Raw genomic sequence first — 41,221 nt, forward strand, 5'->3', positions numbered from 1 at the left:
GAACATGGTGCGGAAGGAGAGACTTGAACTCTCACATCCGAAGATACTGGAACCTAAATCCAGCGCGTCTACCAATTCCGCCACTTCCGCACATCTTTTGCTTCTATGTTGGAACCTAAATCCAGCGTCTATTTCTAGACATCTGGCCAATTCCGCCACTTCCGCGTTTTGCTAGCTCGATGAGTTTTGGTAGTAATTAAAGCATGGTGGCTATGCCCTGATTTGAACAGGGGACCCCATCATTATGAGTGATGTGCTCTAACCAGCTGAGCTACATAGCCATCTCTTTAATTTCTCATCATCGCTGATGCGGGGCGTATTATGCGTATATGCCCGTATGTCGTCAACACCTTTTTTGCAAAAAAATACCTAACACAGTTTGTTTGCAGATAAATTAAGCGAAGCGGGCTGTTTTTAACGCAATTCAGCCAATAATTCTTCATACAGTGTAAGAGAAAGACAAAAAAAGCGCCATCAGGCGCTTTTTGTCAGACCAATAAACTTGGTCAATATTGAATGCAGTTACTTAAACATTGAACAAGAAGTTCATCACATCGCCGTCTTTAACGATGTAATCTTTACCTTCCTGGCGCATTTTACCTGCGTCTTTCGCACCGCTTTCCCCCTGGTATTCAATGTAGTCATTAAAACCAATGGTTTGTGCACGAATAAAGCCACGCTCAAAGTCGGTGTGGATCTTACCTGCTGCCTGTGGCGCAGTGGCACCAACAGGAATAGTCCATGCGCGCACTTCTTTAACACCTGCTGTAAAGTAGGTTTGCAGTTTCAGTAGCTCGTAACCGCCACGGATCACCAGGTTAAGACCTGGCTCTTCCAGACCAAGGTCAGCCATGAATTCAAGCTTGTCTTCTTCTTCAAGTTCAGACAGTTCAGATTCAATTGCAGCACAGACCGGGATCACAACCGCTTCTTCCGCTGCGGCAATCTCACGTACCTGATCTAAGAATGGGTTATTTTCGAAACCATCTTCAGTCACGTTTGCGATGTACATGGTCGGCTTAATCGTTAAGAAGTTAAGCGGCTTAATCGCAGCCAGTTCTTCTTTTGTCAGCTCCAGTGAACGCAGTGTTAACCCTTCATCCAGGTGTGCTTTGACCTTTTCCAGTACTTCGTTTTGGAATTTAGCGTCTTTATCGCCACCTTTGGCTTTTTTAGCATTACGTTGTGCTGCACGGTCGGCCGCTTCCATATCTGCTAAAACCAGCTCAGTGTTGATAACATCAATATCGTCTGCCGGGTTTACCTGGCCAGATACGTGGACGATGTTTTCGTCTTCAAAGCAGCGAACAACGTGACCAATGGCATCTGTTTCGCGAATGTTTGCTAAGAACTGGTTACCCAGACCTTCACCTTTAGAGGCGCCCTTTACCAGGCCTGCGATATCAACAAACTCCATCGTGGTTGCGATGGTTTTTTGTGGATTAACGATCGCAGCCAATTGGTCCAGACGCGGATCCGGAACGGCAACTACGCCGGTGTTTGGCTCGATAGTACAAAAAGGGAAGTTCGCGGCTTCGATGCCCGCTTTGGTTAATGCATTGAATAGGGTTGACTTACCTACGTTAGGCAGGCCAACAATGCCACATTTAAAACCCATAGTTTAAAACCTTTAGTTTGCCATCAATCACAGCTGTAACGGGACGGGAGAGTCGGTGTTACGGCTTAAAAGAATGTAGTCTATTTTGTGCTTTTAACACACCGTCTTTGGCCAGAATTTCCATACAACGCACGGCTTCATCTACCACTGCATCGATTTTTTCCTGATCTGCCTGAGGGGCTTTGCCCAGTACCCAACCTGTTACTTTGTCTCTGTGTCCAGGGTGGCCAATACCTATACGCAGGCGCATAAACTCTTTGCTATTACCCAGCTTGGCGATTATGTCTTTGAGACCATTGTGCCCACCGTGACCGCCGCCTTTTTTGATTTTGGCGACACCAGGTTCCATATCCATCTCATCATGTGCAACCAGGATCTGCTCTGGCGGGATCTTATAGAAGTTTGCCAGGCTACCTACGGCTTTACCGCTTAGGTTCATAAAGGTGGTTGGGATCAGTAGCTTAAATTCCTGATTGTTCAGGATAAGCTTGCCACTAAGGCCATGGTGTTTTGAGTCAGGTTTGAGGGGGACGTTGTAGCGCTTGGCCAGTTCTTCGATAAACCAGGCACCGGCATTGTGACGGGTGTTTGCGTATTCGGGGCCTGGATTAGCCAGGCCCACTAGCATTTGAATAGTATTCAAGGTGCTAACACCTTAAAAATTATTCAGCAGCTTCTTCAGCTGTTTCTTCAGCAGCGCCGCCTTTAGGTGCGTTTACAGTTACAACCGCTTGGTCGTGGTCTGCACCTTTAGCTAGCTCAACAGAAACTACACCAGCTGGAAGAGTGATGTCTGAAAGGTGTACAGTTGCGCCAACTTCGATAGCTGCTACGTCAACTTCTACGAACTCAGGAAGCTGAGCTGGCAGACACGTGATTTCGATTTCAGTTACGTGGTGAGCAACAGTGTTGCCGCCTTTAGTTGCTGCTTCTTCATTCAGGAAGTGAACAGGCACTTTAGTGTGAAGCTTTTGAGAAGCGTCAACGCGTTGGAAGTCAAGGTGAGTTACCTTAGGCTTGTACGGGTGACGTTGGATGTCTTTCAGGATAGCTTCAACAGACTCACCACCGATGTTCAGAGTCAGGATGTGCGTGTAGAAACCTTCGTCTTCTTGCATCTGGATAACTTTGTTGTGGTCCAGAGTAAGCGAAACAGCGTCTTTGCCTGCACCGTAAAGGATAGCAGGAACTTTATCAGCGCGACGTAGGCGGCGGCTCGCACCAGTACCCAGAGTTTCGCGTACTTCAGCGTTTAATACGTATTGTGACATGAGTGTCTCCAATTATTTTAGTTAATACTTCGAAGGGCTCGCGACCAAGCACTTCGGTAAATCACTGCACTCGCCGTGGTTGTATCCAAAGCAAGCCCAGTAAAAAGGCGCGCTAATATACCACTAACCAGCAGCCTTGCAAACCTTTGGATATAAAAAAAGCACCCTAAGGTGCTTTTTCTTTGCCAGTGAACACGGATTAGTGTTCAAACATCGCAGAGATAGACTCTTCGTTGCTGATGCGGCGAATGGTTTCAGCCAGCATATCAGCCAGCGTCAGTACTTTGATCTTATCAACAGACTTCAGCTCGTCCGACAGCGTAATTGAGTCAGTGACAATCACTTCGTCAATCACTGAGTTGCGCAGATTCTCTGCGGCATTACCAGACAGAACCGGGTGCGTTGCATAAGCAAATACGCGCTTAGCACCGTGCTCTTTTAGTGCAGCAGCGGCTTTACACAGCGTACCACCGGTATCAATCATGTCATCGACGATGATACAGTCGCGGCCTTCCACATCACCAATGATGTGCATGACCTGAGAAACGTTAGCCTGTGGGCGACGTTTGTCGATGATAGCCAGGTCTTTGTCATCCAGCAGTTTGGCGATTGCACGCGCACGTACGACACCACCAATATCTGGCGACACGACCACAACATCGTCAAAATCGCGCTCTTTCATGTCTTCAAGCAGCACCGGGCTACCAAACACATTGTCTACAGGAACATCGAAGAAGCCCTGGATCTGCTCAGCGTGCAGGTCTACGGTCAGAACGCGGTCAACACCAACGCTTGATAAGAAGTCCGCAACAACTTTTGCAGTGATTGGCACACGCGCAGAACGTACACGACGGTCCTGACGGGCATAGCCGAAGTATGGAATAACGGCGGTAATACGACCTGCAGAAGCACGACGTAAAGCATCCACCATCACAATGAGTTCCATCAGGTTGTCATTGGTTGGTGCACAAGTGGATTGGACGATGAATACATCAGAACCACGAACATTTTCATTGATTTGAACGCTGATCTCGCCGTCGCTAAAACGGCCTACAACGGCATCACCTAATTCGATAAACAAACGTTTTGCAACTTTTTGAGCTAGCTCAGGTGTTGCGTTACCAGCGAAGAGCTTCATGTCGGGCACGGTAGGGTTCCTCAGGCACTGTAATATATATTTTGCAATGACGGCGTCTGTGACAGTGTCAAAACAGGCTAACTTAAACTATTTTACTTCATCTTTACGCCATGCTGCCAGTTGCCGGTGGGCAATTGACTCGCTTGCGCTTTGGGTAACAAAGCCTGTCCAGTGAGACGGGAGTTGTTCGAGTACACGCTGTGCCGCCTGTGCTGAATCAAATTCTGCAAAGCAGCATCCTCCGGTTCCCGTCATTCTGGACGGCGCATATTTTAGCAACCAGCTCAGGGTTTTTTCAACCTCGGGGTAGAGCTTTTTGACTAATGCCTGACAGTCGTTGTGTGTCTGTTCAATGGTCCAGTCCTCAGGCAGCTTGGGGGTATTTCGCGGCAGCTCTGGGTGTGTGAACACTTCCACAGTACCAACATGGACATTGGGGAAGACCACCAGATAGTGTTTTGCTGCCAGGGTATAGGGGCTCAACTTCTCTCCAACCCCTTGCGCCAGCGCTGTTTTCCCTCGTACAAAGACAGGCACATCCGCACCGAGTGATAATCCGATATCCGCAAGCTGGTCAAGTGACAAGTCACATTGCCACAATGTGTTTAAGGCAAGCAATGTGGTTGCTGCGTCTGATGAACCGCCCCCCACGCCGCCACCCATAGGAAGCTTCTTAACCAGCTGAACATGGGCACCGAATGGGCACTGCTTATAGGGTCTGAGCGCTTCTGCGGCACGATAAATCAAATTGTCTTGCAGCGGAATACCGGCGACATCGCCCTCAATCTCAAGTACATCTTGCTCGATAAGCGAAAAAGTCAGCTCATCGCCATATTCCAGCAAAGTAAACAGGGTTTCCAGTTCATGGTAGCCATCAGCACGGCGGCCATTGATGTGCAAAAACAGGTTGAGTTTTGCCGGAGCGGTTAATTTGAGTGTCTTCATAGGGTGTCAAAGTGCCAATCACTGATTCGGATTTTAATGGTGATATCTTTATGTGTCAGGGTGAGCCGAGTCGGGAGTTCAAACCCGTTTACACGCTGGTAGGTTTGATAAGCAACCTGCCAGCGCAGGCCTTGATCGTCTTGCCAGATGGCCTGAGTTAATTGTTGTTTATCATTATACTGATTGTCAGGCGCCTCTATGTTACCCGTTAACCATTGAGGGGCTTGTGACACAGGCAGTTGCCAGCCGCTCAGGCGGTACACTAAATCGCTGCTGTCTTCACTGGTGTAGGTGTTATCCTCAAGCGTCAGCACACTGTGCTGATCGAATTCTTGCAACTTGAGTACCTGAGTCCCAATAAAGGTGTTCAGCGTCAGTGTTTGTTTTTGTTCACGATATTGCCAGTTAAAGTTGGCAGACTGACGCTCTTCGGGAGAAATAAATGCCAGCTTACCGGTTGCCCGCCAATTGTTATAACTTTCGGGACGATTTTGCTGTAAATGCTCGTCAGGTGGGGTAATACGCTGTGCACACCCGTTCAGAAACAATAAAAACATGAGCAAAATCAAATGAAACTGTTTCAAACTAAGTTCCTTACTTTCCATATTCGATTGATTTTTGGTAAAATTAGCGGCTTTAAAGCAGGGCTTGAGCAACACTGGCAGTTATGACCATTATCGCACTTGGGATCAATCACAAAACCGCGTCCGTCGAATTGAGGGAAAAAGTCGCCTTTTCTCCGCAACAGTTATCGGATGCGCTACAGCAACTATCACAGTTGCCGCAGTTTAATGAGTCCGTGATTGTTTCTACCTGCAATCGGACCGAAATCTATTGTAGCCTTGGCGACTCGAATTCCCAAGCGCTTCTGGGCTGGCTGGCTGAATTTCACCAAATAGAAGAGCAAGAGCTGGCCGAAAATGTTTATGTGCATCACAATCAGGATGCGGTCAATCATCTTATGCGCGTAGCCTGTGGTTTAGATTCTTTGGTGTTGGGTGAACCTCAGATCCTGGGTCAGATTAAGCAAGCGTATAACAGCGCGAAAGCACATAACGGCATTCAGCCGGTATTCGAGCGCCTGTTTCAGAAAACGTTTTCTGTGGCTAAGCAGGTTCGTACAGAGACTGAAATTGGTGCCAGCGCTGTATCCGTGGCTTATGCTGCGGTTAACCTGGCGAAACACATTTATGGGCAGCTGGAAAAAACCAACGTATTACTGATTGGAGCCGGTGAAACCATTGAGCTGGTTGCCAAGCATCTGTCGCAACACAATCCCAAAGCGATTACTGTTGCCAACCGCACCATTGAACGGGCTCAATCACTGGCGGATGAAATTAACGCGAATGTCATCTCTTTAGCCCAGCTGCCTGAGCAATTGCATCAGGCGGATATCGTGATTAGCTCCACCGCCAGTACCTTGCCAATCATAGGTAAAGGAGTTGTTGAGCAGGCCCTTAAAAAACGAAAACATAAACCGATGCTGTTTGTCGATATTGCCGTGCCGCGCGATATTGAAAGTCAGGTCAATGATTTAGATGCAGCCTATCTATATACAGTGGACGACCTGCAAGCGATCGTGAATGAAAACATGGCGTCGCGCGAACAAGCAGCACGTGAAGCGCAGCACATTATTGATGACAAAACCCATGAGTTTGCACAGTGGCAGCGTTCACTGACATCGGTGGATGTGATCCGGGAATATCGTGAATCGGCCCAGACGATTAAATTAGAACTCGTGGAAAAGGCGTTAAATCAGCTACAATCGGGTAAGAATTCAGAAAAGGTCTTGTTAGAACTGGCAAATAAGCTTACCAATCGACTCACTCATGCACCGACCCGAGCGATTCAGTCGGCTGCTAAAGAGGGCGATATCGAGCGCATTGCAGTGTTAAAACAAGCATTAGGTATTGAGCAGGAATAAGAGTTAAATGAAAGAGTCCGTTTATCGTAAATTGGAAACTTTGGTAGAGCGCCACGAAGAAGTGGAAGCCATGCTGGGGGATCCGGAAGTCATTGGCGATCAGAACCGTTTTCGCGCATTGTCAAAAGAGTACTCAGAGCTTGAGGATGTGGTGAAGGCGTTTACTGCTTATCAGCAGGCGCAGGAAAACGTAGCAGCAGCCGAAGAAATGCTGAAAGATTCTGACCCGGATATGCGTGAAATGGCTCAGGAAGAATTCAAAGAAGCAAAAGAACAAATTTCAGAACTGGAAGAGCAGCTCCAGATCCTGATGCTGCCAAAAGATCCTAAAGACGACAACAACGTATTTTTGGAAGTCCGCGCCGGTACGGGTGGTGACGAAGCGGCTATTTTCGCCGGTGACTTATTCCGCATGTACAGCCGTTATGCTGAAACTCAGAAGTGGCAGGTTGAGGTTGTTAGTGCCAATGAGGGCGAGCACGGTGGTTACAAAGAGATCATTGCCAACATCAAAGGTGATGGGGTGTACGGTAAACTGAAGTTTGAGTCGGGCGCACACCGCGTACAGCGTGTACCAGAGACTGAATCTCAGGGCCGTGTCCACACGTCAGCGTGTACGGTGGCTGTGATGGCGGAGATCCCGGAAGCGGAAGCCATTGAAATAAACCCAGCAGACCTGAAAGTCGACACTTTCCGTGCTTCAGGCGCCGGTGGTCAGCACGTCAACAAAACTGACTCAGCTATCCGTATTACCCATATTCCAACCGGTGTTGTGGTGGAGTGTCAGGATGAACGTTCACAGCATAAAAACCGTGCTAAGGCTTTGTCTGTATTGGGTGCGCGCCTGCAGCAGGCGGAAGACGAAAAACGTCAGGCTGCCGAGGCAAGTGAGCGCCGCAACCTGGTAGGTAGCGGTGACCGCTCTGAGCGGATCCGTACTTACAACTATCCGCAGGGCCGTATTACGGACCACCGTATTAACCTCACACTGTATCGTCTGAATGAAGTTGTAGCGGGTGATCTGGGTGCCGTTATCGACCCGTTAGTGTTGGAGTACCAGGCTGATCTGCTAGCAGCCATGGGCGATGATTAATGGCGCAACATCCAAATCTTGCTCAGGCGATTGCCTGGGCGAGTGCACAGCTCCAAAATAGCTCCGAGTCAGCAAAACTTGATGCTGAAGTATTGCTATTACATGTTCTGCAAAAGACTCGCAGTTATCTATTTGCCTGGCCAGAAGCTGAACTGAGTGAAGCACAATATCAGCGGTTTGAGTCTCTTATCGCACGTCGAAGAAGCGGTGAGCCGGTTGCACACTTAACCGGTGAGCGTGAGTTCTGGAGCTTGCCCCTGTACGTGAACAACAGCACGTTAATCCCCAGACCAGACACCGAAACCTTGGTAGAGCAGGCGCTTGCATTGCCTTTGCCTGAGCAGGCTAAAGTACTCGACCTGGGTACCGGTACGGGCGCCATTGTATTGGCATTGGCGTCGGAGCAGCCTGGCTGGCAGCTAACCGGAGTTGACTTCTCAGATGATGCGGTGGCACTGGCAGAGAAAAACCGTCAACGTCTTGGGTTTGACCATGTTGAAATCCGTCAGAGTGACTGGTTTTCAGCGTTAGCAGATCAGTGTTTTGATCTGATAGTCAGCAACCCGCCTTACATTTGTGAGACAGATGAACATTTGACTCAGGGTGATGTGCGTTTTGAGCCTTTATCCGCTTTGGTGGCACCGGATCAAGGCTATGCCGATATTCGTCATATTATTGAACAAGCGCAGGCGCATCTCGCATCCGATGGCTATCTGATGTTTGAACATGGCTATCAACAAGCTGCTGGTGTTCAGCAGATTTTTGCACAAATGAACTATCGCAATATACTTACAATAAAAGATATGGCAGGCTGTGATAGGGTAACGATGGCGCAAAAGCCGCAATAATCGTTATTCCTTAAGCAAAACGGCATAAAGATAGCGATACCGTATTAGCGAGCAATAAGCCGGTTATCCTCAACCGGTTTCATGTCCGTCAGCACGCGCAATACTGGCGAGATACGAGTACAAAAGAGTGTTAAGGACTCTCCAATGGATGATTTTTTGTTTTCAGACGAGCCAAGTGAATCAGAAATACAGGAAAAAAGTGGCACCTGGAAGGTGATCATTGTTGATGATGAACCCGAAGTGCATGCGGTAACTAAACTCGCACTCAGTGACTTTGAGTTTCAGAAAAAGCGCCTGGAGTTTCTCAGTGCCTATTCTGGCGAGGAAGCAAAGAAGGTGGTTATGGACCACCCTGATGCCGCAATTGTGCTACTTGATGTGGTGATGGAAACGGATGACGCTGGCCTGCGAGTCGCACAATATATTCGCGAAACGGCTAAAAATAACAATATTCGCATTATTTTGCGTACCGGACAGCCAGGTCAGGCCCCGGAGCGTCAGGTCATAGTCAATTATGATATTAATGACTATAAGTCTAAAACTGAGTTGACAGCACAAAAGCTGTTTACTGTGGTGATGTCGAGCCTGCGTTCTTACCGAGACATCTTGTCTATTGATCAGTCTCGTCAGGGGTTGGAAAAAATCATCACAGCCTCACGTAATATCTTTGCGTCGCATTCCATTGATCAGTTTATCGAGGGCGTGATCCAGCAGTTGACTTCTTTGTTGGGGACTGTGGATGAAGCCATTTATGCAACGTCATTGGTTGCCAGTAACGATCCCTCCAATAGCAGTGATAAACTGGTGGTGTTTACAGGTCGTGGCGAGTTTGCCAGAAGCGAAGGCAAGCCCATTGAAGACGTGCTGGACTCGGAACAAATGGAAGCCTGTCGTCAGGCATTGCAAGACCGTGGCATAGTGTATAAGGACAACTACCTGTTTGCGTATTGTTCAAGTGAATATAACCACGCGTCTATGTTGTTTGTTTCCGGGATCCCTGAGTTTTTGACCGATACGCAAAAGCACTTGATCAAAATATTCTCGCAAAACGTACAACTGGCCTATGAAAATGTTCAGCTCCAGGCTGAAATTGAAGACACTCAGCAGGAGCTCGTGTATCGATTAAGCGAAGCGCTTGAGCAGCGTTCTACCGAATCGGGTAATCATGTTAAACGCGTTGCAAACATCTGTTATGTGCTGGCCAAGCATTATGGGCTCAGCTATCGCGAAGCCGAGCTGGTACGTCTTGCCTCGCCCTTGCATGATGTTGGTAATGTAGGTATTCCCGATGCGATTTTAAATAAGCCACACAAGCTAGAGCCCGAAGAATGGGATGTAATGAAGTCTCATACCCAAAAGGGTTACCAGATACTGCGCGACTCACGCCGTGAGATAGTGAATGCCGGCGCTATGATTGCGCGCGATCACCATGAGCGGTGGGACGGCAGTGGCTACCCAACAGGTAAAAAAGGCGAAGAGATCCATATCTTCGGACGTATTGCGGCGATTGCAGATGTCTATGACTCAATGCGTCACGAGCGTTGCTATCGCCCGGCGTACAGTCTGGACGAAGTGGTGGCCGAAATTAACAGCCAAAAGGGTAAGCACTTTGACCCTAAACTGGTTGATGTATTCAATACTGTAATTGACGAACTGGAACAGATCCTGGTTCGGTTAGAAGATTGATTTTATAGTTGATTTAATAAGGGGCAATTTTGGACTACATGGCACTTAAGCACACGCATGTGATGTTTGCAGTTTTAAGTATTATTTTGTTTTATACTCGCGCCGTTTCACGTTTGGCCAGTGGCAAGCTGGCAGCCAATAAAGGAGTGTTTATCGCCAGTCATAGTGTTGACACCTTATTGTTGATAAGCGCTGTATCACTGGCTGTGATGGCCAGCCTGAACCCGGCGCAGCAGCCCTGGTTGATGGAAAAAATCGTTCTGGTGATTGCGTATATTGCACTGGGCTTTGTGGTTGCTAAGTCGACAACAAAAGCAAAACAAGTGGGCGCGCTGATACTGGCAACTGTGACCCTGCTGGCTGTAGGCTATCTGGCCAGCGCTAAAAACGCACTCATACTGTAATGTTTGCGCCGGACAGCCCGCTGTCCGGCTACCTACCTTAAGCTCTGTCAATTTTCCCCAAAATAAAAATCCCCTTGGGAATGTGATGAAAAATGTTACACTAGCCCATTATAATTTTAGACAGTAGAAAACAGTTCGTTATTTATGACTGATATCTGGTTCGATGAACACGACGCAAGTTCGGAGCATTTCTCTACACCGGCCTTGTTACGTTGTATCTGGGCTGAGCCACATTGGGATGCTCAGGCCGATACCTCACACACGCTATGTTTACTGGCTGAGCTTGAGCAGGCTGTTGACGACATTTGCCATAAAAATGTCGATAAGCACACGTGCGTGGATGCGCTGCTCGATACGTTTTATACCCAATGGTTATTTAGTGGCACGGACCAAAAAGTGCCAGAGCATTTGCTAAACAATGTCTGTTACGCTTTAAAAATGCACAGTGGCACCAGCATGGCGTTGGCGCTTATCCTGGTACATTTGCTGGAGCGAGCTAATCTTACAGCAAGCCTGGCGATCAATCAGGGCGATGTGCAGGTACACATTGCGTTGAGCGACGAAGAGGGCTATATCATAGACCCCAGCTCAGGTCACCAAGCCTGGTATGTGATCCCTGAAAATGGTGATGACAAAGAGCAGGAGCCTCTGGAGCTGGTGTTTGGAGAGGAAGCCTTCAAGCTTTATCTTGCCCAGCAAAAATGGTCGTTTATTGCAGCTGAGAAATTTGGTCATGCACTGAGCTGTGTCGAGATGTTGATGGAATTACTGGGTGATGACCCTTATGAGCGTCGCGACAGGGGCTATCTGCTTAATCAACTCAATTGTCCAAAAATGGCAAAAGATGATCTGCAATTTTTTGTTGATGAATGCCCAGACGACCCAACCATTGAACTCATTCAAAATCAAATCGCTGAGCTGGCCGACCATAATAATATCCTCCATTAGGTGAGGTCAGTGCGCACTGCACAGAGGGGAGTTATGTTAGTCATCTGTGCTAACTTCCTGAGCGGTTTTTGTATAATCAAGGAAACAGAGAGATCCTATGCAAGAGAGTAGTGTACTCATTACCAATAATGCCGTTGTGCTTGGCCTGTTAGCAATTATCCTGGGATTTGTGTTTTATACCTCTAATCTGAAAACGGGATTCTGGGCCAAGTTTTATCGCTATGTGCCCGCCCTGTTGATGTGCTATTTCCTGCCATCTTTGCTAAACACCTTTGGGATTGTCGATGGCAGCGGTAACGATGTTTATACGGTTGCTAAGTACTTTTTATTGCCAGCTTGTCTGGTGTTGCTGACGTTGAGCATCGATCTTAAGTCCATCATGGGGCTGGGTAAACGCGCCATCATTATGTTTCTGACTGGTACGGTCGGCGTGGTCCTCGGCGGGCCGATAGCACTACTGATCACGGCCACTTTTATGCCTGAACTACTCGGTGTCGCCGGGCCTGAAGCGGTATGGCGCGGTATGGCTGCACTGGCCGGTAGCTGGATTGGCGGCGGTGCCAATATGGTGGCGATGAAAGAAATCTATGGTGCCGGCGGAGAGATCTTTACCATTATGGTCACAGTCGACATAGTGGTCGCCAACTTGTGGATGGCTGGTTTGCTATTTTTGGCCGCCAGGCATAAAGACATTGATGCGCGAACCGGCGCCGATACGGCCTCGATTGAGCGCCTGATTGACAAAGTGCAGGCCTTTGAAGCGGAGCATGCAAGACGGCCTGAATTAAAAGACTTAATGCTACTGGTCGCCTTTGCTTTTGGCGCAACCGGGTTGGCGCATTTCGCCGCCGATTTGCTGGTGCCTTACTTCGCCAGTAATTTCCCAGAGCTGAAGAAGTTTTCACTGCATTCTAAACTGTTCTGGATCATCGTTCTGGTCACCACCATTGGCCTCGCTCTGTCATTTACAAAAGCGCGCAACTTTGAGGCTGTGGGCGCCTCCAAAGTGGGTAGTAGTTTCTTATATATCCTGGTGGCAACCATAGGCTTGCACATGGACATCACCAAAATTGTTGAAGCCCCTAAATACGTGGTAATTGGCCTGATCTGGATGGCGGTGCATGTGGGGTTATTATTTTTGGTGGCTAAACTCATTAAAGCGCCGGTGTTTTACGTGGCGGTTGGCAGTAAAGCCAACATAGGTGGTGCGGCATCAGCGCCTGTGGTTGCGTCGGCATTCCACCCGGCGCTGGCACCTGTAGGTGTGCTGTTAGCCGTATTGGGTTATGCGTTGGGCACCTACGCAGCCTGGCTGTGCGGACAAATTTTACGTGTAATTGGCAGTTAGTGCCGTCAGTTAGCGACTATTTTTAGGAAAGACAATGAATACACAGATTATCAAAGTAGCAGACATCGAGGTTGCAAACGACAAGCCTTTCGTGCTGTTTGGTGGCATGAATGTGCTTGAATCACGTGACCTGGCAATGCGCATTGCCGAGCACTATGTTGAAGTGACCAGCAAACTGGGCATCCCCTACGTGTTTAAGGCATCGTTCGATAAAGCTAATCGCTCTTCTATCAACTCATACCGCGGTCCGGGTATGGAAGAGGGGCTTAAAATCTTTGAAGAAATCAAAAGTACCTTTAACGTGCCGCTTATCACCGACGTTCATGAGCCACATCAGGCTGCACCCGTTGCCGAAGTGGTTGATGTGATCCAGCTTCCGGCCTTTTTGGCGCGTCAGACCGACCTGGTGGTGGCCATGGCAAAAACCGGCAATGTGATTAACGTGAAGAAACCTCAGTTTCTTGCACCACACGAGATGCGTCACATCATCAAAAAGATGAGCGAAGCGGGCAACGAGCAAGTGATCTTGTGTGAGCGCGGCACCAGCTTTGGTTATAACAACCTGGTGGTCGACATGCTGGGTATGGATGATATGAAGCACATGGCACCAGTGATCTTTGATGCCACACACGCTCTGCAGCGCCCGGGCGGTCGCAGTGATTCGGCCGATGGTCGTCGTGCACAGGCGGCTGAGCTGGCTCGCAGCGGTATGGCGTTGGGTCTGGCAGGCTTATTTATTGAAGCACACCCCAATCCAAACGAAGCCAAATGTGATGGTCCATGTGCACTGCCGCTGGCGAAGCTGGAAGGGTATTTGCAGCAGATGAAAGCCGTGGACGATCTGGTAAAGAGTTTTGCTCCGCTGGATACCAGCGCTGCTGACCTCTAAGCATAGACTTGTTGGCGGAGGATACTCCGCCATTTTTATAAGCCTGGTTTGGAATTCCCGCCATGTCACGACGATTACCTCCATTAAACGCACTGAAAGCTTTTGAGGCCGCAGCCCGGCACCTGAGTTTTACCAAAGCTGCCGAAGAACTGTTTGTGACCCAGGCAGCCATCAGCCACCAGATCAAGATTCTGGAAGAGCATCTCGGGGTTAAACTTTTCTTACGTAAAAACAGGTCTCTGCTGTTAACTGAAGAAGGGCAGGGCTATTTCCTGGATATTAAAGAGCTGTTTTCTCAGCTGATCGATGCCACAGAAAAACTGTTGGCACGGGGTGCAAAAGGGTCTCTTACGGTGAGTCTGACGCCCAGTTTTGCGATTCAGTGGCTGGTGCCCAGACTCAGCCTGTTTAATGAACTACATCCGGACATTGATGTGCGAATAAAAGCGCAGGATCTGGATGAAAACTCATTAACCGATGACGTGGACGTAGCCATTTATTATGGTCGGGGTAACTGGAGTGGGGTGCAAACTCATAAGCTGCATACTGAATACCTGGTGCCCATGTGTAGCCCTTTGCTGCTCAATGGCCCTAAGCCGTTGGATCAGCCCAGCGACCTGGCGAATCATACCCTGCTGCATGACACCACCCGACGCGCCTGGAAAGCCTGGCTAAAAACTGCTGGAGTACGTAACGTACCGGCTAATACCGGACCGATTTTCAGTCACTCATCTATGGTGACTCAGGCGGCGGTGCATGGTCAGGGGATCGCGCTGGGCAACAGCGTATTGGCCAAACCCGACCTGGATGCGGGCCGTTTGATCATTCCATTTAGCCATCACCTGGAAAGTAAAAATGCTTACTATCTGGTGTGTCGTGAATCTCAGGCTGAATTAGGTAAAATTGTGTCCTTCAAAAACTGGATGCTGGAAATGGTAGAGCAGGAACAACAATGACGCAGAGCGAAGTAAAGATTGATATTGAGTGGCATCAGGCTGACGCACCTCAGGCGCAGCTGCTCCTGGCCCATGGCGCAGGAGCGGGCCGCGACAGCGACTTTATGCAGGACATGGCAAACCGCCTGAGTGCGCTGGGAGTCACCGTCGGGCTGTTTGATTTTGGCTATATGCAGATGGCGAAGGCGCTGGATAAACGTCGCCCACCAGAGCGTGCCCCTAAGTTGCTGGCGCATTATCGTGATGTGCTAAGCGCACAACTCGACGGCTTACCTGTATTCATCGGTGGTAAGTCTATGGGCGGGCGTATGGCATCTATGCTGGTCTGTGAAGACGATATTCAGGTACAAGGCGTGTTTGCGCTGGGTTATCCATTCCACCCACCGGGCAAACCTGAGAAACTGCGTACCGAGCACTTTGCCGATATCCCTTGCCCGTTTGTGGTGCTGCAAGGAGAGCGTGATACGTTTGGTAATCATACCGAGGTTACCGCTTTGGCAGCGCAAGCTGAAGAAAAGAGCTGGCCTGAGCTGGTATGGCTTAAAGATGGCGACCACTCATTGAAGCCCCGCAAAGCCAGCGGCCTGACAGAAGCACAAAATCGCCAGCTGGCAGCTGAGGCCATTGCCGCTAAAATTGCGGAGATACTCAATGGCTAAGCTATTCTTACTGCTGGGCGGGGCATTTTGTATGCTGTCGGTCATGTTGGGGGCGTTTGCCGCCCATGGCCTGAAAAGCCGTTTAAGTGACTATGCCATTGGCATATTTAAAACCGGCGCTGAATATCAGATGACCCACGGTCTGGCACTGCTGGCCGTAGCCCTGCTCCTGAAATGGGGTGTGAAAGTTCAGCTCTCGGGCTATTTATTTGCGACCGGGATTGTCCTGTTCAGTGGCAGCCTGTATTTGCTGGCGCTGACCGGTGCCAAGTGGCTGGGACCGATTACGCCACTGGGCGGACTGTGTTTTATTCTTGGCTGGGCCTGGCTGCTGTTTCAGGTTGCCCGCCAGCCCTTTTAATTGATTAGAGACTTTTTATCACTATGTCTAGTGTGGTTATTTATTGCCGAAGCGGCTTTGAAAGCGATGCGGCGGCCGAAATTACGCATCACGCCGCGTTACATAATGTCGCCGGTTACGTGAAAGCTAAGCCCAATACGGGCTATGTGACCTTTGAGTGCTTTGACCCGGCTCAGAGTGAGCTGCTACTCAAACAGGTCGATTTTTCCAGCCTGGTGTTTGCCCGCCAGTGGTTTGCGGGTGTGCTGTTAAGCAAAATGCCCGTTGAAGACCGCGTATCTGAGATCAAACAGGTGGTTGGGGATTTCCCTTTGTGTGGCGATCTGCGGGTAGAAACCCCGGATACCAATGAAGGCAAAGAGCTGTCGAAGTTCTGTAAGAAATTTTCGACGCCACTTGCCAAAGCGCTTGAGAAGCAAAATAAGCTGACCCGCGACCACAAAGCCCATAAACCGGTGCTGCATGTGCTGTTTCTGGCAAACGACACCGCCTATGTCGGTTACTCATTCAGTCATAATAACTCGCCGTTCTTTATGGGGATCCCCAGACTGAAAATGCCAGCCGATGCACCGAGCCGCTCAACGCTTAAGCTGGATGAAGCTTTCAATGTGTTTGTTGGTAAAGAGAACGAGCCTGAGCGGGTTCGCTCTGGCATGCGCGGCGTGGATCTGGGAGCCTGTCCGGGTGGCTGGACCTATCAACTGGTACGCCGCGGGTTGTTTGTGGCGGCAATCGACAATGGCCCGATGAATGACGATTTAATGGAAACCGGGCAGGTAAAGCACTTCCGTGAAGATGGCTTTAAATACCGCCCCGAAAAGCGCAATATCGACTGGCTGGTGTGTGATATGGTCGAAAAACCAACCCGCGTCAGCGAGCTGATGGTCGACTGGATAGTCAACGGTTTTGTCCGTGAGCTGATCTTCAACCTCAAGCTGCCCATGAAAAAGCGCTTTGATACGGTTTATGAGTGTTTAACGCTGATCCACGACGAGCTGAAAAAATACGGCGTAGGCTATGAGCTACAGGCCAAACACCTCTATCACGATCGCGAAGAAGTGACCGTGCATATTCAGGTACTGAAAGTCCCGCAAAACCTCTACAGCTAAGCATTGTTTCGGTGGCTGCCAGGTATGGTAGCCGCCATCACTTTACTTGATTCTTTTTCCCGCAATATTTTCTTACGCTCTTGTTTTTACACTTTGCTGTTATTTAAATAAAATCAGCAGCAAAGGAGTAACTGATGACAAGACTACTGCAGCACACTGTGTCTCCTCAGCTAAAGGCAACGCTGAGCTATTATGCGCCAGGCAGCATGATGCCAGCACATCGACACGATCATGCACAGTTATCCGTGCTGCTCAGTGGTGGCTTGCGTGAGCAAACTGAGCAGTCGGCTTTCGATATAGCAACGCCGGGATTATGTTTTAAGCCGCAGCATATTTTGCACAGCGATCAATACGGTGCTCAGGGTACGCTGATCTTCTCGTTTTCCTTGTCACCTGAGCTGCTTACCCGGTTTGATAAAATAACTTCACCTCGATATCAATGGCAGTCTCGGCTGACTGCAGGCCCTCGGGCTGGGCAGGCATCTTATTTACAGGCGTTGTATCATGGTCATTTAGATACGTTGCACGACCTTTTCTGGGACACTCTGAGTGAATGTGGTATCCCTCAACATACCGTCAGAGAGCGGCAGCGACCCGACTGGCTGGTGCGAGCTAAAAAGTTGCTGGAAGAGGCCGAACAGCCAGTGTCACTTAGCGAACTGGCAACACAGCAAGGGATCCATCCGGTGTACTTTTCCCGTGCATTTAAAAAGTACTTTCATATTTCTGCCAGTGCATATCAACAACAGCTGCAGCTGAGTAAAGCACTGCGCTCGATGATTCAAGGCCTGCCCCTGAGTGATAGCGCATTTCATGCCGGTTTTTCCGATCAGAGTCATATGAGCAGAGCTATGACGAGCAGGTTAGGTCTGTCACCCGGGAAACTTCAAAAGCTGTTTCATAGCAAAACAGGTTAAATCTGTTCAATACAGTGCTAAATCAGCAAGCTAGGATATGCACACAACAATAACCATCCGGAAATCAATATGAAACTACACGCACTACTCACTTTAGCTTGTGCACTGACGCTGAATCCCCTCTCTGCATTGGCAGCCACACCGCAACAGGCAGCAGATTATATTGCCGATTATATCGAGCGTACACCGGAGCTTGGCCCGGGATTTGGTATGGTGGTGGTTAATCAGGATAAGGTGCTGCTCAATAAAGTATGGGGGAAGCGCAGGGCTGGTACAAATTTGCCTGTCACGCCACAGACACCGCTTTACATTGCTTCTCAGACAAAAGCCTATATGGGGCTGGTTGCCGCTCACCTGCATCGTCAAAAGGTGCTTGATCTGTACGCACCTCTTAGTCAGTTTTGGCCTGCCAACAGTTTTCCCGAAGGGGTAGATGCCAAACAGTGGCGTTTAATTGATTTGCTCTCTCACCAGGTACCTGTCAGTGCGGATTTTGTAACTGAAATGGAGGCCTATATGACGGAAGTGGCGGTCGATGATTATCCGTGGCTTATCAAACAGTATGGCAAAAAACGCGATGAAGGATTTGAGTATGACAACCTTGGGTACAATATTTACGGGGCAATCTTACAACAGGTAACTGGTCGCAGCTGGCAGGACTGGCTGGCAAAAGTGCTGTTTAAGCCATTTAATATGCCACACAGTTCAGCCCGTACATCAGACTTTGCGACTGACGAGGTTGCCTGGAATCATATCTGGCAGGGAAGTGAAGCAGGGTGGAAACCGGTACCGCCTAAAACTGATGCAATGATGCACTCTGCAGGTGGGATAGTCACTTCTACCTCAGACATAGCAAAATGGTTGCAACTGAATTTGTCCGCGGGTCAGGGCTATATTTCTGCAGCGGATCTGGCGCTGTCACATCAGCAGGCGGTAGCGCTTGACCCACAAGCGCGCAATGTTTACCGGATCCCCTGTCAAGGTTATTCACTTGGATGGAATATCTGCACCTTTAAAGGTTACTCTGTGCTGATCCATGGTGGTGGCTATACCGGCTCACGTTCTTTGATGGCCATTGTGCCAGAGCTAAAAATAGGGTTGGCGACTTTTTCGAACTCAGACAATATGACTGGCCGTTATACCATTCAGACGATTAAGCAGTATTTGTTGTATTTGCTGGATGCACCTGAATATAAAGCCGCTGAGCGGGAAAATCTGAGCACCTATCAGGACAAAGTCGCCAAACTGCTTAATCGACGTCAACAACGTCTGAATGATGCCGAGCACGCTGAACACTGGCAGCAGTGGCGTTATACGCCTTCAAAAAAAGAGCTAGCAAACTATGCCGGACACTATCGCGGCGACAATGCTTACCTCGATCTGACTTTGACAGTAAAGGGCGACTATCTGAGCGGACAGAGTTTTGACTACCATTTTATGCTCAAACCGGCCACTCAAGCTCGGTTTGCACTCTATGATGTGCCGTTTGCTCAACCTCAGCCTGTCGAATTTAAACTGAATGCAGAAGGGAAACCTGTCAGCCTGGAATGGGCTGGTCGGGTTTATCAGCGTCAGTAGTCAAAACGAGCGTGTTGTGGTTCACTGCCACAGTAGTTGACCCAAGTGTGTAATGTGTTAAAACTGACCTTCCGATGACATTACTACAGGGACGGCACAGTGGCGCAACAAGGCACACTCTATTATTTATGCGGCAAAATGGGCGCTGGCAAATCCACTCTGTCGCGCAAACTGGCTCAGGAGCATCAGGCGGTGGTGTTGTCTGAGGATGACTGGCTGGCGGCGCATTACCCCGGCCAAATCCAAACTTTTGATGATTACATTGAGAAGTCCCGGTTAATCAAACCTTTTATTAAAGCGCATGTGCAAAGCCTGCTGCGGCTGGGGCTGAATGTGGTGATGGACTTTCCGGCTAACACCCGACGGCAACGCGCCTGGTTTGTTGCGCTAAGCGAAGCGGTACAGGCCAAACATCAACTTTACTATCTGGATGTCAGTGATGAGCAATGTCTGGCCCAGCTGGCCAAGCGCCGGGTTGAACAGCCAGCGCGGGCCCACTTTGATACCGAAGCGGTGTTTTATCAGGTTAGCCAGTATTTTGAACCACCCGAAGCCAGCGAAAGCCTGATACTTGTGAACAGAGGTAGCTCAAATGATAAGCAGGCTTAGCTCAATGCTATTATTTTTGATATCGTCACATTTGCAATTTAACTAAATTAGTCAGCAATAGCTTAATCGCAGTGAATGTAGAGGAACAATGATCGATTCAAAAACAAAAGAACGAATAGTGGTGTTGATTGATGAAGAGGCGGGCCCCTATATTAGAGTTTCAACCTGGGATGATGCTGATGCGCTCGAAGATTTGCTGTCCGGAAAGTATGATGTACTCTATGAAATGAAAACCCCAGAAGAATTTATGGATGACGGGGGTAAAGAGTATTATTTTGGCAGTGTGGCTGATCCAGCAAAACTGCAAGCTATATTAGATGAAATAACAGTATAGCAGCGAATTAAATTGCATTTTTGAAATGCAATATCCAGTGTAAAAAAGTCCGCTAAAGCTGTAATTCAAGCGCCCTCAAAGTTTCTTCTGCGCCATCAAAATCAAAATCCTCAATCTGGTTAAAGAGTTGCTCAGCGAGGGGCTGCTGGGGGGTGCCGCTTAGCGCCTCCAGTAATGTATCAGCCCGGTCGCTGGCATCCATATCAGAATCACTGATCAGTGCTTTGAGTTCAGCCAGTAAAGCCGTTATATCAATGTTCTGATGTGCGTTTTCTGAATGACCTGCCTCGCTGGGAGGGTCTATGTCCTGCGACTTATCCAGTGCCAGCGTCATTGCATCAATCAGTGCAGTCAGGCAGGGTAGTAGCTCATCCATTATGGCTTGTATCGGTGCATTGTTGGCACAGGCGGTTTCTAACTCAGCGGCCAGCTGTGCCACTTGAACAGCCCCGATATTACCAGCGCTGCCTTTGAGTGTATGGGCGCACCGCATCGGGCCCTGTGGATCTGTGTCCGTGTGTGACTGGGCTTCGACAAAGGCCTGTTCAAATTGCGCCTGTTTCTCACAAAATCGTCCCAGCAGCTTTTTGTACAGGGCTGAGTCGCCTTCGCTGATGGCGAGTCCCGTCTGGGTATCCAGCCCGGCTATCGCAGCTAAGTCCTTCGATGCATCCGTGGATGCTGGCAATGTCTGTTCGCTGGTGGCTGGTATATCCGCAGGTCGAGCCGGGGTTATCCAGCGGGCCAGTGTGGCAAACATTTTGTGCGGATTCAGGGGTTTTTCAATGATGTCGTTCATGCCGCATTCCAGCGCTTTTTGACGGTTATCCAGCATCACACTGGCGGTCATGGCGATTACCGGCAGCTGCTGCCACCTGGGTTGCTGGCGGATGGCTTCGGTTGCGCTGTAGCCGTCCATCACCGGCATCTGGCAGTCCATGAGCACACCATCGTAGTCACGCTGGTGCAGCATCTCCAGTGCCTGTTGGCCGTGCTCAGCTACATCAACCTCAATGCCATTTTTTTCTAATAAGGCAATGGCCAGCTCCTGATTGAGGTCGTTATCTTCAACCAACAGTAAATGTGCGCCCGCGACAGAGTTGGGGTGTTCGTCGGCACTCGTATCGTGTTGCTCGCAGGTGCTTGGGTCGCCAAACAGGCTAAGCAGACAGGCGGCAAGTGGCTTGGGAAAAACCGGCTTTGACAGGGTATAACTGACCTCGCTTTGTGTCATATCCCCGCCATGATTTAACAGGATGACGGGGAGTTTTGCGCGCAGTGAGTCGGGTAAAATAGTCAGACTACGACTGTCCGCCAGAATACACTGGGCACTCGTGATGATTGATGCATCAGGGACAAAGGTGTCCCGGCTGACGGCCTCCGCGCTGATCCCAAAAACATGCAGGTAGCGTTTAAGTGTGGTTGCAGCGTACTGATTGTCATCCAGGATCACTGCGTGCTGCACGGACAACTCAGGTAAACGGGTATCGCTGTTATCACATAGCTGCACCACAATATCAAAAGCAAAGGTACTGCCTTCACCGGCAATACTCTGGCAGCTGATCTGGCCACCCATCAGTTCCACCAGCTTTTTACAAATCGCCAGTCCCAGACCCGTTCCCCCGTATTTACGCGTCGTTGAGGTATCCGCCTGGCTAAAAGATTTAAAGAGTTTCTGCTGCTGTTCATCGGTCATGCCAATGCCGGTGTCTATGACCGCAAATGCCAGTGTGAGGGTATCTTTGTCGCCTGCCTGTGGCGATACATCAATGATCACATCACCACCTTGATCGGTGAACTTAATCGCATTACTGCCTAAGTTTAATAATATCTGTGAGATCCGCAGCGGATCGCCTACCAGGCGTGCCGGGATCCCAGGATCCAGCATCACACAAAGCTCAATATCCTTTTCTCGTGCCTTGATGGCCAAAAGGTCTATGCTTTGCGTCAGGGTTTCTTCCAGATCAAACTCGATGGCTTCAATATCGAGCCGGCCCGCTTCAATTTTAGAAAAATCGAGAATGTCATTGATGATCCCAAGGAGCGACTCGGCACTGCGATTGATTTTCTCTACATAATTACGCTGCTGACGATCCAAAGCGGTTTGCAGGGCCAGGTAGCTCATGCCTATGATGGCGTTCATGGGCGTGCGAATTTCATGGGACATATTGGATAAAAAGTCGGACTTGGCCTGGGTGGCACTTTCGGCTTTATCTTTGGCTTTTTGCAGCGCCACTTGCAGCGCTTTGGCGTCGCTGATATCCATATGAATACCAAACACTTCCTTACCACCCGGACCATGTTTGGCGACCACACTGCGACCAATACTGAGGATCCACTTCCAGCTGCCATCGGCACATTTCATGCGCATTTCATGGCGAAAAGTATCACTGTCGCCGCGTGCATGGGCCAGTAATGCGTCTTCGGTGGTGCTGAGGTCGTCCGGGTGAATGAGCTGGTGCCAGCGTGCAATGCTGGGACCGTACAACTGTTCCAGCTCATCGCACTGGTAGCCCAGCATTTCTGACCAGACATCGTTAGTGATCAGCTGTCCACTACTGATATCCCATTCCCAGGTGCCGGCATTGGCACCTGACATCGCCAGCTCCAGCCGCTGTTCAGCTTCTTTGAGCTCGCCATAGGACAAGGAGTTGGCCAGAGCCACAGCGAGGTGATTGGCAACGACACGCAATATCGCGCGCTGAGCCCGGGTCAGCGCGTGCTGATGGTTAAATTGCAGGGTAAACACGCCCAGCACCTCACTGTCGACTATCAGCGGAGCACAAAATACAGTTTGTGTGGCAGTGCCATGAAGGTTGTCAGCGGCATCTAACGCCAGTTTGTGCCAGTCTTGCGGGCTGGCAGTATAAACCTGAGTGGCCTCTTTGACACAGTACACATCGGCGCCCCGGCTGGTGCTAAGTTTGCTTATCAGCGCTGAAAACGGCTCATCATCCTGCACGGCGTATATATAGTCTATGTACTGTTGATCCTGGTGATAAATGCCCACCGCACAAAACTCACAGGGCAGGGTTTGCTTGAGGTGTTGATAAATGGTTTCGCAAATGACTTTCATGTCGTAGGTTGCCGCCACTTCTTTACCCACTTCGCCTAATACCACCAGATCCTGAGTGCGTTGTGCGACTTTTTGTTCCAGTTTTAAGCTGGCAAGGCGTAGTCTGCGCTCCCTGATATGCACTATGGTCACTATCGAGATGATGAGCACAGCAGGCAGCAGCACTTTAAACCACAGGGTTTCATACCAGGCAGGCAAAGAGATGATAGATAAGCCAATAGGCGTATCATTCCAGACACCATGATTATTGCTCCCCACAACCTGCAGCACATATTCGCCAGGCTCAAGCGAGCGGTAACTGGCACGGGGTGTATCTGTGATTGTGCTCCACTGTGCATCGTGCCCCAGCAACTTATAGCGATAGCGGTTATCTTCTGTGGCATGGTAATCGAGCGCGGCAAAGTAGACGGTCAGGTTTCTGTCCCTATGTGTAAACTCAATACCACTATCGAGTTTGTTAATTCGCTCCCCATCTCGCTCAGCATGGGTAAAAACCAGTGGCGGCGGGGAAATATTGACGTAGACCGTGAGTGGATTAAACCCGGTGATACCATCTATGCTGCCAAACAGGATCTGTTCATCATAGGTGACAAAAGAGCGCGCCAGAAAGTGGTTGTTGCCCAGTCCGTCATGGGTTGTGAACTGATGAAAGATCCCACTGAGCGGATCAAGTTGAAAGACGCCGCCAGAGGTTGCCAGCCACAGCAACCCCAGTTCATCGGCGACAATGGATTTCACCGCGAAATTGGCTTGTGATGTGGTGTTACTAAAACGCTTAAACTGTCCACCATCCAGTGTATAACGGGTTATTCCATTATTGCTGGCAAACCAGAGGTAGCGGCCACTCTGAATGCCCTGATTAATGTGACGGCCATCCAGACTGGTGGGGGTATTATCGGGCAGGTAGTGATGTGTTTGCGTTAAGTCTGGGCTGAGGCGAAACAGGCCATCCCCATCGCTGCCTATCCAGACTTGACTGTCACTGTCGAACAGCACAAAAGTCGGATCCGTATTGGGCAGGAAGTATTGTACTTCGCCGCTTGGTGGGTGCCAGCGTGTGACTCTGCGTTCACCAGCTATGATCAGCCACAACCACCCCTGAGCATCAAAATTGATATAATCGACGGGTGAGCCCTCTCGCACTCCGGCTGGCATAAAGGGCGTTAAAGTGCGATTAAGTTCATCGACCTTAAACAGACCAAAGTTGGTTCCTGCATACAGCTGACCTTCACCATCCCGGTTGAGATGGTGGACTCTGAGGCGATAGTCGCCGGTTAGCTCCTCGGGTGAAGCGAACGGGGTAAATTGCCCGTGACCATCAAAATGCACTAAGCCACGACCGGTACCCAGCCAAACACCGCCTTCAATGGCCTGAGCCATACTGAGTACCTGATTGAATAGCCCGGAGAGCTGCTGGCCTGCCAAAAAGTGATGCCAGGCTGTAAAGGCGGGTGGATGAGGAAACACTTTTATGACGCCGGAATAGCGCGTTGCGGCCCACATCAGCCCGGTCTGATCAATTAACACCTGGCGAACATCACGGTTTTGCAGCAATGCCAGTTTGCCGTCCTGTGCTGTGGGTATAAATTTCTCCTGTAATGGAGAAAAGCGGTAGATACCGGCAAAGGTCGACAGCAGAATATCGCCCTGATGATGCAGCAGGCTGGATACACTGGGCAGGCTGTGATCATGGAGCTGATAGGTATGAAAACGTTCAGTAGCCGGGTCAAAACGGCCAAAACTGGTACGGGTGGCCACCCAGAGTCGGCCATCGGCAGCAACGGAGACTTGTCGGACTTCCGGATGATCCAGCGACTGCGGGGCAACCTTAAATGCGCTAAACTGGCCAGTTTGGCGGTCCAGTCGGTAAAGCCCGTCTGAGGTGGCACACCAGATAGCACCATCCTGCGCTTCGGCAATACTCCACACCCGGTTGTTGCCCAGACTCGTTGGGTTGTCTGGGTCATGGACAAAACGCTCAAATCCGCTGCCATCTGTGTTGAGACGATTGAGTCCACCGCCATTGGTGCCAACCCACAGGCTGCCATCCTGACTTTCGAACAGGGCCTGTACTTTGTCCGCACCCAGAGACTGCGGGTTGTTGGGGTCATGGCGAAAATGCTTAAACCCTTGCTGTGCGCCTAAAAACAGATTCAGGCCACCGCCCCAGGTACCGGCCCACAAACGGCCACGGCTATCAAACAGTAACACACTGACACTGTCGGCAGACAGTGAGCTGGGGTCGTCCGGGTTATGTTTAAAATTACTGAACTGATAGCCATCGTAGCGCTTAATGCCATCGGCGCTGCCAAACCACATAAACCCCTGCTGATCTTTGCTCACGGCGTAGATCTGCGGCGTATTCAAGCCGTTATAGGTGGCGATATTTTCAATCTTGAGGGTGGTAGCCAGCACTTTTTGTGCGAATAAAGCACATAAGAGCCATTTCACCGCTAAACTAACAGTGAGTGCTAACCCCCTGCGCGGTGGTCGGGTCGTGCATGAGACAGAAGTGACTGGCATAGCGTTGGCCTGTTGGCTGGTCCATTGAGTCGTTGTACAAATGTTAGACAGATATTAGAAACCTGTGCACAATAATAGCAAATAAATTTTCTGACCTTGCAACACCTTAACTGTGCCAAGCCTCATGGTGAGGTAATGAGCTTTAGGAGAGAAGAATGGATAATGGCAGTGCAGTAACCACTATGACTATCCTGGTTGTTGAGGCACACGAAACCATTCGTTCTATGGTGGCCAACATTGTTACAGGCCTTGGGCGAGTTAATGTGCTACAGAGCCCCAATGGTGCAGACGCACTGGATAAGCTGCAATATCAGGATATCCACCTCATAATCGCCGACTGGATGTTGCCCAAGTTGGCGGGTATCGACTTGCTGAAAGAAGTCAGAAAAAACCCGCGCACGGCAGCGATTCCTTTTGTCATGACAGCTACCTCCATTCAGCAATCTCAGGTGTTGCAGGCCATCAAATGTGGTGTGTCTGAATATGTGGTTAAACCCTTTTCCAGCAAAATCATGTTGGAGCGCCTGCGTCGGGCACTCAATAAGCCGGTCAGGCCCTATCATGGAGAAATGAGCGAAGAAGACACCGTTGTTGAGCAGCCCATTCAGGTGCTGGTGGTTGATGATGTGGCAGACAATATTAAAATCATCGGTGATGTACTGCGCAAGGAATATAAGGTCAAAGCGGCGTTGAGCGGCGCAAAGGCATTGCAGATCTGCGCTGCAGAGCCGCAACCCGATCTGGTGTTACTGGATATTATGATGCCGGGTATGGATGGGCTGGAGGTCTGCCGCCGCCTTAAAGACGACCCCCACACCCAGCATATTACCGTGATTTTTCTAACAGCGCTGGAGCAAACTGAGCACGTTGTGCGGGGGCTTGAACTGGGGGCGGTCGACTATATTACCAAGCCGGCCAACCCATCGGTGGTTAAATCCCGGGTGCGAGCGCACTGCCGTAATATAGAATCGAATCGTCTGATGCGCGCACAGATTGACGCCATGCTGGACAATGCAAGATTGCGAGATGAGTTTGACAGTCTGACACAGACCAATCTTGCCAAACCTGTGTCGGATATTCGCAGTTCAACGGCGATGTTGGCCAGGCACATCAAAGACCCGGAGCGTGCCAGGCGTTATCTTAGCTTTATTCAGCATAGCTGTTTAAGGCTTCAGCACGCTATGGACAGTATGTCCGCGTTGGCAAAAATTGAAGCCAATGAGTACCGCCTCAATCCGGTCACTCACCCTTTGCACAAAGTCATAGAAGCTGTACTGGAAGACTTAGCCCCGCTGGTTGAAGAGTCTAAAGTCCAGCTGCGTACTGTGGTGTCTAAGGATTTGATGTTTTTTGGTGAGCCTGCGCTGTGTTACACCTTATTTCATAATCTTATCACCAACGCATTGGAAGCCGTGAATACTAAGCCGTTGGTCACCATCAGTGCGCAACCTGTTGAGCAGCAACTCACGGTGATCATCCAAAACCCTGATCCCGTACCTGACGGTGTCAGAACGCGTTTTTTCGATAAGTTTGTGACTTTTGGTAAGCCTGACAGAGCAGGTGTGGGTACTTACACCGCCAAACTGCTCGCCGAAGCGCTGCAGGGCCAGATAGAATTTAACACCGATGAGCAAAGAGGTACTGAGGTGACGGTCAGTTTGCCTTTAGGAGAAAAAGCAAACTAGCCTCTTGGGCAGCATCTGTGCCCAAGAGGAAAATGCGCGTGGCTAATCGCGAAATTGGGTGCGGTAATTCTCGACCCACAGTTTGGTTGCGCCACACACCGCTGCCGGCATCACAATCAGATTAACAATCGGAATGCTGGTTAACACCATGACGGCAAACCCAAAACCATAAGACAAGCCCTGATTTGCTTTTAAAGTGTCTTTCATCTGTCTGAAAGAGATTTTGTGGTTATCGAAGGGGTAGTCGTTGTACTGCACATTGTACATCCAGCAAGAAAACAACACCCAGAGTATCTGGCCAATGAAGGGGAGCATCCACAGCAGGATGAAAAAGCCGATAGCACGCGGCAGGTAGTAAACCAACTTGCTCCATTCGCGGCCCAGCATGCGCGGCACATCTTTTACTAAATCGGCGAAGCCATCATCGTTAATTTTTTGTCCGGTCAGATGCAGTTCGACTTTTTCGGATAACAAGCCATTGAATGGCGCAGCAATAAAGTTGGTGATAACAGTAAACACCATGCTGTAACTGAATAAAATCACTAGCACGGCAATGGGCCACATTAACCATTCCAGCCAGCTTAGCCAGTCAGGCAGTAATTCATTCAGGTAGGCAAAGCCTTGTGTCAGCCAGTCATACAGGAAAAACAACGAGCCGCCAAATAGCAACACATTGATAAGCAAAGGAATAAATACAAAGCGTTTAAGTCCTTTTTGGCTCAGTAAGGAAAAGCCCGCGACAAAATACTCCATACCTTTGGTCAGTTGCATTGAAATACCTCTGTATTTAAAGTTCTATGCCCATTATAAGGTCAGGAGGATGAAAAAGGGCAGCCTGTTGAGTAACAAATTGTGCATGCCTTGCCATCTTATTGTGTTTGCAAAGGTTTCCCGTTAACCAGGCAAAACGGATCTGGTGCACTCAGGTGTTAGGAAAAATAAATTTACAGATTATTGCACTTTGCTGGTTGAAACCGCACTTGCTTGCCTATACATTCAAATTATCGTCCTCGGGGAGTTTGCCCATGCAATCGCGTTTTTGGTTATTAGCATTGTGTCTGATGGTGTCACTGACTGTGAACGCCGCTGGCAGCAGTGCGTCAGTCAAAACTGCGCAACTGGTAGAGCTTTTGTCTGACCCTGACGAAGATAAGCTAGACTGCGACTCCGACATTCCAATGCCAGGCTCTGCCAACCTGGAAAATGTGCAGCCAGCTCGCAATTTCCCGGATAGCGTCCGCTTATATCACCCGCTTACTTACTATCATCAGGGGATCAGAGCCCCACCTGTTTCAGCCTAATACACGCATTTTTATATTTGAATTTTGCACGCCTGATAGGCTGTGCCGTGATGTGCTTAATGTCAGCGCTGCTTGTGGCAAGTGGCTGGCAATGACCCATGCGTAAATACCCCTGGCCACGAGAGAGCGCATAAACCCGGCGCGTTATCGCCGGAGTCGAATTATCTTTGGTTAGCCAGGTGTTTAATCGCATTGGTATATTCCCGAAACAGAGGTGAATAATGAATACATTTAACAGACTGAATACGCTTGATGTGACTGCTGATGTTCCTGTTCAGGCCAACCCCTTACTGAGTGCAGCTGAAGAGAATGGGCTTGATCGCCTGTCGGTATCGGCACAAAAGTATATGCACAATCTGGATGGCCAGAATGCAGTGTATCTGGACCCGGATACCAGTGTTGATGATGCCACGCTGGTACTGAACAAAACTCATGTGGCCTCTATGTTTGTGGCTCAGGATGGCGTATTGATGGGGATCATTTCCCAGGCCCGACTGGGCAGTCGACATATCTTAAAAGAAGCTCAGTTGCGCGGCTGTCAGCGCAGCGATCTTGTTGCCAGCGACGTTATGCTGCCGCTTAAAACACTAAAACAGATAAGTCTGACCGATCTGCGTACAGCGCGCTCTGGTGATGTACTGGTGACTATGGAAGCGCATGGCCTTGATTACTTGCTGGTAACCGCGCCTGAAACAGGCCGGATCTGTGGCTACTTTGATCTGGTGGAGTTGATAAAAGTAGGTGGTCGTTCAGTTAATCAGCTGCGCCCGGCTGAACACTTTAACGACATTGTGGTGTCTGTGCTGCACCACAGCGAACGGTAATACCATTCAGCCCAACATAGTCCAACCGATTTATTTCCTAAAGTTAATGTAAATTAACGCCAAGGCACCTGAGGGTGCCTTTTTTATACCAATTTGCCCCTTTAAATTGAACATGTATTAAGTGAAGTGGGTACTACTCTGGAAATTTAACGCCGTGACGTTTGGCATACCAGTAACACAACGGCAGTTCAATCAGGGTAAAGGAAATCACGGTAAACCAGGCCCAGTTGACCTCAAATAAGACCAAAGAAAAAGATAATCCAGAGTCATAGTAGACTGAGCCGACAATAGCCAGCGAAACGGCGGTCGCTATCAAATCCTGAATCGAGACCTTTTTTAAATCATTACCAGCGTAACGCGGATAAATGACAAAGTAGGCCAGGCATAAAATAATGACGTTGAGCAGGATGACCTGGAGTTCAATGGACATAAATACAACTTATAGGTATGAAGAAGTCGCTATTTTAAGGCGCACAATGGCGCTTTGGCAAGCAAGCAGATGGATGACTCTGCCTTTTCTGTGTTATTGCGGTTATACTTCGCGGGTAAACCAATGAGGTAGGTATGCTGTCGAAAAATCAACAAAAGCTGCTCCGCGCCCTGGCGCAAAAAAAATATCGTAAACAACATGGCCTGTACCTGGTGCAGGGGGCTAAAAATGTTCAGGAACTTCTGAATGCGGGTAAACCGGTTAAACAGATCTTTGCCAGCGCTGATTTTATTGCTGACAACCGGACCTTGTTGGAGCCCCATGAGCTGGTGTTGTGCGATGAGGCTGAGTTGAGTAAAGTCAGTACTCTGGTCAGTAACAATGCGGCTATTGCCATTGCTGAGACAGAGCCACAGGCAGAGCTGAACACGAGTGGGTTGGTCCTGGCACTGGATGACGTATCCGACCCTGGTAATCTGGGCACCATTATTCGTGTTGCGGATTGGTATGGGTTGAACCAGATTGTCCTCAGTGAGCAATGTGCCGATCATCTTAATCCCAAAGTGATCAGCGCAACCATGGGCTCTTTTGCGCGGGTTGATGTGATCAGAACAGATCTTTGCACATTGCTAAAAACCTACGATGGCCCGGTTTATGGGGCTTTTCTGGAAGGTCAAAGCGTGCATACTACTTCATTTGCAACGCGAGGTATTTTGGTGATGGGCAGCGAATCACATGGTATCAGCGCTGCGGTGGCAGAGCATATTAATCAGCCCATCACTATCCCCGCTTTTGGCGGCGCGGAGTCGCTTAATGTGGCGATGGCCACGGGGATCATCCTTGATAACTTGAAACGCCATGGGTAAGGTAGACTGATCTTGAACTATTGCGTTTGTCATTAAGCTGTTGTTGTTATGCGCCTGAGCAGCATTAAACTGGCCGGTTTCAAATCCTTTGTAGAGCCGACTAAAATACCCTTTCCGGAGCCAATGACCTGTGTTGTTGGTCCCAACGGGTGCGGCAAGTCCAACGTGATTGATGCCGTGCGCTGGGTATTGGGGGAAAGCTCCGCTAAAAACCTGCGCGGCGATGCCATGACGGACGTGATCTTCAATGGCTCGACCCACCGTAAGCCAGTATCCCAGGCCTCTGTAGAGCTGCTGTTTGATAATACTCAGGGGCGTTTGCCCGGTTCTATGGCTGACCGTACTCAGGTTGCAATTAAGCGGCTTGTGACTCGGGACGGTCAGTCACTGTACTTTCTCAATGGCAGTAAATGCCGCAAACGTGACATCACAGATATTTTTTTGGGCACCGGTCTTGGCCCGCGCAGTTATGCCATCATTGAGCAGGGGATGATCTCGCGCCTGATAGAGAGCAAACCGCAGGAATTACGCATCTTTTTGGAAGAAGCCGCTGGGGTCTCCAAATATAAAGAGCGCCGTCGGGAAACTCAGACGCGGATCAAAAGCACCAGAGAGAATCTGGAACGTCTGCTGGATATGCGTCAGGAGCTGCAAAATCAGCTCGACAGATTGGCCAAACAGGCCGAAGCTGCGCGTCAGTATCGTGATCTTAAGGCGCAGGAACGCACCCTGAAAGGCCAGCTGGCAGTGCTAAAGTGGCAGGAACTGCATGCCAAGCAGCAAGAAAAAACCAGCCAGATAGCTAAGTTAAACGACAAACTGACTTTTTTAGAGCAAGCCCACGGCGGACATGACGATGTGCTGGCAACCTTTGAGCAACAGGTTACCCACTTCAGTGATGCGCAGACAGAATTACAGCAGCAACTTCACAACACACAAACCCAGTTAACGCGCATTGAACAGCAGAAGATCCACCTGAGCGAAAAACGCCGCGAATTGGCTGATAAACAAACTCTGTTGAGCGAAGAAATTGCACAGGCTCTGGCGCTATATGAACAACAACAGCAACATTGCGCAGAGCTTGCTGAGCAATGTGAAGTGCATCAGGAAGCAACGCAGATCAGTGCCGAGAAGTTGGCTGAAAGTGAATTACTGATCGATGAAAAAGCGCAACAAGTGCAAGCACACGAAGCGGCGGATCAGGCGACACAGCAGGCACTGGACAAAGCACGCCAACATACTCAGGAGTGTCATCTGGCAGTGCAACGGCTGACACAACAACAACAGCATCTGATACAGCGGCAGGAGCAGCTGGTGCAACAGCTGGCGCAGCATAGTACACAAAACCCTGACGAGGCGCTGACGCAGCAACAAAAGGCCCATCAGGAACTGGTGCATACTATGGCCATCTCGCAACAGGAAAACCAGCGCCTTAGCACTGAGTTGCAGCGCCTGAGCGAGGCAAAAGCGGCATTACAGCAAAAGCTTCAGGCACAGCAAGTCAGACTCGGACAGGCACAAGCTCAGGTTCAGGCGCTGGAAAAGCTCACCCGTACTCAGCAAGGTGACAGCGAGGATGCACCTGGTTCACCTTTACTGAGTGTGCTGAGGGTTGAGCCGGGCCTCGAAGCGATCGTAGAGCGTGCCATGCTGGGGCTTGGATCGCTTCGGATCACCGAACAAGACTATGTCAATCGTATTTGGGCAGCTCAGGTCGATGAAAAAACGCCGGGCAGTGTGGCGACCCTTATTCACTCGGAAATTTACCCGGACTTTTTAAATCAGATTGAATGGCTGGGAGAGGCTCGCCAGTTTAGTACGCGTCAGCCATTCTTTGCCGCTATTGATAATGAGGGGAATTTGTATGGTGGCAACTGGCAAGCGCAAGAGAAGGATGTGCAGTCAGGGAGTTTGCTTGCGCACTATAGCGAGCTGCGCACTCACCAGGCGGAGCTGCCCCAGATTGAAGCGCAGCTGAGTGAGCTGGAAGCGTCACTGACGCCTTTGGAATCTGCTGTGACAAGGTGTTCACAACAGCTCGAAGCGAACAAACAGGCAGTCCATGAGGCGGCCAAAATGGTGGCCAGCAGCCAGACCCGGGTGGATATGTTGCTTGCTCAGCAAGCCAGTTGGCAGCAACAAAGCAGCCAGCTTGAGGGTAATCAGCGCGAGCTGGATGAGCAAAGTGAACTGCTGGTGGCTCAGCTCGAAGAGAGTGAACAGACCCTTTGGCAAGCCGAGGAAGCACAGGAACAGTTACAACAGCAGGTGAATCAGCAAAACGAGTCCCTTGAAGCACTCAAACGGGCACATCAGCAGCAGCAACAGCAGCTGCGCGATATTCAGCAGCAGTACCATCAGGCCAAAATGAAACTCCAGCAGGCACAAAGTGATGCACAACTGGGTCAGACTAAACTGAGTCACCTGGCGCAAAGCCTGGAGCTGAGCAATGAAGCCTTGGCTCAGGTACAACAACAATTACACAGCAGTGAGGAGCCCGGGATAGAACTTGAGCAACAACAGACAGAGCTGTTGATCCGTCATACTGAGCTGGAGCAGGCGTCACAGGATACAGCTGCTAAGTTGAGCGACGCTAGGCAACAACTCAGTGATAAACAGCTGGCGCTCAAAGATGCCCAGGCACAAAGCGCACAGCTTAAAGAGCAACGCCAGCAGTTAGCACTACAGGAGCAAAGCCTGATGGTGAAGGCGCAAGCTGCGCTTGAACCCTTAACAGAGCTTCGTCAGACACTTAAAGACGTGTTAACACAGCTGCCGGAAGATGCGCAGGCGAGCAGTCATCAGGGCAAGCTGACTCGTATTGCGCAACAGCTGAGTTTGTTGGGGGCGGTTAACCTCGCAGCGATTGAAGAATTTGATGAGGCACAGCAGCGTAAGCGCTATCTCGATGAACAACTGGAGGATCTCAGCGCGGCACTTGAGACGCTGGAAGGGGCCATTCGTAAGATAGACCGCGAGACACGTAGCCGTTTTAAAACTACCTTTGATCAGGTTAATCAGGACCTGGCGGAGCTGTTTCCCAAAGTATTTGGCGGCGGCAGTGCTTACCTGGAATTGACCAGTGATGATCTGTTAGAAAGCGGTGTAACCATCATGGCAAGACCGCCGGGTAAGAAAAACTCGACAATTCATCTGTTAAGTGGTGGAGAAAAAGCCCTGACCGCATTATCATTGGTATTTTCAATATTTAGACTAAATCCGGCTCCTTTTTGTATGCTGGATGAAGTAGATGCACCGCTGGATGACGCGAACGTTGGGCGTTTTTGCCGACTGGTCGAGGAAATGTCGCAAACGGTGCAGTTTATTTACATCAGCCACAACAAGGTCGCGATGGAAATGGCGGGCCGGCTGACGGGGGTAACCATGGCGGAACCCGGGGTTTCACGTATGGTTGCCGTAGACATAGAACAAGCAGTGCAAATGGCGCATGCATAATAAGTAAAGGTGAGCAATGGCCACAGAATTAAGATGGGCATTAATCGTGATCAGTGCACTGATCATTGGTGGATTATTGATACATGGCTTATGGTCGGTAAGAAAAAAAGAGAATCAGGATACCGATAACCCCGCAGCCACGAAGAAACCCGCAGCCGCGCCTCAGCCGCAGCGCGAGGAAGAACCACAACTGGATGAAATGAGCTTCTCTGCCGTCGATGAAGACAAAGAGCCGGCGCCGACTGAAGAGCATACTGAAGTCTCAGACGCACCGGTGGAACAGGTCGACACTGAGCAGCAGGCACCGCAAGAGGTTGCGCCCCAGGACTTTATTATTTTACACATTGACATGCCAGAAGGCCTGACCATGGCAGGCTCTAAGCTGTTGCCTTGTGTATTGAGTCTGGGCTTTAAGTACTCGGATGAAGGCTTTTTCAATCGCCATGTTGAGTCTTCCGGCAATGGCCCGGTCTTGTTCCGGTTAGTGAATATGTATAACCCGGGTACATTCGATATCGATAATATGGAACAGTTCAGTACCGGAGGCGTTAGCTTGTTTATGACGTTGCCGTGTGAAGGCGACAGCATGGCGGCGTTCAATATGCTTCACAGCGCCGCGAAAAAGCTGGCCGATGAGTTTGGTGCCAGTGTGCTGGACAGCAATCGTGAGCCACTCACTGTGAATACCACCCGTGCCTACGTTGAAAAGGTGCGTGAATATACCGTTTAAGCGTTAATACTGCCTGCGGGCATATATGCGACAGAGCCACGGACTTAGGTCCGTGGCTTTTTGTGTTATTAAGAGGTTGTAATGTCAGAAACTATCAGCAAACAAATCAATGAATTAAGACAACAGTTGGAAAGTTATAACTACCAATACTATGTCTTGGATCAGCCTACTGTACCCGATGCCGAATATGATCGGGTAATGCGCGCTCTGATTGAGCTGGAAACCCAGCATCCTGACTATCTAACCCCGGATTCTCCCTCACAAAAAGTGGGGGGGGCTGCGCTAAGCAAATTTGAGCAGGTAACGCATCAGGTCCCTATGTTGTCTCTGGACAATGCATTTGATGAGGCTGAATTCAATGCGTTTAATCGTCGCATTAAAGAGCGCCTGCTACACAACGACGAGCTGGATTTTTGTTGTGAGCCAAAGCTGGATGGTCTGGCTGTGTCTATTCTCTACCGTGATGGGGTGCTGGTTCAGGCGGCAACCCGAGGTGATGGCCAGGTAGGTGAAAATATCACCGAAAACGTGAAAACCATACGTAATATTCCTCTGCGTTTGCGTGGTGAAGATATCCCTGCTGAGCTGGAAGTACGCGGCGAAGTCTTTATGGACAAGGCCGGATTTGCACGGCTGAACGAAACCGCAGCGCAGCGTGATGAAAAAACCTTTGCCAACCCGCGTAACGCTGCGGCGGGCAGCCTGCGTCAGCTGGACCCTAAAATAACCGCCAAACGTCCACTGATGTTTTACGCCTATTCAATGGGCGTAGTGCAGGGCGCTGAGCTGGCTGATACCCATTATGCGCAGTTGCAGCAGTTAAAAGACTGGGGCTTGCCTATGTGCCCGCAAACAAAGCGGGTAACGGGTGCCAGTGCCGCTTATCAATACTATGAAGCCATTATGGCTGAGCGTGATGCGCTGCCGTATGAAATTGATGGCGTGGTTATCAAGGTTGATAATAAACCGTTTCAGGCGCAGCTAGGCTTTGTTGCGCGCGCACCGCGCTGGGCCATTGCATTTAAATTCCCGGCACAGGAAGAACTAACGCAGTTGCTGGATGTGGAGTTTCAGGTAGGCCGGACCGGCGCAGTCACGCCAGTTGCGCGGCTGGAGCCTGTGTTTGTTGGCGGCGTGACCGTCTCGAATGCGACTTTGCACAACCGTGACGAAATCGACCGTCTGGGTGTCAAAGTGGGCGATACCGTGATCATCCGACGCGCTGGTGATGTGATCCCGCAGATCACTCAGGTGGTGCTGGAAAAAAGGCCTGAAGATGCCCGCGATATCACTTTCCCGGATACCTGTCCGGTATGTGATTCCCACGTTGAGCGTGTGGAAGGTGAAGCCGTTGCGCGTTGCACCGGTGGCCTGGTGTGCCGCGCACAACGCAAAGAAGCGATTAAACACTTTGCGTCGCGTAAGGCGTTGGACATCGACGGCCTGGGCGACAAGATTGTTGAGCAACTGGTTGAGCGGGAATTGATCACGACACCTGCTGAACTGTTCACCCTGCGTCAGGGGCATTTTGAGTCGCTGGAGCGTATGGGGCCTAAATCGGCCAAGAATTTGGTTGGTGCACTTGAAGAGGCAAAACAAACAACGCTGGCTAAATTTTTATATGCGCTTGGGATCCGCGAAGTGGGTGAGGCCACTGCACAAAACCTGGCAAATCACTATCTGACGCTTGAAAAGGTGATGAATGCCTCCATTGAGAGTCTACAGGAAGTGAGTGATGTGGGTGTCGTCGTTGCCCAGCATATTCATGCGTTTTTCAGTGAGCCACACAATCAAAAAGTGGTGAGTGACTTGCTTGAGCAAGGGTTGCACTGGCCTGAAATTGAGGCAAAAGCAGAAAGTGAACAGCCACTGGCTGGCCTGACTTACGTGCTGACGGGGACGCTGAGCCAGCTTAACCGCAACGACGCTAAAGCGCGATTGCAGGCGCTCGGGGCTAAAGTGTCAGGCAGTGTCTCGAAAAACACTCATGCGCTGGTTGCAGGCGAAAAAGCGGGGTCTAAGCTAACTAAGGCGCAGGATCTTGGGATCGATATCCTGGATGAAGCAGCACTGATTGCGTTGCTTGACTCACATCAGGGCTAATACCAATTTCACTTAATACCTGTTCAATTTGAAGGAGCAAATAGGGCGCTAACGGTGTTAAAAATCTCTCATTTAGAACAACTAAATAGCGAAATTTTTGCCTAGTTATCGACCTTATTTTCTCGCCTCAAAATAGAACACTTAATTAAGCAAATTGGTATAAACAACAGGCGGGCTGATTAGTTCGCCATAAAATGAGATAAGTGGTATGAGTAAGTTGCAGGCTGGGTATGGGCCCGAGTACTGGGATAAATACGGGGTATATCGCACGCCTGTTGGTTTTAACCTGACCTTGCTGGTGTTGCTCAGGCCGTTGTTTTTGTGGCTGGTGTCAGCCCTGACCTGGCGTCCGGACCTTGACCTCATGTCATTATTTTTTCATTCAAAGCAGCATTTTTTTGTGGCAGTTATGATAGCCAGTCTGGCCCTGATCCCGACTGTGCTGTTTTCTTTGCGCAGGCCAACCAGCTCACCTAAGTTAGCCCGCTACTGGCGTCATATGCGCTGGCCACTGTTGATCGCTGCCTGCTTAGATTTGGTGTGGCTGGGGATGCAAATTGTTCAGGCACATTATCAATTCTCTTTCTATCTGGCCATTCAGGCCGTACTGGTCTGCTGGGTGATTTTGTATTTACTCAAAAGTCGATACTTAACGTGTTTTTTTGGGGATTGGCCTGAACCTGAAAATAATTGACTTGACGCTGACGGGCTGACAACTAAACATTAGGGCGAATGTGGCTTTCATATTGGCGTAAAAATATAGAGCTAATCTGATCCAGATGAGCCTATGACACTCTATAACAATAAGACAAATCTTATGTGTTTGCCAATATGGAGTAACTCTACATCAACCGGAGAACGAGACATGTTGACTTGGCGAGATATTCTGCGATTTGCAGATAATGGCAACCCACAGCCGCCCAGGCGGGTTGAAAAAAACCTGATGCAGTGGCAGGCCTTATTAGAACCTTCTGTTTTTCATATCACCCGAAACCGCGGGACTGAGCGCCCATTCAGTTCACAAAGCTGCAGCGTTTTTTCACCTGGTAAATATCACTGTGCTTGTTGCGACCAACTCTTGTTCGATGCGGATGAGAAATTTGACAGTGGTTCTGGCTGGCCTTCTTTCACTCAGCCCCACAGCGCAGATTCTGTTGCATACCGATTAGACAGATCGCATGGTATGGACAGAGTTGAGATAGTTTGCAATGTGTGTGATGCTCACCTCGGACATGTGTTTCCAGACGGCCCTAAACCGAGTGGGTTACGCTACTGTGTGAATGCGTTGGCGCTGAAAAAGCAGGAAGAGGGCACACATTAGCTTAGCTATTCCTGTCCCATCAGGGTCTGAAATCCAGATTCATTTCTTCTAATTGAGCCTGTAGCTTGTCGAATCGCTCCTGCTGTTCAGGCTCGAGCTGAGCTGTGCTCAGTGTTTTGTAGCACTTCGCTGCCAGGTTTGAGTTAAATGTAGCGGCTTTCTTTCCTGTCGCATCTGCAAGACACTGTAGTAGATTCAGGGCAATGCTGGCGTTTTTAGGCATCACTCTAAAGGCCTGTGTAAAGGCTTCCAGCGCGACGTCGAGCTGCCCTTTCTGGAATTGTTTCACCGCATGATTATTGAGCTCTTTGGGGCCCATTGTGATATGGCGACGCTCATCTTGCTGTTGCTGTAGCAAGTGCATAAAAGTGGGGTCATCTTGCTGTTGATGACGCTCGCAATGTGCGATTATCTGGCCAAATAGGGCCTCAGCTTTGTGCTGAAACCCCAGTTCATGGAACGCCTTCGCTTTATCCAGCGCAGCATCAACAGAACGGATCTGAGGTTCATCCTCCAGCTGCTCCATCAGTTGTCGCGCTTTGGTATGTTCATCTTTGAGGTAATGTAGCCGAGCATTGAGCACGTCAATCTGAGTTTGGTTATTGGCATTGGGAAACTGCTTTTTTAGATCGCTCAGGTATTGCTGGGTCTGCCGGGTCAGGCGGGTGATCTGATCGTGTTGATCTGTGCTGAGCGCGAAATCAATTCCGGCACGGGCGGCGTTTAAATAAACCTCAGGGCTGTCATGCATCGAAAAACGGGCAAAATTGGCAATTTCTTTTTGCGCGTTGTAACTGCACTCATAATCATGGTTAATGCGCGCAACGGTACTGAGGGACTTCTGCCTTTCGATATTGCGTGGCGCAATCTGCGAGGCCTGCACCAAAGATACCTGTGCTTCTTCAAACTGATTCAGCTTTAATTCAAGCCGGGACAATAAATCCAAAGCAGCCAGGCGAGTCTCACTTTTTTCGATCAGGGATTTCAGCATTTTTTGCGCCAAAATATCTTCGTTATTTGCAATCAAGGTTTCCACAAGGCCGAGCTTGGCCCAGGTAAATTTTTGTAACTCGAGCATGGAGCGGTAGAACTGTTTGGCCTCATCATAATGTTTAAGCTTTAGCAGTGTTTCACCTTTGAGCTTAAGTAATATCGGGCTGTAAGCGTGCTCACCGCTTTCAAGCTCTGAGTTTATAAGCTTGAGTGCCTTGGAGTAGTTTTCGTCGTCAATCAGATTGTAGAGCGTTTTGAGACTACGTTTGCGCTTTAAAACACGCTCGATGCGTGCTTTGAGCTCTTTAATGCTAAAAGGCTTTACCAGGAAGTCATCAGGCTGCAGTTCAACAATACTGTGCACCAGTTCGGGGCTAGTTTCGGCTGAGGTAAAAATAAACCCGGTACTTTGACGGATAAGGCGCTTTTTGAGTAGTTCTTCGTAGAGTTGATAACCATTTTGACGTTTACTTAGGTCAAACGAGCAGATAATTAAATCGAATTTATGATGGATACAGCTTTCCTTTGCCAGTTGGGCATTTTCGGCAAACTGAACGTTTTTATAAGCCAACTGGTCCAGCGATTGTTTAATGTAGCTCAGCGCCAGTTGCTGTTCTTCCACGATCAAAATTTTTGCATTTACAAAGGGTTGAACAGACATAGAGTAAAGGACAAGGAATAAATTTGGAATGCTTTTAGTCTAGTCGTTTATCTTTTCTTTTGAAACATAAGGATTAAAAAGCTTGGTAAGAATGCAGAGAAAGCAGGGGCCAGGGTATTTGTTGGATGAGCGCGATGCCGCATCGACCAAAACTCGGATGATAGAGCGAAAAATAAAAGAGTGTGACTTATTGCGATATTGAAGTGATAGTGGGTTGTACTGGACTTGAACTACTAATCTTCGCCTTGGTAAGAATGAGCGCGATGCCGCATCGACCAAATTACGGATGATATATCAAAATATAAAATAATGTGACTAGTTATATTTTTGAAGTGATGGTGGGTTGTACTGGACTTGAACCAGTGACCCTCGCCTTGTAAGGGCGATGCTCTCCCAACTGAGCTAACAACCCATGCATAGATGCAGGTACATACTCTGTATTTCCGAAGAAATGGTGGGTTATACTGACTTTGATTCAGAACCCTTGCCTTGGTAAGAATGAGCGCGATGCTGCATCGACCAAGTTGTTCACCAAATTAATGGTGGGTTGTACTGGACTTGAACCAGTGACCCTCGCCTTGTAAGGGCGATGCTCTCCCAACTGAGCTAACAACCCA

General features: G+C 49.5%; 35 protein-coding genes and 4 tRNA genes. 25 read left to right on the top strand and 14 right to left on the bottom strand.

The genetic code is table 11. The features are described 5' to 3' along the window. Positions 1 to 5: 5 nt before the first annotated feature. From ACXAH1_RS22925 to lolB, 8 genes are all read right to left on the bottom strand, one after another. Positions 6 to 90 (bottom strand) — tRNA-Leu (locus ACXAH1_RS22925). A 114-nt stretch (positions 91 to 204) separates the two neighbouring features. Further along, positions 205 to 281, bottom strand: a tRNA-Met gene (locus ACXAH1_RS22930). A gap of 245 nt (positions 282 to 526) precedes the next feature. Further along, a complete protein-coding gene (gene ychF, locus ACXAH1_RS22935) occupies positions 527 to 1,618 on the bottom strand; it encodes a redox-regulated ATPase YchF (RefSeq protein ID WP_054017260.1) in 1,092 nt (363 codons plus the stop codon). A gap of 58 nt (positions 1,619 to 1,676) precedes the next feature. Then, positions 1,677 to 2,261: an aminoacyl-tRNA hydrolase gene (pth, locus tag ACXAH1_RS22940; protein ID WP_475199915.1), complete on the bottom strand. Its 585-nt coding sequence runs from the start codon at positions 2,259 to 2,261 to the stop codon at positions 1,677 to 1,679. Positions 2,262 to 2,280: 19 nt separating this feature from the next. Further along, positions 2,281 to 2,889 carry a 50S ribosomal protein L25/general stress protein Ctc gene (locus tag ACXAH1_RS22945; protein WP_125784576.1) on the bottom strand — a complete coding sequence of 203 codons (609 nt, stop codon included), beginning with the start codon at positions 2,887 to 2,889 and terminating at the stop codon, positions 2,281 to 2,283. A gap of 199 nt (positions 2,890 to 3,088) precedes the next feature. After that, on the bottom strand, positions 3,089 to 4,036 hold the full coding sequence (locus ACXAH1_RS22950) for a ribose-phosphate pyrophosphokinase (RefSeq protein ID WP_010386544.1): 948 nt from the start codon (positions 4,034 to 4,036) through the stop codon (positions 3,089 to 3,091). A gap of 78 nt (positions 4,037 to 4,114) precedes the next feature. Continuing rightward, a complete protein-coding gene (gene ispE, locus ACXAH1_RS22955; RefSeq protein ID WP_475199917.1) occupies positions 4,115 to 4,972 on the bottom strand; it encodes a 4-(cytidine 5'-diphospho)-2-C-methyl-D-erythritol kinase in 858 nt (285 codons plus the stop codon). Beyond that, a complete protein-coding gene (gene lolB / locus ACXAH1_RS22960) occupies positions 4,969 to 5,556 on the bottom strand; it encodes a lipoprotein insertase outer membrane protein LolB (RefSeq protein ID WP_253046148.1) in 588 nt (195 codons plus the stop codon). The genes ispE and lolB overlap by 4 nt, the downstream gene beginning before the upstream one ends. Positions 5,557 to 5,639: 83 nt before the next feature. Between lolB and hemA the strand changes: the two genes are divergently transcribed. The 16 genes from hemA (at position 5,640) to ACXAH1_RS23040 (ending at position 20,635) form a co-directional block, all read left to right on the top strand. Continuing rightward, positions 5,640 to 6,896 (top strand): glutamyl-tRNA reductase, encoded by a 1,257-nt coding sequence (gene hemA / locus ACXAH1_RS22965; RefSeq protein WP_475199919.1) that lies wholly within the window; start codon positions 5,640 to 5,642, stop codon positions 6,894 to 6,896. 7 nt (positions 6,897 to 6,903) lie between these two features. Continuing rightward, on the top strand, positions 6,904 to 7,989 hold the full coding sequence (gene prfA, locus ACXAH1_RS22970; protein WP_138552861.1) for a peptide chain release factor 1: 1,086 nt from the start codon (positions 6,904 to 6,906) through the stop codon (positions 7,987 to 7,989). After that, a complete protein-coding gene (gene prmC, locus ACXAH1_RS22975) occupies positions 7,989 to 8,837 on the top strand; it encodes a peptide chain release factor N(5)-glutamine methyltransferase (protein WP_475199921.1) in 849 nt (282 codons plus the stop codon). The genes prfA and prmC overlap by 1 nt, the downstream gene beginning before the upstream one ends. Before the next feature lie 144 nt (positions 8,838 to 8,981). Further along, a complete protein-coding gene (locus tag ACXAH1_RS22980) occupies positions 8,982 to 10,523 on the top strand; it encodes a DUF3369 domain-containing protein (RefSeq protein WP_475199923.1) in 1,542 nt (513 codons plus the stop codon). Positions 10,524 to 10,552: 29 nt separating this feature from the next. Continuing rightward, positions 10,553 to 10,927: a SirB2 family protein gene (locus ACXAH1_RS22985; protein WP_138552864.1), complete on the top strand. Its 375-nt coding sequence runs from the start codon at positions 10,553 to 10,555 to the stop codon at positions 10,925 to 10,927. A 144-nt stretch (positions 10,928 to 11,071) separates the two neighbouring features. After that, the gene (locus ACXAH1_RS22990) at positions 11,072 to 11,875 is read left to right on the top strand and encodes a tetratricopeptide repeat protein (RefSeq protein ID WP_253046154.1); all 804 of its coding nucleotides are present in this window, start codon (positions 11,072 to 11,074) and stop codon (positions 11,873 to 11,875) included. A 97-nt stretch (positions 11,876 to 11,972) separates the two neighbouring features. Beyond that, positions 11,973 to 13,223 (top strand): DUF819 family protein, encoded by a 1,251-nt coding sequence (locus ACXAH1_RS22995; RefSeq protein WP_054017249.1) that lies wholly within the window; start codon positions 11,973 to 11,975, stop codon positions 13,221 to 13,223. Between the two features lie 34 nt (positions 13,224 to 13,257). After that, entirely contained in the window at positions 13,258 to 14,112 is an 855-nt protein-coding gene (gene kdsA / locus ACXAH1_RS23000) for a 3-deoxy-8-phosphooctulonate synthase (protein WP_046006606.1), read from the top strand. A 62-nt stretch (positions 14,113 to 14,174) separates the two neighbouring features. Further along, positions 14,175 to 15,068, top strand: coding sequence for a transcriptional regulator GcvA (locus tag ACXAH1_RS23005; RefSeq protein WP_054017247.1), 894 nt, complete (start codon positions 14,175 to 14,177; stop codon positions 15,066 to 15,068). Further along, complete coding sequence (locus ACXAH1_RS23010; protein WP_475199926.1) at positions 15,065 to 15,727, top strand: alpha/beta family hydrolase; 663 nt, start codon at positions 15,065 to 15,067, stop codon at positions 15,725 to 15,727. Before ACXAH1_RS23005 ends, ACXAH1_RS23010 begins: the two co-directional genes overlap by 4 nt. Then, positions 15,720 to 16,088, top strand: coding sequence for a DUF423 domain-containing protein (locus tag ACXAH1_RS23015; protein ID WP_054017245.1), 369 nt, complete (start codon positions 15,720 to 15,722; stop codon positions 16,086 to 16,088). The genes ACXAH1_RS23010 and ACXAH1_RS23015 overlap by 8 nt, the downstream gene beginning before the upstream one ends. A 23-nt stretch (positions 16,089 to 16,111) precedes the next feature. Continuing rightward, positions 16,112 to 17,197, top strand: a complete 1,086-nt coding sequence (rlmM, locus tag ACXAH1_RS23020; protein ID WP_125716511.1) for a 23S rRNA (cytidine(2498)-2'-O)-methyltransferase RlmM — start codon at positions 16,112 to 16,114, stop codon at positions 17,195 to 17,197. Between the two features lie 134 nt (positions 17,198 to 17,331). Next, positions 17,332 to 18,114 (top strand): helix-turn-helix domain-containing protein, encoded by a 783-nt coding sequence (locus tag ACXAH1_RS23025; protein ID WP_475199929.1) that lies wholly within the window; start codon positions 17,332 to 17,334, stop codon positions 18,112 to 18,114. Positions 18,115 to 18,183: 69 nt separating this feature from the next. Continuing rightward, positions 18,184 to 19,692 carry a serine hydrolase gene (locus ACXAH1_RS23030; RefSeq protein ID WP_475199931.1) on the top strand — a complete coding sequence of 503 codons (1,509 nt, stop codon included), beginning with the start codon at positions 18,184 to 18,186 and terminating at the stop codon, positions 19,690 to 19,692. A 99-nt stretch (positions 19,693 to 19,791) separates the two neighbouring features. Then, the gene (locus tag ACXAH1_RS23035; RefSeq protein ID WP_475199934.1) at positions 19,792 to 20,301 is read left to right on the top strand and encodes a P-loop nucleotide/nucleoside kinase family protein; all 510 of its coding nucleotides are present in this window, start codon (positions 19,792 to 19,794) and stop codon (positions 20,299 to 20,301) included. Positions 20,302 to 20,389: 88 nt separating this feature from the next. Further along, on the top strand, positions 20,390 to 20,635 hold the full coding sequence (locus ACXAH1_RS23040) for a hypothetical protein (protein WP_475199936.1): 246 nt from the start codon (positions 20,390 to 20,392) through the stop codon (positions 20,633 to 20,635). 52 nt (positions 20,636 to 20,687) lie between these two features. Here ACXAH1_RS23040 and ACXAH1_RS23045 read toward each other — a convergent pair whose 3' ends face one another. Beyond that, positions 20,688 to 26,162 carry a response regulator gene (locus ACXAH1_RS23045; RefSeq protein ID WP_475199938.1) on the bottom strand — a complete coding sequence of 1,825 codons (5,475 nt, stop codon included), beginning with the start codon at positions 26,160 to 26,162 and terminating at the stop codon, positions 20,688 to 20,690. Between the two features lie 227 nt (positions 26,163 to 26,389). On the opposite strand from ACXAH1_RS23045, the gene ACXAH1_RS23050 reads away from it, so the two are divergent. Further along, the gene (locus ACXAH1_RS23050; RefSeq protein WP_475199941.1) at positions 26,390 to 27,919 is read left to right on the top strand and encodes a response regulator; all 1,530 of its coding nucleotides are present in this window, start codon (positions 26,390 to 26,392) and stop codon (positions 27,917 to 27,919) included. Between the two features lie 42 nt (positions 27,920 to 27,961). Here the strand turns inward: ACXAH1_RS23050 and cysZ are convergent, their stop codons facing one another. Continuing rightward, positions 27,962 to 28,690: a sulfate transporter CysZ gene (cysZ, locus tag ACXAH1_RS23055; protein WP_475199943.1), complete on the bottom strand. Its 729-nt coding sequence runs from the start codon at positions 28,688 to 28,690 to the stop codon at positions 27,962 to 27,964. A gap of 254 nt (positions 28,691 to 28,944) precedes the next feature. On the opposite strand from cysZ, the gene ACXAH1_RS23060 reads away from it, so the two are divergent. Beyond that, entirely contained in the window at positions 28,945 to 29,220 is a 276-nt protein-coding gene (locus ACXAH1_RS23060; protein WP_475199945.1) for a hypothetical protein, read from the top strand. Positions 29,221 to 29,441: 221 nt separating this feature from the next. Then, positions 29,442 to 30,044, top strand: a complete 603-nt coding sequence (locus ACXAH1_RS23065) for a CBS domain-containing protein (protein ID WP_475199947.1) — start codon at positions 29,442 to 29,444, stop codon at positions 30,042 to 30,044. A gap of 133 nt (positions 30,045 to 30,177) precedes the next feature. On the opposite strand, the gene ACXAH1_RS23070 is transcribed toward ACXAH1_RS23065, so the two are convergent. Then, positions 30,178 to 30,474 carry a hypothetical protein gene (locus ACXAH1_RS23070; RefSeq protein ID WP_138543873.1) on the bottom strand — a complete coding sequence of 99 codons (297 nt, stop codon included), beginning with the start codon at positions 30,472 to 30,474 and terminating at the stop codon, positions 30,178 to 30,180. A gap of 134 nt (positions 30,475 to 30,608) precedes the next feature. On the opposite strand from ACXAH1_RS23070, the gene ACXAH1_RS23075 reads away from it, so the two are divergent. From ACXAH1_RS23075 to msrB, 6 genes are all read left to right on the top strand, one after another. After that, positions 30,609 to 31,340, top strand: a complete 732-nt coding sequence (locus ACXAH1_RS23075; protein ID WP_475199949.1) for a TrmH family RNA methyltransferase — start codon at positions 30,609 to 30,611, stop codon at positions 31,338 to 31,340. 48 nt (positions 31,341 to 31,388) lie between these two features. Continuing rightward, positions 31,389 to 34,796, top strand: a complete 3,408-nt coding sequence (locus tag ACXAH1_RS23080) for a chromosome segregation SMC family protein (protein WP_475199951.1) — start codon at positions 31,389 to 31,391, stop codon at positions 34,794 to 34,796. A gap of 16 nt (positions 34,797 to 34,812) precedes the next feature. Beyond that, positions 34,813 to 35,526 carry a cell division protein ZipA gene (zipA, locus tag ACXAH1_RS23085; RefSeq protein WP_475199953.1) on the top strand — a complete coding sequence of 238 codons (714 nt, stop codon included), beginning with the start codon at positions 34,813 to 34,815 and terminating at the stop codon, positions 35,524 to 35,526. A gap of 81 nt (positions 35,527 to 35,607) precedes the next feature. After that, a complete protein-coding gene (ligA, locus tag ACXAH1_RS23090; protein ID WP_475199956.1) occupies positions 35,608 to 37,629 on the top strand; it encodes an NAD-dependent DNA ligase LigA in 2,022 nt (673 codons plus the stop codon). 208 nt (positions 37,630 to 37,837) lie between these two features. Then, positions 37,838 to 38,323, top strand: coding sequence for a DUF2919 family protein (locus ACXAH1_RS23095; RefSeq protein WP_253046168.1), 486 nt, complete (start codon positions 37,838 to 37,840; stop codon positions 38,321 to 38,323). A 171-nt stretch (positions 38,324 to 38,494) separates the two neighbouring features. Then, complete coding sequence (gene msrB, locus ACXAH1_RS23100; protein ID WP_475199958.1) at positions 38,495 to 38,950, top strand: peptide-methionine (R)-S-oxide reductase MsrB; 456 nt, start codon at positions 38,495 to 38,497, stop codon at positions 38,948 to 38,950. Between the two features lie 19 nt (positions 38,951 to 38,969). On the opposite strand, the gene ACXAH1_RS23105 is transcribed toward msrB, so the two are convergent. The 3 genes from ACXAH1_RS23105 to ACXAH1_RS23115 form a co-directional block, all read right to left on the bottom strand. After that, positions 38,970 to 40,604, bottom strand: coding sequence for a response regulator (locus tag ACXAH1_RS23105; RefSeq protein ID WP_475199960.1), 1,635 nt, complete (start codon positions 40,602 to 40,604; stop codon positions 38,970 to 38,972). Between the two features lie 336 nt (positions 40,605 to 40,940). Beyond that, positions 40,941 to 41,016: transfer RNA gene (locus ACXAH1_RS23110), tRNA-Val, on the bottom strand. A gap of 128 nt (positions 41,017 to 41,144) precedes the next feature. After that, a tRNA-Val gene (locus ACXAH1_RS23115) sits at positions 41,145 to 41,220 on the bottom strand. Position 41,221: the final 1 nt, after the last annotated feature.

Source organism: Pseudoalteromonas sp. AWH4_217 (assembly GCF_056161105.1).

What these genes read in the sequence shown, in the direction of transcription:
- ychF (WP_054017260.1), bottom strand. Translation starts at nt 1,618, where the DNA reads ATGGGTTTTAAATGTGGCATTGTTGGCCTGCCTAACGTAGGTAAGTCA.
- ACXAH1_RS22945 (WP_125784576.1), bottom strand. Translation starts at nt 2,889, where the DNA reads ATGTCACAATACGTATTAAACGCTGAAGTACGCGAAACTCTGGGTACT.
- ispE (WP_475199917.1), bottom strand. Translation starts at nt 4,972, where the DNA reads ATGAAGACACTCAAATTAACCGCTCCGGCAAAACTCAACCTGTTTTTG.
- hemA (WP_475199919.1), top strand. Translation starts at nt 5,640, where the DNA reads ATGACCATTATCGCACTTGGGATCAATCACAAAACCGCGTCCGTCGAA.
- prfA (WP_138552861.1), top strand. Translation starts at nt 6,904, where the DNA reads ATGAAAGAGTCCGTTTATCGTAAATTGGAAACTTTGGTAGAGCGCCAC.
- prmC (WP_475199921.1), top strand. Translation starts at nt 7,989, where the DNA reads ATGGCGCAACATCCAAATCTTGCTCAGGCGATTGCCTGGGCGAGTGCA.
- ACXAH1_RS22980 (WP_475199923.1), top strand. Translation starts at nt 8,982, where the DNA reads ATGGATGATTTTTTGTTTTCAGACGAGCCAAGTGAATCAGAAATACAG.
- ACXAH1_RS22990 (WP_253046154.1), top strand. Translation starts at nt 11,072, where the DNA reads ATGACTGATATCTGGTTCGATGAACACGACGCAAGTTCGGAGCATTTC.
- ACXAH1_RS22995 (WP_054017249.1), top strand. Translation starts at nt 11,973, where the DNA reads ATGCAAGAGAGTAGTGTACTCATTACCAATAATGCCGTTGTGCTTGGC.
- kdsA (WP_046006606.1), top strand. Translation starts at nt 13,258, where the DNA reads ATGAATACACAGATTATCAAAGTAGCAGACATCGAGGTTGCAAACGAC.
- ACXAH1_RS23005 (WP_054017247.1), top strand. Translation starts at nt 14,175, where the DNA reads ATGTCACGACGATTACCTCCATTAAACGCACTGAAAGCTTTTGAGGCC.
- ACXAH1_RS23010 (WP_475199926.1), top strand. Translation starts at nt 15,065, where the DNA reads ATGACGCAGAGCGAAGTAAAGATTGATATTGAGTGGCATCAGGCTGAC.
- ACXAH1_RS23015 (WP_054017245.1), top strand. Translation starts at nt 15,720, where the DNA reads ATGGCTAAGCTATTCTTACTGCTGGGCGGGGCATTTTGTATGCTGTCG.
- rlmM (WP_125716511.1), top strand. Translation starts at nt 16,112, where the DNA reads ATGTCTAGTGTGGTTATTTATTGCCGAAGCGGCTTTGAAAGCGATGCG.
- ACXAH1_RS23025 (WP_475199929.1), top strand. Translation starts at nt 17,332, where the DNA reads ATGACAAGACTACTGCAGCACACTGTGTCTCCTCAGCTAAAGGCAACG.
- ACXAH1_RS23030 (WP_475199931.1), top strand. Translation starts at nt 18,184, where the DNA reads ATGAAACTACACGCACTACTCACTTTAGCTTGTGCACTGACGCTGAAT.
- ACXAH1_RS23040 (WP_475199936.1), top strand. Translation starts at nt 20,390, where the DNA reads ATGATCGATTCAAAAACAAAAGAACGAATAGTGGTGTTGATTGATGAA.
- ACXAH1_RS23050 (WP_475199941.1), top strand. Translation starts at nt 26,390, where the DNA reads ATGGATAATGGCAGTGCAGTAACCACTATGACTATCCTGGTTGTTGAG.
- cysZ (WP_475199943.1), bottom strand. Translation starts at nt 28,690, where the DNA reads ATGCAACTGACCAAAGGTATGGAGTATTTTGTCGCGGGCTTTTCCTTA.
- ACXAH1_RS23060 (WP_475199945.1), top strand. Translation starts at nt 28,945, where the DNA reads ATGCAATCGCGTTTTTGGTTATTAGCATTGTGTCTGATGGTGTCACTG.
- ACXAH1_RS23065 (WP_475199947.1), top strand. Translation starts at nt 29,442, where the DNA reads ATGAATACATTTAACAGACTGAATACGCTTGATGTGACTGCTGATGTT.
- ACXAH1_RS23070 (WP_138543873.1), bottom strand. Translation starts at nt 30,474, where the DNA reads ATGTCCATTGAACTCCAGGTCATCCTGCTCAACGTCATTATTTTATGC.
- ACXAH1_RS23075 (WP_475199949.1), top strand. Translation starts at nt 30,609, where the DNA reads ATGCTGTCGAAAAATCAACAAAAGCTGCTCCGCGCCCTGGCGCAAAAA.
- ACXAH1_RS23080 (WP_475199951.1), top strand. Translation starts at nt 31,389, where the DNA reads ATGCGCCTGAGCAGCATTAAACTGGCCGGTTTCAAATCCTTTGTAGAG.
- zipA (WP_475199953.1), top strand. Translation starts at nt 34,813, where the DNA reads ATGGCCACAGAATTAAGATGGGCATTAATCGTGATCAGTGCACTGATC.
- ligA (WP_475199956.1), top strand. Translation starts at nt 35,608, where the DNA reads ATGTCAGAAACTATCAGCAAACAAATCAATGAATTAAGACAACAGTTG.
- ACXAH1_RS23095 (WP_253046168.1), top strand. Translation starts at nt 37,838, where the DNA reads ATGAGTAAGTTGCAGGCTGGGTATGGGCCCGAGTACTGGGATAAATAC.
- msrB (WP_475199958.1), top strand. Translation starts at nt 38,495, where the DNA reads ATGTTGACTTGGCGAGATATTCTGCGATTTGCAGATAATGGCAACCCA.
- ACXAH1_RS23105 (WP_475199960.1), bottom strand. Translation starts at nt 40,604, where the DNA reads ATGTCTGTTCAACCCTTTGTAAATGCAAAAATTTTGATCGTGGAAGAA.